The sequence below is a fragment of the Arthrobacter sp. 18067 genome (assembly GCF_902706295.1).
Classification (GTDB): domain Bacteria; phylum Actinomycetota; class Actinomycetes; order Actinomycetales; family Micrococcaceae; genus Arthrobacter.
Map to the genome: position 1 here is coordinate 57,672 of NZ_CACSJJ010000020.1, position 56,042 is coordinate 113,713.

Below are 56,042 nucleotides of genomic sequence, written 5' to 3' on the forward strand. Positions count from 1 at the left end.
CGAAGGTGCATGCGGTGGACGTCAACGAACGGTGCGTCACTCTGACCAACGAGAACGCAGCGTCCCTGAGCCTGACCAACGTGGCGGCAAGCCTCCCCCATGAGGTAGACCCCGGCGTCGAATTCGACACTATCTGGTCCAACCCGCCCATCCGTATCGGCAAAGATGAACTTCACACGCTCTTGCTAACGTGGCTTCCCCGCCTTGCCCCGGGAGGCAATGCGTGGCTGGTGGTCCAAAAGAACCTTGGCTCCGACTCCCTCCAGCGCTGGCTCGCCGGTGAACTGGACAAAACCTACACGGTTTCGCGCGAGAGTACGTCCAAGTCCTTCAGGATTATTCGGGTCAGGAAAGCGTCCCAGTAGCCACGATGACGGCAGGGCCGCTGAGCTCTACGTGCTCGCGGCCGCCCGCGCCGGGGAAGAACTTAACGTCAACGACGCCGCCGGGCACCTTGACGTGCCAATCGTTCGGCGCCGTGTTGCCGGCCCAGTGACGAATGGCGACGGCGGCGGCACAGGCACCGGTACCGCATGACTGCGTCTCCCCCACGCCACGCTCATGGACCCGCATGGTGATGGTGCCGACGCCGTCTTCAACCAACGGCTCTGCAGGAACGACGAATTCGACGTTGGTTCCGTTGGCAGGCTTGGGATCAACCACCGGCGCTTTGAACAGTTGCGTGGCCGAAAGCTCACTGATCTCCGCAAGGGCAACCACGGTGTGTGGATTCCCCATACTGACGGAGAGGCCCGGCCGTGCCACTTCCAGGCCCTCTGCGCTGACGAGGGCGTCCATGGCCTTGCTGGTGGCTTCCTGCGGGAAGATGAACTCCCACGGGCCCATATCCACGGCATAGCCGCTGGCGGTGCGGACCACTTTCTTGATGCCGCCGCGTGTTCCTATGGTCAAAGTTTCGCCCGGACCCAGGTCCACCAATTTCTCGGCAATGAGGAAGTGGACGAAGACGCGGACGCCGTTACCGCACATTTCCGAAAGGGAACCGTCGCCGTTGCGGTAATCCATGAACCATTCGGCGTCTGGGTCCTGCTCAAGCAGGTCCCGGCCTTCGGGGAGAAAACGTGACGGTACGGCGCGGATAAGGCCGTCTCCACCAATCCCCACGTGGCGGTCGCAGAGCTGTGCAACCTGTTCGGGAGTGATTTCGTGGGCGTCTCCGGGGTCGGCAATCAGGACGAAGTCGTTGCCCGTTCCGTGGCCCTTGGAAAACCCAAGACCGACAAGGCTGGAAGCGGTTACGGGAGCACCGGCAGTTGCGGACTGCGGGGCGGGAACTGCGACGGTTTCATCCATGGAACTAGGCTACCTTCCACGCATGTTCGGCCAGAAATTGCGCAGGCTACTGCCCGGCTGCTGCCACAGCCTTGGCCACCAAGGCAGGATCCTGCCAGTCGATCCATGTGATGCGGGGATCTGCCCGGAACCACGTCAACTGGCGTCTGGCGAACTGCCTGGTGGCCACGATGGTTTCCTCTGCCGCAGCCGTAACGTCACTTTCGCCGTCAAGAACCCTCAGGAACTGTGCGTACCCCAAAGCACGGGGGGCAGTCTTGCCCCTCCGCAGTCCGGCAGCATCGAGCCGCTCAACTTCGTCCAGGAGGCCGGCCTCCACCATCCGATGAACCCGGAGAGCCAACCGTTCCCTGAGCACCTCCCTGTCCACGGCCAGGCCGATCTGCAGGGCAGGCTGGAAGTACTCCCGCTGCGGCATGAACGAACTGAAGGGCCGCCCAGTGAGCTGGTGCACCTCCAGCGCACGGATCACTCGACGGGCGTCTCCAAGGCGGGCAGCAGACACAGGATCGACGTCCTCGAGGCGGGCGCGCAGCGGTGCGAGCCCACTCACTTCACACTCCTCCTCCAGCGACCTTCGAATCATCGGATCGGTGCCGGGAAACTCCAGGACGTCCAGGGCCGCACGGACGTACAGTCCAGAGCCTCCCACCAGGATGGCGCGTTTTCCACGTGAGTGGATGTCCTCGATGGCCGCGCGGCATTCCTCTTGGAAGTCGGCCACGCTGGCTTCCTGCGTGACGTCCATGGTGTCCAGCAGATGGTGAGGTACCCCCTTTCGCTCCGCCGCGGTGATCTTGGCCGTGCCAATATCCATGCCCCGGTAGAACTGCAAGGCATCCGCGTTGATGACTTCACCGTCCAGAGCCAACGCGAGGTTGACGCCCAGATCGGATTTACCGGAACCGGTGGGTCCTATGACCGCAATGACGGGCTGGGGTGTGTCCTGAGGGAAATTCGACATGGGATCCGGAGGTCCGCAGCTAGGCGCGGCGAACCGGCAACGACGGCATGCCCAACGACACCCCGGTCTTGCCGGAGGCTGATCCCGGCGCGGGGACCCCACAGGAATCAGCCTGGGAACGATCCCACGCATCACCAGCGCGGGAACGGCGCAAAAGATAGTCCTCTGCACTGGCCGGATCTGCGACGAGGTGGAAGGCAGCGGCCTCTGTGATGGTCACAGTGACGAAGTCGCCCGGGCGGGGAGTTTCTGCCCCGGCCGGCACGGAGAAGTGGACCAGTCGCTGGTCCTTGGACCGACCGGACAACCGATGGGTCTCCTCGGCTTTTCGACCCGATTGCGCGGTCACAAGGACTTCAACCGTACGTCCCAGCTGCTTGGCGTTCTCCTCTGCTGCGATACGGTCCTGAAGCGCAGTCAACCGTTCGAAACGCTCCTGTACTACGGCCTTGGGGAGCTGCTCAGGCAGGTCAGCGGCCGGCGTTCCGGGACGTTTGGAGTACTGGAAGGTGAAGGCGGAGGCGAAGCGGGACTTCTCCACAACATCAAGGGTCGCTTGGAAATCCTCCTCGGTTTCCCCGGGAAACCCCACAATGATGTCCGTGGTGATGGCTGCGTTCGGAATCCGCTCACGGACCTTGTCCAGGATCCCGAGGAACCGGCTGGAGCGGTAAGAACGCCGCATGTCTTTGAGGACCTTGTCCGAACCGGATTGCAACGGCATGTGCAGCTGCGGCATCACGTTGGATGTCTCGGCCATGGCATCGATAACGTCGTCGGTGAAAGCGGCCGGGTGCGGGCTGGTGAAGCGGACGCGCTCCAGACCTTCGATTTCACCGCAGGCACGAAGGAGCTTGGAGAATGCCAGTCGGTCTCCGAATTCCACTCCATAGGAGTTCACGTTCTGGCCCAGCAGGGTCACTTCCACCGCTCCGTCGTCCACGAGCGCCTGGATCTCGGCAAGGATCTCCCCTGGGCGACGGTCCTTTTCCTTGCCGCGGAGAGAGGGCACGATGCAGAACGTGCAGGTGTTGTTGCAGCCCACGGAGATGGAAACCCACCCCGAGTAAACGGAGTCGCGCTTGGTGGGAAGTGTTGAGGGGAAGACATCCAGCGATTCGAGGATCTCAAGTTGTGCCTCGTTGTTGTGGCGGGCACGCTTCAACAGGGCGGGCAGCGCGCCGACGTTGTGGGTGCCGAACACGGCGTCAACCCACGGCGCCTTTTTGACTATGGTTTCCCTGTCCTTTTGGGCCAGGCAACCACCGACAGCGATCTGCATGCCTGGGTTTGCCGCCTTGACCTGCCTGAGCTGGCCGAGGTTTCCGTAGAGTTTGTTATCCGCGTTTTCCCGAACAGCGCAGGTGTTGAAAACCACCACGTCGGCGAGCTCACCCTCGGCGGGCACGTAGCCCGCGTCCTCCAGGAGTCCGGCCATGCGCTCTGAATCATGGACATTCATTTGGCAGCCGAAAGTACGGACCTGATAGGTCCTGGGCTCAGCCGAAGGAGTGGTGGCAGCTGTTGGGGAGGGAATGGTCAAACTCACTACTCAAGGGTACCGGCTTCTGCCAGCACCTCACCGACGATCCTGAAGGCAACGGACGGGGCATAGCCCTTGCGGGCCAGCATGGATGCCAGCCGGCGCGTGTATTTGTCCCGCTCCGCGCGATCCGTCAAGTCGACCCCCGGCCGCAACTTACGTTCAACAAGCTCCCGTGCGGCCAGTTCCTCGTCCTGATCGCTGAGCTGCGACAGGGCTTCTTCGGCTGCATCCAGTTCGATGCCCTTGTCAGCCAACTCGCGACGAAGTGCGCCCTTGGCGAGCTTCTTGCTTTGCGAGCGGCTGCGGACCCACATCCTGGCGAACTCTGCATCATCGATCAGCTGGACCTCTTCGAACCGGTCCAGGACTGCTTCGGCCACATGTTCGGGAACATTCCGTTCCGCGAGCTTGCGGGAGAGCTGCAGCCGACTCCGCGGCGCCATCGTCAATTGCCTCAGGACGATGGCACGCGCCACGGATTCGGGATCAGGCTCGGGATCGGCGGATACGGACGAATCCGGATCCGGCCCTCTCCTAACCGTCAACGGCCTTCAGCTTTGGGGAGTCTTCCTCCGGCTTGACACCAACGCCAAGCTTTTCCTTGATCAGGCGCTCCAACTCCTGGGCCAGCTCAGGGTTGTCCCGCAGGAACCGCCGTGAGTTCTCCATGCCTTGGCCCAGCTGATCGCCGTCGTACGTGAACCACGAACCGGACTTCTTGATGATGCCGTGCTCAACACCCATGTCAATGATGCCGCCCTCACGGGAGATGCCCTGGCCATAGATGATGTCGAACTCGGCGATTTTGAACGGCGGAGCCATTTTGTTTTTGACGATCTTTGCCTTGGTGCGGTTACCGACGGAATCCGCACCTTCCTTCAGTGTCTGGATTCGGCGAACGTCGATGCGCACGGAGGCGTAGAACTTCAGCGCCTTACCACCGGTGGTGGTTTCCGGGGATCCGAAGAAGACACCGATCTTTTCACGCAACTGGTTGATAAAGATTGCGGTGGTCTTGGTCTGGCTCAGGCGTCCCGTGATCTTACGCAAGGCCTGGCTCATGAGGCGGGCCTGGAGACCAACGTGGGAGTCGCCCATTTCGCCTTCGATTTCGGCGCGGGGAACCAACGCTGCCACGGAGTCAATGACCACGATGTCCAGCGAGCCTGAGCCCACCAGCATGTCCATGATTTCCAGCGCCTGCTCACCGGTATCCGGCTGGGAGACCAGGAGTGCGTCCGTGTCCACGCCAAGCTTGGCAGCGTAGTCCGGGTCCAGGGCGTGCTCAGCGTCAATGAAGGCCGCGATGCCACCGGCGCGCTGGGCGCTGGCAACGGCGTGCAGCGCAACGGTCGTTTTACCCGAGGATTCCGGGCCGTAGATTTCCACCACGCGGCCACGGGGCAGGCCACCTATGCCGAGGGCGATATCCAGCGCAATGGAGCCGGTAGGGATAACCTCGATGGGAGCCCGGGTGTCATCACCCAGGCGCATGATGGAGCCTTTACCGAACTGCTTGTCGATCTGGGCAAGCGCTGCTTCGAGCGCCTTTTCACGATCCGGGGTTGCCGCCATGGTTCACACCTCTGATGCTTTCTCGCTGTGGAGTGGCCCGAGGGGCCGCTTTCCTGTCATGTCAGACGCTATTACGCTGCCCTGACATTTTTATGAGCCGAATCCGGCTATGTGGACAACCGGGCAATCCGGATGCTCGGAAATGCGGCCTTCGGGATCAATTTTCCTCTCACAGGAGCATATCCCCATCCGAACAGATATTCGAACAATGGCCCGGGCGTGTCCCCGCCGGGGCGGCAGTTCAGCCCTCAGCTGGAGGCCGGTTTAACGTCCCGACCCAGCCTGCGTTCAGCCGGAACATCCTGGACTTCGCACACGGCCAACCACACCTCGCGGGGGTGGTATCCGGAGGCCAGGGCCTCTACGGCAGTCCGCCCGCCTACGCCTGCGAGTACCAGGGAGCCGGCGAGGACCCGGGAATAGCCGGCCCCGAATTCATCGTCCATCAATCGCCAAAAGTCACTTGCCCTCACGGATAGAGTCTCTCACGGAGCCGGACTCTAGAATGGTTGCCATGAGCAATCCTCTCCCGAGCACGCCCGGTCAGGCCGTGCCAGGCGACGCCGTGGACGACGCCCTCCAGCAGGTGGAACACCAGCTGAGCCTGCTCTGGCGTCGCGCCCGATCGATCTCGCATCAATTGTCACGCCAGGTCCATCCCGACATGGAACCGGCCGCCTACGGGCTGCTTACCGTCATCCGACGGGAAGGTCCGATCCGGTTGACGGACCTCGCCACCTGCATCGGCGTGGGCAAGCCGTCCGTGAGCCGCCAGATCGCCTTTCTTGAAAGCATTGGCCTCGTGTACAAGGAAGCCGATCCGCAGGACGGCAGGGCGCAATCCATCCGCCTGACGGATAAGGGCGAGGAAAAGATGCACCAGGTCCAGGACGCCCGCCGGCAGGTGTTCCGCGAACGCCTGGGCGAATGGCCACTGGAGGACGTCCAGACGCTCGCCGATTACATGGGCCGGCTCAACGCCATCTATGGCGACGGCGTGCTCAACGTGAAGGAACCAGGAATCGACGCCGAGGACAAGCCCGCGGGAGTTTGAGCGGCATCCTGCAGCAACCGGGATCCCGCAAACTCAACGAGAAAGGTCCCCAGCCAATGGCTGGGGACCTTCGTCATGACTCTGGTGGAACGGCTACCGGGCGCCGGAGAGCATTCCCTGCGGGAAGTCGTCCGTAAGGTCCATATCGCGACCGTAACGCTGGGAGAATTCCTGGGGAACGGTATCCGGTACGGCCACGCCTTCGGCAACGGCCACGCGGTCGCTGACTTCGCGGAGCATGTGGGACAACGGAACATCCAGGGCTGTGCAGATAGAGGACAGGAGCTCGGAAGAAGCCTCCTTCTGGCCGCGTTCAACTTCACTCAAGTATCCAAGTGAGACGCGGGCGCTGTGCGAGACCTCGCGGAGGGTACGGCCCTGACGCTGGCGGACATCGCGCAGTACATCACCGATCTCGTGGCGTAGTACAACCATTTTGCGCTCCTTCTGTTCGCTCTGTGCCTGATCAGCCAAGCCCACATCCTTCCAGCGGACAACGCCGTTCACGGACACGGGCTGCTTTACCATCTGTATCGCCTTGCTCCCTCGTTCATCCGGTTCGCTGGCTGGCGGACCGGGTTGGTTTCTACATCCTAGGCGCCCCGGCTCTTCCGAAGCGACACAATGACACAACTATTGGCAATCAGTTTTTGTTCCCGGTTGCTTTACGCACGGTAACCAACGTCGGCCAGCACGGCAAGAAGACGCGCCAAAGCGGCCTCGCAGGCCTGCCCACGGATGGATTGCCGGTCCCCGGAAAAACTGTATTCGAAGGCTTCGGTTCCAGAGTCCGTAGCGATCCCAATAAAGACTGTTCCTACTGCTTTGCCATCGTGGGGTTCCGGACCTGCGACTCCGGTGGTGGAAATCCCGACGTTGGCAGCGCAGGCCCGCCTGGCACCCTCGGCCATGGCCTCCGCAACGCCGGGGTCAACAGAACCGACGGAAGCCAGCAACCCTTCCGGAACACCCAGGACGCCGGCCTTAACGGAATTTTGATAGGCAACAACGCCGCCCTGAAGCATCCCTGAAGCGCCCGGCGTGTTGGCCAGAGTCGCAGCTACCATTCCAGCGGTCAGCGACTCTGCCGTGGCCACCGTCAGGTTCTTCGCGATCGCAGCGGCAACCACCGCCGTCGAGGTCTCTGCTGCGGCGATGGCGGCGTCACCGGACGTCACGCGCGACGTCCCGCTGCGCGGAGCTTGAGTGCCTGGATGACGTATTCGACACCGGTCCACAGTGTGATGCCAAGTGCCAGCATCATGACCCAGAAGGCGACGTCACCAAGCCAGGGGGCGATCGCCTTCAGCGGAAGGATGTACAGGAAAATTGCCACGGTCTGGACCACGGTCTTCAGCTTCCCACCACGGGAGGCCGGCATGACGCCGTACCGGATGACAACGAACCGAAGGGCGGTAATCCCCCACTCGCGCACCAGGATGAGGATGGTCACCCACCAGGGCAACTCCCCCAGGATGGACAAAAGTACCAGCGCGGAGCCAATGAGCAGCTTGTCTGCTATGGGATCGGCGATTTTGCCGAAGTTTGTGATGAGGCCACGTGCCCTGGCGATGTCGCCGTCGAGCTTGTCCGTGTAGATGGCTACTGCGAAGGCCACCACGGCGGCCCAGCGCCAGAGCCCGTACTCGCCGTTGTCGGCCAGCAGGAACCAGACGAAAAAGGGAACCAGGACGATACGGAGCATCGTGAGGATGTTGGGCAGGTTCCAGACATCGGAGCTGCTGGAAGTCGCGTTATCACCCTCGGCTGTAGTCACTCCTCTAGGCTACCGTCTTTGGGGCGTCCGCCTTTGGAAGCTACCGTCCTGTGAGCGACCAGGCGTCTTCGCCGCCTTCATCGTCGTCATCGGGGCCGTCAGCGCCGTCGTAGTACTCAATTGCCTGCGTCCGGTTGTCCAGGTCCGCCTGCACCAAATCCTCGGCATAACCGCCGACGGCGATGTTCGAGTTCGCGTTGTCGCTCAAGGCCGCTGTGTGGGCGTCAGGGGCAGCGGGTGACTCCTGGCCCTTCATCGCCGCAAGAACGGCCGCGAGGTCGTCGGGCTTGACCAGCACGTCGCGGGCCTTGGATCCCTCGGAAGGGCCCACGACGCCGCGGGATTCGAGGAGGTCCATGAGGCGTCCCGCCTTCGCGAAGCCCACACGGAGCTTGCGCTGGAGCATCGACGTTGATCCGAACTGCGTGGTGACCACGAGCTCGGTCGCCTGCAGCAGGACCTCAAGGTCGTCTCCGATGTCGTCGTCGATCTGCTTCTTCGGTGCTTCGGCAGCGACGTCGTCCCGGTAAACAGCCTGAAGCTGTCCCTTGACGTGTTCCACCACTTTGTGGATCTCGGATTCCGTGACCCAGGCACCCTGGACACGCATGGCCTTCGAGGCACCCATCGGCAGGAACAACGCGTCACCCTGGCCGATGAGCTTCTCTGCGCCAGGCTGGTCCAACACAACACGGGAGTCCGTCACGGACGACGTTGCAAACGCCATGCGGGAGGGAACGTTGGCCTTGATCAGGCCCGTGACAACGTCCACGGACGGGCGCTGGGTTGCCAGGACGAGGTGGATACCGGCGGCACGGGCAAGCTGGGTAATGCGGACGATCGAGTCTTCCACGTCGCGAGGGGCCACCATCATGAGGTCGGCGAGCTCGTCCACGATCACCAGCAGATACGGGTAGGGCTTGATGATCCGCTTGGAGTCCACCGGCGGCACTACCTTGCCCGCACGGACTGCCTTGTTGAAATCGTCAATGTGCTTGTAACCGTAGTTGGCGAGGTCGTCGTAGCGGGCATCCATCTCGCGAACCACCCATTGCAACGCCTCCGCGGCCTTCTTGGGGTTGGTGATGATGGGCGTGATCAAGTGCGGGACGCCCTCGTAGGCCGTGAGTTCCACGCGCTTGGGGTCCACCATGACCATGCGGACCTCGTCCGGGGTGGCGCGCATCAGGATGGAGGTAATCATGGAGTTCACGAAGCTCGACTTACCAGCGCCCGTGGCGCCGGCCACGAGCAAGTGGGGCATCTTGGCAAGGTTGGCCACCACGTAGCCGCCCTCGACGTCCTTGCCGACACCCATGACCATCGGGTGGTCGGTCCGGCGGGCATTCTGGCTACGCAGCACATCGCCCAAGGAGACCGTTTCGCGGTCCGTGTTGGGAATCTCGATGCCGATGGCGGACTTGCCGGGAATGGGGCTCAGGATACGGACATCACTCGAAGCGACAGCGTAGGAAATGTTCTTGGACAGAGCAGTGACACGCTCCACCTTGGTTCCCGGAGAGAGCTCGATCTCATAGCGGGTCACAGTAGGACCACGGCTGAAGCCAGTCACCGCAGCATCCACATTGAACTGCGTGAGGGTGTCCGTCAGGGCAGCGACGACGGCGTCATTCGCCTCCGTGCGCTCCTTCGGAATGGAGCCGGGCGTCAGGTAGTCCGAGGCCGGGAGGGTGTAAGTGACATCTCCGGCGAGTGACAGTTGCTCCGTGCGCTGCGGAATCGGCGCCTGCGGGAGGGGTGCGCCGGCAGGCTTCGCGGGGACCTGGGCGATAGTAGGCGCAGGTGTCGTCATTTCCGGAGTGATGACCGGGATGGCTTCGGTGGGGTTGTCGATGCCGGGAGCAGCCCCAAGGCCTTGGGCTGCCTTGATCTTCCCGACGGCGATCTCCGCCTGGGTAGGGCGACGCACACCCGGCGGAACCCGTGGCGCCGACGTACCGGGATCTTCGTCGTCGTCGACTATTGCATGCTCGAAAGCTTCGTCGCCGACATAGCCTTCCAGGCCTGCTTCGGGTTCCTCGTCCTTGCCGAAGAGGCGCATGCGCTTCTTCTTCCTGGGCTTGGCAGTCCCGTCATTCTCGTAAAGGTAGCTGCGGTCGTGGGCGTCCTTGCCGGACTCGTCCATGAGGTCAACGCCCATGAGGTGCTCATAGGCGCCCCGGATCCGGGCGGGAATGGCGCCAAACGGGGTAGCAGTGACGATGAGGAAGGAGACAAATGCCAACAGGCTGTAGAGGACCACCGGAACAGCGACGTGGATTGCAGCCAAGGGCGCTGCGGCGAGGAAACCGAGCATGCCGCCGGCCCTGCGGAGGCCGTCGAATCCATCCGCCACTGTGGGCAAGCCACCAATGACATGGGCCAGGCCGGAACCGGCCAGGGTCATGATCATGAAGCCGATGCCTACGCGGTTGTTTCCCCTGCCGTCCTGGGGCTTCCGGAACAAGCGGAAGGCGCAGACAAAAAGCATGAAGGGCAGAATCAGGGACATCCAGCCAAACGTTCCGTTGACCACGCTGTAGACGACGTCAGGGAGCCAGCCCGTGAGGCCCCACCAGGCGAAGGTGGCGATGGCGATCCCAAGCACCAGATTGAACAGGGCTGCGCCGTCCCGCCGATCCGCCGGGTCGAGGTCACTGACGTCGTAGCCAATGCGCCGCACCCCGGCACCGACCACGTGGCCTATGCCCTGCCAGAAACCCGAAAGCATGCGCAATGGCAGCGGAGCCTGGGGTTCGACGGCGGCTGCTTGCTTGGTGCGGGCAGTGCTGCCCCGACCGTTTTTGGCTGCGGCTGCGCTGGTTCTGGATGCGGCTGCGCTGGTTTTGGATGCAGCTCCGCCCCGGCCTGTGCCGCCGGATTTACTGCTGGAGCTGCCTCGTGGCGTGGAGGTAGTACGGGTCGCCATACGTGCCACGGTACCGCAAGGGGGCCTGAAATCCGCGGATTTCAGGCCCCCTTGGGTATGCATGTTGCTTGCGGGCTACGCCTCCAGGACCACCGGGATGATCATGGGACGGCGGCGGAGCTTGCGGTTGACCCACGTGCCGATGATCCGGCGCACCACCTGCTGCAATTGATGGTTGGTGTGGTCAGCGTGATTCAGCACGGCCTCTTCCAGCGCGGCGTTGATCTTGGGAATGATCTCGTCGAAGACGGAGTCGTCCTCTGCCACACCACGGGCATGGATTTCCGGGCCGGACACGATCTTCCCGGTGGTGCGGTTGATGACCGTGATGATGGAAATGAAGCCCTCGTCGCCCAGGATGCGACGGTCCTTGAGGTCGGCGTCGGTGATTTCTCCCACGCTTGAACCGTCTACGTACACGAACCCAACCTCCACCTGCCCAACGATGTTGGCCTTGTGGTCCTTGAGGTCGATCACTGTGCCGTTGTCGCTGAGGATGATGCCGTCGGACGGAACACCTGATTCAAGGGCGATGTTGCCGTTGGCAATAAGGTGCCGCGTTTCGCCATGCACTGGCATCGCGTTGAGCGGCTCCAGGATGTTGTAGCAGTACAAGAGTTCCCCGGCGGCCGCGTGCCCGGAGACGTGGACCTTTGCCGTGCCCTTGTGGATCACGTCTGCGCCCAGCTTGAGGAGGCCGTTGATGATGCGGAACACGGCGTTCTCGTTGCCAGGGATCAGGCTGGAGGCCAGGATAACCGTGTCCCCGGGACCAACCACCACGCGGTGGTCCCCATTGGCCATACGCGAAAGTGCCGCCATCGGCTCGCCCTGGGAACCTGTGGACATGAGGACCACCCGGTCATCGGGCATGTTGTCGATGTTCTTGATGTCCACAAGGATGCCGTCCGGCACGTCGAGGTACCCAAGCTTGGCGGCGATCGCCATGTTGCGAACCATGGACCGACCCACAAAAGCCACCTTGCGGCCATGCTTGGCTGCGGCATCGAGGACCTGCTGGACGCGGTGCACGTGGGAGGAGAAGGAAGCCACAATGATGCGCTTCTTGGCCTGGCCGAACAACCGGTCCAAGGTGGGACCGATTTCCTTCTCGGCAGTGGTGAACCCAGGGACGTCCGCGTTGGTGGAATCGGCCATGAAAAGGTCCACGCCCTCTTCGCCCAACCGGGCAAAGTGGCGGAGGTCGGTGATGCGGCCGTCCAGCGGCAACTGGTCCATCTTGAAGTCGCCAGTGTGCAGGACCGTGCCACCCTCGGTCCGGATGAAGACTGCCAGCGCATCCGGGATGGAGTGGTTGACGGCTATGAATTCGCACTCGAACGGACCGAACTGCTCCACCTGGCCCTCAGTGACGGTGAGGGTGTACGGCTTGATCCGGTGTTCCTGAAGCTTTGCTTCCACCAAGGCCAGGGTGAGCTGGGACCCGATCAGGGGAATATCGGCTTTGAGACGCAACAGGTAGGGAACCGCGCCGATGTGGTCCTCGTGGCCGTGGGTCAGCACGACGCCTACGACGTCTTGGAGCCGGTCCTCGATGTACGAGAAATCGGGCAGGATCAGGTCGACGCCGGGCTGGGTCTCTTCAGGGAAGAGCACGCCACAGTCAACGACCAGCAATTTGCCGTCGATTTCGAAGACGGCCATGTTGCGGCCGATCTCTCCCAGGCCACCGAGCGGAACAATCCGCAGCGTGCCTTTCGGCAGTTTCGGCGGCGTAACCAGTCCGGGAAGGGCGGTTTGGGTCATATTGTGCTACTTTCCGGCGGTACCGGCCTAGACGTTGAAGTCCATTCCGGCTTCCGCCAAATCCCCGCGGATGATTTCGATCTCGGCCGCGTCCGGCTCCACGAGGGGCAAACGGACAACCGAGTTGGGCAGGACTCCCTGCCACTTGAGAATCTGCTTGGCGGCTACTGCGCCTTGGACCCGCGTCATGGTTGCTCGTATGACGGGTTCCAGTTCAAAGTTGATGGCCCTCGCCGTGGCGAGGTCGCTGGCGTTCACGGCGTCGATCAGGTCACGGAAGCGACGCGTTGCCACGTGGGTGGTGACGCCCACCAGGCCGACGGCGCCCAGTGCCATCCACTGAAGGGTCAATCCGTCATCACCGGAGTAGAAGACCAGGTCAGTCTCAGCCATGACACGGGTTGCGGCGGCGAAATCCGCCTTGGCGTCCTTAACTGCCACGATGTTCTGATGCTTGGCCAGGCCGATCATGGTTTCGGGAGCAATCGCAATGGAGGAACGGCCCGGGATGTCGTACAGCATGACGGGCAGGTCCGTTGAGGAGGCAATGGTCTCGAAGTGGGCGCGGACGCCGGCCTGGCTGGGCTTGTTGTAGTAAGGGGTGACGATCAGGAGGCCGTCGACACCCACCTCTGCTGCGCGCTGGGAGAGGTGCACGGAGTGGGCAGTGTCATTGGTACCGGTTCCGGCAATAATGGCAGCCTTGCCGCCGACGGCTTCTTTGACCGCCCGGAACATGCCAAGGTTCTCATCGTCCGTGAGGGTTGAGGTCTCTCCGGTGGTGCCCGTGACCACGAGCCCATCGCAACCGTCCTGGACGAGCTTCTCTGCCAGTGCGGCGGCTTGGTCATAGTCCACCTTGCCGTCCTCGGTGAACGGGGTGACCATGGCGGTCAGAAGGGTACCAAGGGCGGGAGCGTGGGCGCGCGAGTCAGACATAAGAAAAACGTTACCCTGTCACGGGCTCGTTACAAGAATGGGTTCCGCGTGATGGTCCTCATGCCTCGCCGCCGGACCTGTAGGCGTGGAGGCGGGACCGGTCCAATGCCACCACGGCTACCTCCGTTCCAGTGCCGGCCACCTGGGTCAGGACCACACCGTCCGGACCCCACGCTCCACTGAGCCCACAGGAGGCACCCAACGGGGTTTGCCCGCCGAGGTTGGCCAACAAGCCGAACATCCTGTGATCCATGGAACGGGCGCCCATATGGAGGCCAAGGCGAAGTTCATCACCGATCGAGTAGAGGGCGGACACTGCATACACGTCCGCCTTTGCCTCAGCCGCGGCCCCGGCATGGGTCGGATAAGCCGCGTCGGCGCAGACGGCGAGCGCCACCCGCCATCCGTCAATGTCGACGATTCCCGGGCCGCTTCCCCGAACAAACAGTTCACGCTCCGTCCCGTGCAAGTGCGTTTTGAAGACTGCCGTGACGGCACCGTCCGCGCCAATGATGAGCGAAGCCAGCCGGGGAGTGTGGTCGGCCGCCCGCCAGGCTGCTCCGATAATGGCGGTGGTTTGGGTGCGGACACAGGCGTCCTGGAGGGGCTGAAGCCGAGTGTCACCATCGCTCAGCCACGGAGAAGGCTGACCGTGCTGAGCAGGCTGACCGTCTGCACCGGAGCCTCCAAACACTGACAGGTCATAGCCTGTCAGCGATAGTTCGGGAAAGAGCACCAACCGCGCGCCGCGGGCATGGGCTTGCTCCACAAGCACCACATGGGCGGCGACGTTGGCCTCCACCGCCTCTCCCCCGGCACCGGGCAGCAGCGCCTCATACTGAACGATGGCGGCCCACAAAGTTGCCGCTACCGATGGCTTTTCGCCTGGACGGGGCTTTGCCTCAACGGGCGGGGCTTCAGGCGGCGCAACAGCCAGGGACTGAGCCGGCGGGTGCGTTGGGGCTTGCGGGGGCGTCAGGGTCACCCGGTTAGCTTATTCCGCTGCAGCCCGATTTCCATCGCGCCAGGGAACCCCGGGCGTACGTGCAGGCTGCTCCGAGCAATACTGCGCCACGGCCCGATCCTTAAGTTGCTCTGCCCAGGCCACCAAACGCTGCGAAGCGCGAACATACTCGAACAGCTCCAGTGGCGTCAGGGAATCCACGTCAGCCTCCGATAGCCTGCGGGCCAGCTCAGCTCCCGGCGGTTGCTCGGCCAGGACTGTTCCTTCACGGCGCCACTGGGTGTCTTCGGGAGGTTCTCCCGCCACGAGTTGCCTGAACAGGAAGTCGACCACGCCTGGGCTCATCGCTTTCATGGGTCCGGAAAGGCCTTCGGGCGACTTGGGAACATCGTTCATCCTGACATGCTATTCGAACATATATTCGAAGACAAGGCCTATGAGCGCCAAGTCCCCGATCGGGCCCGGCACCAGCAGTCAGCTGTGCGCGTTGGCGACCGCCGCCAACTGTGGACCCAACCTGGCTGCCATGAGGCGGTATCCGTCGTTGTTCGGGTGCAATGTGTCGGGCATCAGGTCGGCAGCCTCCGCCGGAGTGAACACTCCCCCGCCATCCACCAGATGGATGCGGATGTCTCCGCGTTCGCGGATTGCCCGCACTACGCCTGCAACCGCTCTCCTGTAGTCGGCGAGCGTCCACCCGGCAGCATTGGGCATATCTTCTCGTGGGAGGGACAACACAGGAGAGATAACAGCAATGGGAACGTCCGGGTGTGCCCGCCGGATGTTGCTGAGGAACCCCAGGACCTGGCTGGCAAATGTCCGTCCCGAAAAGGCAGCTACGTTGTAGGTGTTGATGCCCAGGCACAGGGAAATGAAGTCAGCGGGAAGTTGGCCGATGGTGCTCTCGGCTGCTGGATCCAGTTGGCATTCGCCGCCAAATCCCAGTGACTGCAATTGCCAGCCGTACTGCCTGGCAACCAACGCGGGCCATGCTTCGGAAGGCCCATCGGCCTGCCTGCATTGGGTGATGGAACTGCCATACGCGATCCACCGTTTGCCGGTTTCCGCGGCAACCTCCACGTCCTCGCCTTTCAGCGAAACCTCCAGCACCCTCAGGAAACCGTACTGTGGCAACCACAGTTGAACAGTTGACCGCGGGGGCAGGGCACCCAGATCGAGATCGTGACTGACCCGTCCCGCGCTGGGCACCCGGTGGCGAAGGACGCCGTTCACCAGGACGTCGAAAGGGGACCCATCTTCCGGGCCTTCGGCTTCGATCACCAGATGCCCGGACGTCGCCGTCCATGTTGCATGAATGCCGGCGCACATCCTGGCGCGCTCCTCCAGGCCATCCGTGGCCGGGGGCATGAAAAGGGCACCGTCAAGGCGCCGGAACTGGTGCCAGCCATCGGCGTCGTGGACGATCGTGAAAGCTCCAGCCCATTGGGCGTTGACGGATTCCATGCCATAGGACTCTACCGGCCATAGGACTCTACCGTCGGCCCGGCTCACAGTTGGCTATGAGACCATCGCAGCATGACTTCGCAAGAGACGGCGCCTCCGCGGAAAGCAGGCGGCGGCGGCACGATCTCCTCCCGGCTCACGGGGATCGACGCCGCCAGGGGTGCAGCGTTGCTTGGCATGATGTCCACGCACCTGATACCAACGTTCGGGCCCTCCCCGCTGTGGGAGCCAACGTTTGTGGGATTGGTGTTTTCGGGCCGGTCCGCAGCACTGTTTGCCGTCCTTGCCGGCATCGGGCTGGCCCTGAGTACTGGGAAGCAGGAGCCCAGGAAAGGCAGCGAACTGTGGGCCGCCAGAGGTGGCGTCGCCATGCGCGCCCTGGTGATTGCCGTCGTCGGCCTGACCTTGGGAGGCCTGGACGTCAACATCGCAGTCATCCTGGTGCACTACGCCGTTCTTTTCCTGTGTATTCTTCCGTTCCTTGGCCTGCGGCTAAGGGCACTCTGTTTCTGGGCGCTGGGCTGGATCCTCGTGTCCCCTGTGCTGGCGTACTTGGTCCGGCCCCTTCTGTTGGACGCCACCCCTCCGCTGCAGCTGGGCCACAACCCGAACACTGAGGACCTGGGGACGCCCGGGCGCCTCCTCGCCGACCTGTTCTTCACTGGCTACTACCCGGTGTTCCAGTGGATCTCGTATCTCCTGATCGGACTGGTGATCGGCCGTTTGGCGCTGACGACCACGAAGGTGCAGCTGCGGCTGTTGACCAGCGGAATCGTCGTGGCCATCGCTGCGAAGTTCGTCGGATTCCTTGCCATGGAGGCTTGGGGCGGCCGGGCCGCGCTGGAGGCGCTCCCGGGCACCCGGGGCTATCCTCTGGAGAGCATGCTCCAGGTCAACCTGACCGGGCTGGAGCAGACAGGTTCGTGGTGGTGGTTGGCTACTTCATCCCCGCATGCAGGGACCACCATGGACCTGCTGCACAGCGGTGGCACGGCTGCCGCTGTGGTGGGTTTCTTCCTGCTGCTGGGCACCGTGGCCGAACGCATCAAGCTCAACTTCCTGATGGTGCTCAGCGGGCCGGGTGCCATGACGCTGAGCCTCTATTCAGCGCACGTGTGGGTAGTTTCCGGTTTCACCAACCAGCCACTGCCTGCAGGGTGGACCGACGAGGGCATGTATTGGACCCAAGCGCTCTGCGCCGTTGCCATCGGCGTCTGCTTTGCCTTGCTCCGGCGCCGCGGGCCTCTGGAATGGGCGGCCCACACGGCGTCGAGGCTGGGCAGCTACCGGCCCGCTGCGGTGGGCTGAGAGCGGAAGAGCTTCACGGCGTCGCGCATGGACGCCCGGGCGCGCTTGCGGTCGCCTGAGGCGTCGTAGGCGCAACTCAGCCTGAACCAGGAGCGCCAATCGTCCGGCGCGGCTTCGGCTTCGGCCCGGTACTTTTCGAATTCGGCATCCGCGGCTGCGCGGACAATCCGCCCACCGGGCGTACGCGGCAAAGTGTCCTCGGGCAAGCCGCCTTCAGCTTCCAGGACCTTGGCCATCTGCTCCGTGCGGGCGCCGAACAGGAGCTCACGGATGAGGGCCCACGCACCAACTATCGGCAGGACCAGATAGGCCGCCCCGATGCCCTTGGCTACAAGGTTGGGGTCACCGAGCAGCAGGAACGAACGCTGCACGGAGACCACCAGGTACAGCACCAACAGCAAGGTGATGGCGCCGACCCAGATTTTGGTGCGGTTCTTCTTCAACGACGTCCAAAAATTGCCCATGGACCTAGAGCCCCAGGTCCAGGTAGCCGTCAAGGCCCACCGTGAGGCCGGGGTGCGCAGCGACCTTGCGCAATCCAAGCAGGACGCCTGGCATGAAGGAGGCACGGTCAAAGGAATCATGGCGCAACGTCAACTGCTCGCCGGGACCACCAAAAAGGACTTCCTGGTGGGCGACCAAACCACGAAGCCGGACGCTGTGGACCCGAACACCATCCACGTCACAGCCCCGGGCGCCATCCATCGACGTTTCAGTGGCATCCGGGCTGGCCGGAACCCCGGCCTCCTGCCGCGCCTTGGCGATCAGCTGTGCTGTGCGTACTGCGGTGCCGGAGGGCGCATCCACCTTGTTTGGGTGGTGCAGCTCGATGATTTCAACGGATTCGAAGTATTGGCTGGCCTTGGCTGCGAAAGCCGATGCCAACACGGACCCGAGGGCGAAGTTCGGGGCGATGAGGACACCCGTGTCCGGCTTCTGTTCCAACAGCGAACGGAGGGATTCCAGCCTGTCTGAGTTCCATCCAGTGGTTCCCACTACGGCGTGGATCCCATGCTCGACGGCGAACCGGACGTTGGTCTCGGTGGTGTCCGGGACGGTGAGGTCAACAACATACTGTGCGCCGGCGTCGAGCAGTGTTTCCAGGGAATCGCCGCGGCCCAGGGCGGCTACGAACTTCATGTCATCGGCTGCTTCCACAGCCTTCACGGCTTCGATTCCCATGCGCCCGTGGGCGCCCAGCACTGCAACAGCAAGTTGTTCGGTCATGCCGTTAACCCTACCGCCGGGCTGGAGCCCGACAGGAACCGTTACTCCTGCCTACTCCCCTGCGCCAACCCACTCGACAGTGCCGTCGGTGAAGAACTGTTCCTTCCAAATGGGAACCTGCGCTTTGACCCGGTCCACCAGCTCGGAGCAGACAGCGAACGCCTGCCCGCGGTGGGCTGCTGCTACGGCACAAACCAGCGCGGGGTCACCAATCTCCAGCATGCCGATCCGGTGGGCGGCCCAAATGCGGACGGGCTGGTCGGCTTCTCCTGAATGCTCTGCGACCAATTGCGCAACGACGTCGGACATGACCTGATGCGCCGTGGGGTGGGCGCTGTAGCTGAGCCGGTCGACGGCCTTGCCGGCGTCGTGGTTCCGCACCACGCCGCTGAAACTGACCACCGCACCGGCAGTGTCCGATTCAACCGCAGCGATGGCTTGGTCGACGGAAATGGGTTCGGCGCTGAGGACCGCGCTGACTACTTCGAAGTCTGTTTCAGTGCCCATGGCTACCTTCCATTTGTTCGCACAGGTGCCCAATGACCGGGTCCAGGACAGCCAATCCATCCATGACGCCTTTGGGAGACCCCGGCAGGTTGATGATGAACGTCTTACCTGCAGCTCCGGCGTGGCCACGGCTCAGCATGGCCAGGGGCGTTTTCGCAGCGCCCGCTCGCCGGATGCCTTCCATGATGCCGGGTATTTCCCGGTCCAGGAGCGGAAGCGTCATCTCCGGTGTCCGGTCATCCGGGCTTAGGCCGGTCCCGCCGCTGGTGATGACAACGGCGGGCTCCTGCGTCAGGAGCGCCCTGAGGGCAGCTCCCACAGGTTCGCCGTCCGGCACCACCATGGTGGGGAAGGTCTCGAAGCCGTGCTCGTTAAGCCAGTCGAGGATGATGGGGCCCGTCTCATCGGTATAGATACCGGCCGCCGCCCGGGTGGAGGCAATGACGACGCCGGCCTTCCGTGGTGCGTTCGGCTCGCAGGCGCTCATGCGTCTGCCTCCCTTACGGTTGACTCTCCAGAGACGTCCCAGTCGCCGCTTTTGCCGCCACTCTTGGCGAGCACGCGGATGTCGGTCAGCACGGCATGCTTGTCCACGGCCTTGATCATGTCGTACACGCTCAGCGCCGCAACCGACGCCGCAGTCAACGCTTCCATTTCGACGCCGGTCACGCCCCTGGTCTTGACGGTGGCCAGGATTTCCACCGAGTCAGCGCCCACGTCGAAATCCACTGTGACCTTGGAGATCGGCAATGGATGGCACAACGGAATCAGCTCCGGAGTCTTCTTTGCCGCCATGATGCCTGCCACGCGTGCCACGGCGAGCGCGTCGCCTTTGGGCAGCTCACCGGCGCCCAACAGGACCAGTACGTCAGGGGTGGTGCGGACAGTTGCCGTGGCCGTGGCCTCACGCGTGGTGACGGCCTTCGCGGAGACGTCCACCATGTGCGCGGTGCCGTCCTGCCTGAGGTGCGTCAGGCCACCGGCATGTTCTGGGGTCCCGGGAGTTTCATTCACAGCATCCATACTTCCACTTCGGATCCTGCGGCGAGTTCCGTGACGCCGATGGGGATCTGGACCAGGGCATTGGCGCGGGCCAAGGCGTGGACCAGGTGGGACCCCGCGCCGCCTTCCATACGGAGGACGCCGTCCCCTGCCACGGTGCCGCGACGGACCTGGTGCTTGCCGTCCGGCGAGGTCAGCGGTTCGGCCAGCCGTGCCGTGCGAACCAGTCGCGGCGCAGGGGCTCCCACGACCTGTGAAAGGGCGGGCCGGAGGAACATTTCGAAGGAGACAAGGCAGCTGACGGGATTTCCGGGAAAGCCAAGGAATGGAACGTCGTTGAACGTCCCCAGACCCTGCGGCCCACCTGGCTGCATGGCCACAGGCAGGAAGTCGACGGCGTGTCCGGACATGGCTTGGCGGACAACTTCGTAAGCGCCCTTGCTCACTCCCCCGGTGGTCACGATGAGGTCAACGGGGGTGTCCGTATTCCGGGTGTAGCGGTGAAGGACAGACAGCAGGCTTGCAGGATCGTCGTCGGAAATACCGGCGCGAACCACGTCCAGGCCAGCCTGCCGCATGGAGGCTTCCAGCAGTGTTCCGTTGGAATCATAGATTTTGCCTGCGGTAAGTTCTTCCCCCGGCTCCACCACCTCATCTCCGGTGGTGACCAGGAGGACGCGCAAAGGCTCACGGACTTCAACGGTTGCCAGGCCCAGCGCTGCCATCAAGCCAAGCTGCGCCGGTCCCAGCAAGGTTCCGGCGGCCAAGGCCAACGCACCCTTTTCGATGTCACTGCCAGTGTTTCGGACATAGGTACCGGGAGCGACGGCAGGCACGTCGACGACGGCATCTCTTCTTGTGGCATCCGGGAAAGAGTTGGGGGTCGCCTTCTCGATGGGTACGACGGCGTCAGCCCCGTCGGGGATCATGGCTCCAGTCATGATGGGGGCGGCGAAGCCGGCCTTCAGAGCTGCCGGCGCGGCACCTGCGGGGACGGGCGCCGCTACCCAAAGCTGCCCACCGTCGTCGGGAATGTCTTGGGAGCGAACGGCAAAGCCGTCCATCTGGGAGTTGGCAAAGGGTGGCAGGGAGAGCGGCGCGTAGACGTCGACGGCGAGCGGCTTTCCCAGCGCTTCGAGCAATGGCACACGGCGGTTGCCCCGGGGGGTCGCGCCTGCCAGCAGTTCCGCCACTGCTTGACGGTGGGCTGCAACTGATCTGGGCACGGTCATCCTCCTGTGTGGATACGCTGGCTTCCGGGAAATCTCCGGACGTACCCAGACTAGGGCCTCAGCCCACCTTCACGCTGATGGTGTGATAGCCCGTGGCGCCGTCAGGAGCCACCGCGGCCTTGTCTTCGGTCTGCGGTTCGCCGGTGGAGTCGGTAGCCCGCACTTGGACCTCGTAGTCGCCTGGCGTGAGCTCGATGCCGAGTTGCCACTGGTACCAAGTATCGGTGGAGATGGCGCTGGCGAGGGTGGCCCGCTGCCATGGTCCGCGGTTGACGCGGAGCTCTACGCCGTTGATGCCCCGGTGCTGCGCCCAGGCCACACCACCGAATTGGACTTTGCCGGCTTGGACTGTCCTGCCGCTGCGGGGTACATCGATGCGGGATTGCGTTTTGATGGGTCCGTGATCGCTCCAGCCGCGTGGCGTCCAATAGGCGGTGTCGTCCGCGAAGCGTGTGACTTTGAGTTCCGTGAGCCATTTGGTGGCCGAAACAAAGCCGTACAGTCCCGGCACGATCATGCGCACCGGGAAACCGTGTTCGAGCGGAAGCGGCTCGCCATTCATACCGACGGCCAACAGTGCGTCGCGGTCGTCGGTGAGTGCCTCCAAGGGGGTGCTGGCCGTCCAACCGTCGTTGCTGGTGGACAGCACCATATCCGCGCCGGGCTTTGGCCCGGCCATGGCCAGCAGTTCCCGGACCGGCCAGCCCAGCCAAAGGGCGTTTCCGATAAGGTCGCCACCGACGTTATTGGACACGCAGGCGATGGTGATGTGCCGCTCCGTCATGGGTTTGGCGAGGAGGGTGGCGAAATCCAGTTCGATTTCCCGCTCCACCATTCCAGTGACCTTCAACTTCCAGGCAGGCGGATCGATGGCAGGCACCGTCAGGGCTGTGTCGATCCTGTAGAAGTCGGCATTCGGGGTCACCAAGGGGCTGATGCCATCCACGGAGAGGGTTGCGCCTGCGGGGATGGCTTGTGGTGCTGTGGCGGGTTCGGGGAGTGTCATGGAGCCCCGGAAACCTGAAGCCACCGCCGTCGCCCGGGTGAGGACGGCGGTAACAGTTCCGGCCACGACCGCGGCGATGGATGTTCCGGCGAGCGCGTTCAGGAAGCTCCGCCTGGCCAAGGGCGCAGGATCGTTGCCCTGCCGGGCTGGCGTTCTGTTCGACGGAGCCCACGTCGTCAGGCGGCGTATGAGCGTGCGCAACAGCAGCATCGTGACAACCGCCGCGACGATCGGGGCCAGGGCCGCCTGCGGGCTTGCCTGTGCACGCGTCACGACGGCGGTCAGGCCAGCCGCTCCGGCCAGCCCGGCCAGTACCAGGCCCCAGCCAGCGCGGCGACGCTCCAGCACACCCGCGAGCGCCGCCAGCATCCCGGCGACGATCCCGATGGAAGCAATCAAGACGACCTTGTCCGCCGTACCGAACAACTGCACAGCCAGGTCCTTCACGCCCGGAGGCACCGCATCGATCACTGCTCCACCAAGGGCCGTGACCGGGGAAACCAAGGGGCTCAGCAAACCGGCGGTCAATTCACCTGCGGCGATCCCCGCACCTCCGGAAGCTATTCCGGCCGCGGCTGCCCACCGGCCGGGGTGGAGGTGGCCTTGTGGTGTTGGCGGCGTAGCGGGTTCCGCTGTGCCCACGCGCGGGTCCGGTTTGTCAACGCTGCTGGGCGTGCTCATGATGCGCCTCCTGGGCGTTTGTCACGTGAAGTCCCGGATGTGGCCGGGACGGAAGAAGATGGCGGGTAGGTCTCCGGCGATGGGGACACAGCCGGATGGGACACGGCCGGAAGGGACACGGCCGGAAGTGATCCTGCCGGTAGTGACAGGGCAAAGCGGCAGCCGCCGTCGACGTTGTCCACGGTGACGGATCCGCCGTGTGCCTTGACGATCCCCGCAACCATGCTCAGTCCGATGCCGGCGCCGTTGTAGCTGCCCTGCAGTCCCTCGGCTGTACCGCGGGCGGGGTCTTTCTGCCAGCCTGTTTCAAACAAATGCGGGAGGTCCTCATCCGGGATGCCGCCGCACTGGTCCTGCACGGCAATCACGGCGTTGCCGCCATTCCCTCCGATGCCGTTCAGTCCAGTGTCGTCCCGTCCGACACTGACGTGGACGTCGGTGTCGGGCCGACTGTAGATGACGGCGTTCAACAGGATGTTCCGCACGGCCCGCGCCAGGCTGGGTCCGTCGGCGACGGCCATGCACTCACGGTCCCCGCCGCCGTCGAGCCTGATGCCACGTTTGGCGGCCAGCGGCGCCAGATCAGACAAAGCATCACTGACGAGGTCGTAAAGATCCAGGGGCTCGGCGCGCAGGCGGAGGCTGCCGGCCTGGATCTTGGACAGTTCCAGGAGGTCATTGACCATGGCGGTCATCTGCTCGGTCTGCCCGATGATTTTCCGGTAATACCCCGGCACATCGGAGGCCATGCCGTCCTCAAGTGCTTCGGTCATGGCGCGCATGCTGGCCAAGGGTGTTCGAAGGTCATGCGAAATCCACGACACAAGCTCACGCCGGGCAGTCTCAATGGCGGCTTCCCGCTCACGGGACTCGGCAAGACTGCGGCTGCTGGCTTCAAGCTCCTGGGCCAGTTCGGCAAGTTCCGACGTCATGGCGGGGGCGGCACCCCGCCCCTCCCCCGTGGAGTGCTCCAGAGTTTCACCGCGTCCGAGGCGCCGAGCAGCGTCCACCAGCTGGGCCGCGTTGCGGGAGACGCCGGCACCGAGCATAAGGGACAGTGCAACAGCTACTGCAGAGGCCATTGCCAGGATGTACCACATGACCTCAAGGTCCCTCGCTGAGATAAACATCGCGTTGAAGGCGCTGACCATGCCCGCCACGAGCACCGCAACAGTTGCCACCACCACCAAGCAGATCTGGGCGAGCACCGAGGCCCGGCGAAGCAATCGCAGGAGCACCAAGGTGGTGGCGCCGATGAGCACCGCCCAGAACAGGACCCAGGCGAGGATGGTCCAGAGTTCACTGCCCTCCATGGCCACGCTCCCCGCCAGCGACGTGGCCGGCCTCGTCGCCGGCGGTGGAATCGAACCGGTAACCGACACCCCAGACCGTCTTGAGCATCTCTGGCTTGGTGGGGTTGGCTTCGATCTTTTCCCGCAGGCGACGAACGTGGACTGTAACAGTGGACAGATCTCCGAAGTCCCAGCCCCATACGGCCTTGATGAGTTCTTCCCGGCTGAAGACCTGGTTGGGCCGGCGCATCAGGAAAGCCAGGAGATCGAATTCACGGACCGTCAGCGCCAGGGGAACTCCGCGGTGCGTGACCGTCCGGGAAGCGGGATCGAGTGCAAGGCCCGCAGCTTCGACCGGTGGTTCCGGCGTGAACTCCTTGATGCTCCGCCGCAGCACCGACTTCACCCGGAGAACCAGTTCCCGGGGCGAGAAGGGCTTGGTGACATAGTCGTCGGCTCCCATCTCCAAACCGAGGATCCGGTCGTCTTCGGTTCCCAAAGCCGTCACCATGATCACCGGTACGCTCATGGTTTGGCGGAGCCGGCGACACACCTCAACGCCATCCAGTCCTGGCAACATGCGATCCAGGATCACCAGGTCTGGTTGTCGCGAAGCTGCGACCTTGAGCGCGGTGAAGCCGTCCCCTGCCATATCCACTTGGAAGCCTGCCTGAAGCAGGTAGTCGCGGACGACGGCAGCGATGGTCTCCTCGTCTTCGACCAGGAGGATCCGGCGGTTCCCTGGTTCCGCTGGTGGTGTCGTAGATGTGGTCACGCTTTCAGCATAGGTTTGCCGGCGGTGCCGGGCACCCGATCCGGGCGTCCAGGACGCAAGTGTATGGAATCCGTAAGAACTGTGTGACTGTAACCGGTGTCACTGATCCTGCCATGGTGGCGTAGCCTGAATTTATGAGTGTTCAGCTGGGCATGCCGGTGCCCCCTTCGGGCGTCGCCGCAGGAAACAAGGAAACTGGCGCCGCGGTCCCGCCACCGCGTCCCGCAGGCACGCCTGCGGGTTTGTGGGACCGCTATGGCAGGCGGGCTACGGATATGCGTCTTTCCCTGACGGACAAATGCAACCTGCGCTGTACCTATTGCATGCCGGCCGAGGGGCTGGAATGGCTCTCGAAACAAGCCGTGATGACCAAGGATGAAATCATCCGCATCGTCCGCATCGGCGTCGAAGCCCTGGGCGTGCGGGAACTCCGTCTCACCGGCGGCGAGCCCTTGGTCCGCGCTGACCTGGTGGACATTATTTCCGGTATTCGAAACGACCACCCGGAACTCCCCATCTCCATGACCACCAATGGTGTGGGCCTGGATAAGAAGGCCGCGGCGCTCAAGGCAGCGGGCCTCACCAGGATCAACGTCTCGCTCGACTCCCTGCACGAGGAGACCTTCACCAAACTCACCCGCCGTCCGTTCCTGGATCGTGTCCTGGCCGGCGTCGATGCCGCCTGGGCGGCCGGCCTGGGCCCGGTCAAACTGAATGCCGTGCTGATGCGCGGGATCAACGACGCCGAATCACCGGACCTGCTGTCATGGGCCTTGGGCCGCGGCTACGAGCTTCGCTTCATCGAACAGATGCCCTTGGACGCCGATCATGGTTGGACGCGGCGCAACATGATCACGGCCGCGGAGATCCGCGATCTGCTGTCCCGCGACTTCGTGCTGGGCCATGACCCCCGCGAACGGGACGGCGCCCCGGCAGAACGCTTCGAAGTACGACGCCGGGACACGGCTTCCGGTGAAGCCGCGGGCCCGGTCCTCGGTACAGTTGGCATCATCGCCTCGGTCACCGAGCCGTTCTGCTCCGACTGCCGCCGGACACGCATCACTGCCGAGGGCAAGATCATGAGCTGCCTCTTCTCCCGCGAAGAGTTCGACCTCCTGGGCCTGCTTCGTGAAGGTGCCACGGACGACGAACTTGCGCAGCGGTGGCAAGATGCCATGTGGGTCAAGCCCAAGGCCCACGGCATGGACCACACTGGTCTCGGCGCAGCGGACTTCGTCCAGCCGGACCGCAGCATGAGCGCAATCGGAGGCTGAACCCTTGCTTGTCCGTTACTTCGCTGCCGCACGCGCGGCCGCCGGGGTGGAAGAAGAACATCACGTCCTCCCGGAAGGATCCAGCCTGGAGGCCCTGCTGGAAGCCGCCCTCGCCGTCGAGCGTCCGCTACCTCCAGAAGGAACGCCACCGCTCCACCGCATCGTGGCCCGGAGCAGCTTCCTCCGCAATGAAGTGGCCGTGCGGGACCGTTCAGCTCCGCTTGGTGCGAAGGACATCATCGATGTCCTGCCGCCTTTTGCCGGCGGCTGAGGTTCAAGCTTTCCTGAACACGCTCTTCAGCAGTGGGCTGAATCCGGCTGTCCCCTCGAGCCGGAGGTCGGCTGTGTGCACCAGCACGCCATCTTCTACGCGGAAAGTGTGCTTGGCTACGCCGTCTGCCGTTCGGCGCTCCAAGGTCAACGTTCCAGCGTTCCACGTTCCCCGAACGGGGCTGGCAGGGGGCCGGCCCATGCTGTCCACGTAGTACCACAGGGTGTCTCCGTGGTCCCGGTCCACCGTGAACATGCCGTGCCCCTCGAAATGCGTACCGTCGGCTTCGCGGTGCCTGTAACTCTGGACCACGGCGTACCCTCCGGCGGCCCTGGTGAATACCACCTCGGCGTCGGCTGTCCGGGCACTCCCCCACGGCGAGGCCGCTATCTCCGTGATTCCCCGCCAGTGACCGATGAAGTCGTGCAGCATCTCCGCAGCTTGGCCGCTTGAGGGCAGATCCATCTCGTCTCCAAAGTAGTCAGGGCAGCATCATCACTGTGTGATCATGCTGCCCTGCTGACAGTGCGGGAGTCCAGAGACTTAGAGGCCGAACGTCTCGGTTTCCTCAAACGGACCGACGACGGTGATGGTGCGGGGTGCGGCTGCGAGCTCGCGGGCCAGGTCCTGCACTTCATCCACCGTGACGGCCTGTATCCGGGCCAGGGTTTCGTCAATGTCCTGGAATTCTCCGGACACGAGCTCCGCCCGGCCCAACCGTGACATCCGTGATCCCGTGTCCTCGAGCGCCAGGACAATTCCACCGCTGAGCTGTCCTACGGCCTTGCGGAGTTCTTCTTCGGTAATGCCATCCGTGGCCAACTTCTCCAGCTCGACGCCCAGGAGCTCCAGCACCTGGCGGACCTTCGAAGGGGTGCACCCGGCGTACATGCCGAAGTACCCGGCATCGGCGTAGGCCGCAGTGAAGGAGTACGTGGAGTACACCAGGCCACGCTTCTCGCGGATTTCCTGGAACAGCCTGGAGGACATGCCGCCGCCCAGCACGGCGTTGAGCACGCTCATGACGAAACGGCGGTCATCAGTTGCGACGATCGTGGGGCACCCCATGATGATGTTCGCTTGCTCAACGGGGCGCTTGACCACGTGAAGGCCTGACGTCCCCGTGATGACAGCCCGTTCAGTCCCGCGGCGCTTGACGGGGGCCGCATCAGCATCCAGCTGCCAGCCCGCAGCCGTCAGGGCATCGAGCACAAGGTCACAGACGACGTCGTGATCCAGGCCGCCCGCGGCGGTGATGACCAGTTCCTCAGGACGGTAGTAGCGCTGGTAGTGCGCCCAGACCGAGTCCCGTGCCACAGCTTTGATGGCGTCAGGCGTTCCACCGATGGGGCGGGCCAGCGGATGCCTGCCGAGCACAGCTTCCACGAACTTCTCATGCGCGACGTCGGTGGGATCATCGCTGTCCATCGCGATTTCCTCAAGGATGACGTCGCGTTCCTGCTCCAGCTCGGCAGGATCGAGGACCGCACCGGTGATCATGTCGGCAATCACGTCGATGGCCATGGGCAAGTCCGTGTCCAGCACCCTGGCGAAGTAGCAGGTGCTTTCCTTCGCAGTGGCAGCATTCGACTCGCCGCCAACCTCATCGAAGGCCGATGCGATCTCCAAGGCCGTGCGCCTCTTGGTGCCCTTGAACAACAAGTGCTCAAGGAAGTGCGTGGAACCGTGCTGGCCGTCCGCTTCGTCGCGCGAACCCACTGCCACCCAAAACCCGATGGTGGCCGAACGCTGACCGGGCATTGCCTCGGTCAAGACGCGCACGCCGCCGGGCAGGACTGAGCGCCGCACGACGGAACCGCCCTCGGCACCATGGATCAATTCGCCACCCGGAAGGGTCTGCTCCAGCGGCAAGGGTACGACAGTCATCAAGGCCTTTCAGGTTTTCGGGTTAAGGCCGGAAGGGCCGGTGGAGCTTTTTCAAGCCCACCGGCCCCGCCGGGTGTACTGCTTACAGACTACTCTGCGGACTCTTCAACAGCCTCGGCTGGTGCGTCCTCTGAAGCTGCGCCCTCTTCCTCGGCAACAACCGGTGAGAGGGAGAGCTTTCCGCGGTCGTCGATCTTGGTGATCTCTACCTGGACCTTCTGGCCCACGGAGACGACATCATCAACGTTGTCCACGCGCTTGCCATTGGCCAGCTTGCGGAGCTCGGAGATGTGCAGCAGGCCGTCCTTGCCCGGGGTAAGGGAAACGAAGGCGCCGAAGGTAGTGGTCTTGACGACCGTACCCAAGTAGCGCTCACCGATTTCCGGTACCTGCGGGTTGGCGATGGCGTTGATGGCGGAACGTGCTGCATCGGCAGACGGACCGTTGGTTGCGCCAATGTAGACCGTGCCGTCATCTTCGATGGAGATGTCCGCGCCAGTGTCTTCCTGGATCTGGTTGATCATCTTGCCCTTGGGCCCGATGACCTCGCCGATCTTGTCAACGGGGATCTTGACTGCGATGACTCGCGGTGCGAACTCGGAGAGCTCGTCCGGGGTGTCGATCGCTGCGTTGATGACCTCGAGGATGTGGAGGCGGGCTTCGCGTGCCTGCTTCAGTGCTGCGGCCAGCACGGAAGCGGGGATGCCGTCGAGCTTGGTGTCCAGCTGGATGGCCGTGACGAACTCGGACGTACCGGCAACCTTGAAGTCCATGTCGCCGAAAGCGTCTTCGGCGCCGAGGATGTCGGTCAGCGCTGCGTAGCGGGTCTGGCCGTCTACCTGGTCGGAAACCAGGCCCATGGCGATACCGGCAACTGCTGCCTTCAACGGCACACCGGCGTTGAGCATGGAAAGCGTCGAAGCACAGACCGAGCCCATGGACGTCGAGCCGTTGGAGCTGAGGGCCTCGGATACCTGGCGGATGGCGTACGGGAACTCTTCACGCGTCGGCAGCACCGGAACCAGGGCGCGCTCTGCGAGGGCACCGTGGCCGATTTCGCGGCGCTTCGGGGAACCGACGCGGCCGGTCTCACCGGTGGAGTACGGCGGGAAGTTGTAGTTGTGCATGTAGCGCTTGCGCGTTACCGGCGACAACGAGTCGATCTGCTGTTCCATCTTGAGCATGTTCAGCGTGGTGACACCCATGATCTGGGTTTCGCCGCGTTCGAAGATGGCCGAACCGTGAACGCGGGGCAGAACCTCTACCTCGGCGGTGAGCTGGCGGATGTCCGTCAGGCCACGGCCGTCGATGCGGATCTGGTCCTTGAGGATGCGCTGGCGCACAACCTGCTTGGTGACCGAGCGGAAAGCTGCGGACAGTTCCTTCTCGCGGCCTTCGAAGTTACCGGCAAGCGCGCCCAGGACTTCGTCCTTGAGCTCGTCAGAGGCGTTGTCGCGGTCCTGCTTGTCAGCGATCTGGAAGACAGCAGCCAGCTTGTCGGCAGCAGCGGCTTCAACAGCGGCGTAAACATCGTCCTGGTAGTCCAGGAACACGGGGAACTCGACGGTGGGCTTGGCAGCGCGTGCAGCCAGGTCCGCCTGTGCTTCACAGAGTGCCTTGATGAACGGCTTGGCAGCCTCGAGGCCCTCGGAGACAACCTCTTCGGTGGGAGCCGTGGCGCCCTGTTCCTTGATGAGGTTCCAGGAGTTGTCCGTGGCTTCGGCTTCAACCATCATGATGGCGACGTCGTCACCTGTGATGCGGCCGGCTACAACCATGTTGAAGACGGCGTTCTCAAGCTGGGAGTGCTTGGGGAAAGCAACCCACTGCGAACCCTGCTCATCGGCGATGAGGGCGACGCGGACGCCACCGATCGGGCCGGAGAACGGGAGGCCGGACAGCTGCGTGGACATCGAGGACGCGTTGATGGCGACGACGTCGTAGAGCTCATCGGGGTTGATGGCCAAGACGGTGACCACGATCTGGACCTCGTTGCGCAGGCCCTTGACGAACGCGGGGCGCAGCGGACGGTCCATGAGGCGGCAAGCCAGGATGGCTTCGGTGGACGGGCGGCCTTCACGGCGGAAGAATGAGCCCGGGATGCGGCCGGCTGCGTACATACGCTCTTCAACGTCGACCGTCAGCGGGAAGAAGTCGAAACCTTCGCGCGGCTGCTTGCCTGCGGTGGTTGCGGAGAGCAGGGCGGTGTCTTCGTCGATGTAGACCATCGAGGCACCGGCTGCCTGCTTGGCAAGGCGGCCGGTTTCGAAGCGAATGACGCGCTTGCCAAAACGGCCGTTGTCGATGATGGCTTCGGAGAACTGGATTTCGGGACCCTCCATAGAGAGTCACCTCCGTTTCTGTTAGCGGAAGTCCACCGCATCAACCCAGGCCTCTTCTTTTTTCCTGGCCTGTACGACACCCGGTCATCGATCGAGATCCACGGGCGTCATCACCACAGATGAGCTTCCCGGGAATCACTACCGAGGACCGCGAATGCGCGATGCGGTTGATTCCTGTTTTTAGTTGTTGGTGAAGAAGGCGGCCCGTCCCCGACAGGAGCGGGCCGCCCCTAAAGGAAGACTAGCGGCGCAGGCCGAGACGCTCGATGAGCGCACGGTAGCGGGCGATGTCAGTGTTCTTCAGGTAGGAAAGCATGCGCTTGCGACGACCAACCATGGCCAGCAGACCGCGCTGGGTGTGGAAGTCGTGCTTGTGCTCCTTCATGTGCTCAGTCAGATCCTTGATCCGCTGGGTCAGGACTGCAACCTGGACCTCGGGCGAACCAGTGTCGCCTTCAGAGGTTGCGTATTCCTTGATGATGGACTGCTTTACAGCGGCGTCAAGTGCCACGTGAACTCCTAGAGTTGTGCCGTGCCTCCCGGTGCAGCGCCTCGCTGACGGGTTGCCTTTGATACGTTGCCGCACACAAAAACAGGTCCAGCCGCCACGGACTGCAGCCGGATCCACTCATCAGTTTACCGGCAGGTCAGCAGTGTTGTCGAAAATGCCCCTAGCGCGTGGCCAACAGCTCGTGCGCCTGGGCTACGTCCAGGCACATTTGCTCGACCAACGCTTCGGGTCCCCGGTATGCAACCATGCCGCGGAGTCGCTGTGTGAACTCGACGGCCACGGTCTGGCCGTAGAGATCGAAGTCCTCCACGTTCTCCTCCGGGCGGTCAATCACATGTGCTTCCACCTGACGGCTCACGCCATCGAAAGTGGGGTTGGACCCAACGGAGATGGCTGCAGGCCAGCGTGTGCCGGATTGGTCGATCAACCATCCTGCGTAGATGCCGTCCGCGGGAACATAGCCGGTGGAATCATGGGCAAGGTTTGCTGTGGGGAAACCAAGATCGCGGCCGCGGGCAGCGCCGTGGACCACTTCACCACGCATGCGATGCGGGCGGCCCAGTACAGCTGCCGCCGTCACGACGTCGCCTTCGGACAAGGCTTCCCGCACCCAGGTGGAAGAACAGCGGCGGTCCGTGTCGCCGTCGTCGTGGACCGGGAAACCTCCCGCCCCGAATTCGTTGACTACCTGCACACCAAAGCCGAGGTCTTCGCCCAACTCCTGCATGGTGACAACATCGCCCACGTTGCCGGCACCAAAGCGGAGGTCGTGGCCTACAACGACGTGTGCCGCGTGGAGTCCGTCAAGGAGGACGTCCCGGACGAACCCGATGGGCGTCATGGCTGCCAGGTCCAGGGTGTACTTCATGACCAGCACGGCATCAACGCCGGTGTCGCCAAGGGCATCAAGTTTGTCCTGCAGTCCCATGATCAGTTCCGGGGCTGAATCCGGCCTGTGGACCTGGGCGGGGTGGGGGTCGAACGTCACGGCAACCGACGGGATGTTGTGGCGTTTGGCGGTATCGGTCAGTTGCGACAGGACATGCTGGTGGCCTCGATGGACGCCGTCAAAGTTCCCGAGGGTAACGACAGTAGGTCCGAAGTCCTTGGGGACTTCGGTGGGATCGTTCCAGATGTGGACCATCAACCTCGCCTTTTACTGCAGATATTCGTTCCGCCCGGCAACCTCCCGGCGCCGGAACATTCTAAGGTTACCCGGAAGGGCAGCTGGCTCAGGACGGCCTGCGCTTGTTGAGCCACAGAAGGCCCAGGACCGGAAGCACCAGCGGCACGAAGCCATAGCCCCGGCCGAACAGCGACCACACAGTGTCGTGCGGGAACGCGACGGGGTCGAAAAGGCTGATCGCTCCGACCACCAGCACGCCTATGAGCTCCGTGAGCACGGCGGCGACCGAAACCTTGAACCAGGTGCGGCCCGGCTTGGCCAGCGAAACGGTGGCCACGATATAGACGACGGCGGCGAACGCCGACAGGATGTGCGCCAGCGGAGCTTCAGCGAACTTGGTAGCGATCTGGTAGCCAGCGCGTGCCGTCGCCGACAGCGCAAACACGGCGTACACCGCGATCAACAGGCGGCCAGGACCAGTGTTCCTGGTGTCCTTTTGCTGTGGCCGCCGGCTCGCTGGGTTTGTCTCGGTTCCAGTCACGTTGTGTTCTTCCTTCAAGGTCAGTACCAGATCTGGTTCATGCGGGCGCCCATCACGATCACCGTGACGCCCACTGCCGCCAGGACGAAGTTGCTCCAGCGGGTTCGTTCGAGGATGGCCCAATAGACAGCCCCCAACGGAATCATCAGCGCCGTGATCAAGTAGCCCCAAAACTCCCATATTTCGCCGGCGATTTGTTCGCCCGTGGCAACCCGGACGATCGAACCCACCAGGTACACCAGCAGGACCAGTTCAACTGCAAGCACGGAAAAGATGGTGGGGTCGTTGGGTGCTTTCTTCATGAGCCCCGCCACGACACACATAATGGTGGACACCAATCCAACGATCAGGATGGCGTAAAAGTATCCGTCCATGCCTAGTTCGCCTGCCCGGTTCCTGCACCGGTACTGGAACCCGGTCCTGTTCCCGGCGCAAAGACCAGCACCGGCTTCGCAAAGCTCCCGGTGTCAGCCAGCAGAGCCACCAACTCCCCCGACGGCGCGAACGCCGCTGCCGGATTCCCGGCCGTGGCCGCGTCAGGAGTCCCTGCCCCCGGGCCGGCAGCGATGCGGCGGCCGAAGGAGATCTCAGTGGTTTCTTCCTCACTCAGTTCCCGGTTGGGCATGAGGGCACGTGCGGCGAGGGACATTTCCAGGACCTCGAGTTCCTCAGCCAACTCCTCAAGTGTGCGGGCCTGCTCCAGGGAGTAGGGGCCCACCTGGGTCCTGCGGAGTGCCGTGAGGTGACCGCCGACGGCCAAGTCGTTGCCGAGGTCCCGGGCCAGGGCCCTGATGTACGTCCCGGACGAACACTCCACGGTGACGTCGACGTCGACTACCCTGCCGCCGTCGACCCTGGTGATGGAGTGGACATCGAAGCGGTGAATGGTGACCGGGCGGGCGGCGAGCTTGACCTCTTCCCCCGAACGGACACGGGCGTAGGAGCGCTCACCGTTGACCTTGATGGCGCTGACGCTGCTGGGCACCTGTTGGATGGGGCCTGTGAGCGCGGCAACCCCGGCCGCGATGGCGTCGTCGGTGACATTCGCGGCGCTGCGGGCCTCCGTAACGTCGCCTTCGGCGTCGTCGGTGATAGTGGTTTCACCGAGCCTGATGGTGGCGGTGTACGTCTTGGACGTACCCACGATGTAGGTCAGCAGGCGTGTGGCCTTATTGATGCCGAGCACCAGGACACCTGTAGCCATGGGATCCAGGGTCCCCGCGTGCCCCACTTTCCGGGTACCAGCCAGCCGCCGCATCCGGCCAACCACATCATGGCTGGTCCATCCCTGCGGTTTGTCAACGATTACCAGTCCAGAAAGCACGCTTACCAGTATATGGGTGGCTAGGATGGCTCCCATGCCTGAGCTTGCCCCGCATGTGCGCGACGTCCCCGTGAACCAGATCCGTGAGATCACCGAGGCCGCTTGGGCGACGCCCGGCGCGATCGTCCTCAGCATCGGGGAACCGGGGTTTGCCCTCCCCCGCCACGTCCTGGACGCCGGCATTGCCTGCCTGGACAGGGATGAGACCAACTACACACCGAATGCCGGGATTCCCGCACTTCGTGAAGCCTTCGCAGCCCGTTTCCGCGAACAGCAACGTGTACAGATCGGCGCGGAGCGTGTCTATGTGGTGGACGGAGCCCAGCAGGGCTTGCACTTCGCCATGAGCCTCCTGCTCTCACCCGGAGATGAGATCCTCATCCCCAATCCCGGCTACCCCACCTTCGCCATGACGAGCAGGCTTCTGCATGCCGTCCCGGTGCAGTATCCGCTGTACCCTCAAAACGACTTCCAGCCGCATATCGAGGACATCGAGGCACTCATTACGCCCCGGACCAAGGTATTGATGCTGAATTCGCCCTCCAACCCGTTGGGGGCAGTCATCAGCGAAAATGCCACCCGCCAACTCGTGGAGCTGGCTGTGCGCCATGATCTCTGGATCATTTCGGACGAGTGCTACGAAGCCTTCACGTTCGATGTCCCCCATGTCAGTCCGGCCCGCTTCGACAGCACTGTTCCCGGCGAAGCCCGAGTGTTCACCTCCCTGACCCTGTCCAAAACGTATGGGCTCACGGGCCTGCGGATCGGGGCTTTGGTTTGCCCTCCGGGCTTGGAACAGAAAATGAACAACGTCATGGAGGCGATCGTCTCCTGCGTCGCCTCTCCGTCGCAGTACGCTGCCCTGGCGGCGTTGACCGGCCCCCAGGATTATGTTTCCCGCGCACGCGAGCACTACCGCAGCAACCGGGACGCGGCTTCGGCCGTGCTGTCGGAGAAGGGTATTCGCTATCTGGGTGCTCAAGGAGCGTTTTATTTGTGGGCCGAAGTGTCCCATGTAAGTGACGGGGATGTCCGCACCTGGGTGCGCAAATTCCTGGCGGATTCCGGGGTGTCGTTCGCGCCGGGAACTGCGTTCGGGTCCATCGGTGAGGGTTGGATCAGGATCGCCCTTTGCGGCGGGCAGCAAGACCTGCTCGACGGCGTCAGGCGCCTCCCAGCGAAGGCTTAGCTCCGCGGCAGGACTAGTATGCGGTCCGGCGGGAGTGGTTCAGCCAGGCGTCGAACGGGTCACCGGACGCGGCCAGTTCAGCATGCTCTACCGGAAGCAGCTCAGGTCTGGTTCCAGCGAAGTATTCGTAGAACACGGCGTCATCAAAGCCCGCCCGGGCCGCACCATGCCTGTCCGCCGCGAAGTAGACGTGACCGATCCTGGCCCACAGGGTGGCCGACAAACACAGCGGGCAGGGCTCACAGCTGGCATAGAGCACGGCACCGCTGAGGTCGAACTTCTGCATTGCCGCTGCTGCCCGACGAATGGCCACCACTTCGGCATGGGCGGTGGGATCGTGGTCACGTGTCACCCGGTTCACTCCCTCATGGACAGTTCCGTCCGGGGTGACCACGACGGCGCCGAAGGGACCGCCGCCGTCGGATACATTCTGCACCGCCAGGCGAATAGCCCGGTTCAGATATTCATCACGCTGCTGAGCACTGTGCGCCGACATGCTCTGATCCTAACGAGTTTGAGTACAGCCAGTGCCCCTAAAACGCAGTCTTAGGGGCACTGGCCGTACAAAAACTCTGAGGTTCTAGCGGTTGGCGTCTTCGTCGAGTTCGTTGTCGTCGGAGAGGTCGGTGTCCTCTTCGTCGAAGTCGTCCTCGTCGATGTCGTCGGGGTCGTCGCCCTTGTAGGGATCTACCTCGCCTGCATGCTTGGCGCCGGCGGCCAGCGCGGCAACTTCGGCGTCGCGACGCTTGGCTTCGCGCAGCAACTCCTCAAGGTTCGATGCATTGACCGGAATCTGGTCGGCAACAAACTCGAGGGTCGGGGTGAGCCGGACCGTGATGTTGCGGCCAACTTCCTGCCGCAGCACACCCTTGGCCTTTTCCAAGGCTCGGGCGGCATCAGCGTGGGCTACCTCGTCACCGAAGACGGTGTAGTAGATGGTGGCGTGCTGAAGGTCGTTGGTGACGCGGGCGTCGGTAACCGTGATGGACTCGACACGAGGATCCTTCACGCGACGTCCGAGGGCTTCTGCGACGACGACCTTAATCCGCTGTGCCAGCTTGGCAGCGCGAGCGGGATCAGCCATGACTTCCTCCTGGAAAGTAGAAACGGGGAAGGAACGGGTCCGCCGGGGTAACCCGACGGACCCGTTCCAAACGGAACCTAGACGCGCGGCTTTTCGCGCATCTCGAAGGTCTCGATGATGTCGCCTTCGTTGATGTCGTTGAAGGAGCCAAGACCGATACCACACTCGAAGTCGGTACGGACTTCGGTTGCGTCATCCTTGAAGCGCTTGAGCGTCTCAACGGTGAGGTTGTCACCGATGACCTTGCCATCGCGGCTGACACGTGCCTTGGTGTTACGGCGGATGATGCCCGTGCGGACGATCGAGCCTGCAATGTTGCCGAACTTGGAGGAACGGAAGACTTCGCGGACCTCGGCAGTACCAAGCTGGACTTCTTCGTATTCCGGCTTGAGCATGCCCTTGAGAGCCATCTCAATGTCATCGATTGCTGCGTAGATGACCGAGTAGAAGCGCATGTCCACGCCTTCACGGTCAGCCAGTTCGGCAACGCGCTCTGCCGGCTTGACGTTGAAGCCGATGATGATGGCGTTGTCCACCGTTGCGAGGTTGACGTCGTTCTGCGTGATGGCACCCACACCGCGGTGGATGACACGGAGCTGAACGTCGTCGTCTCCGACGTCGATCTTGAGCAAGGCGTCTTCGAGGGCTTCCACAGCACCGGACACGTCACCCTTGAGGATGAGGTTGAGGGTGTCGATCTTGCCTTCGGCAACGGCCTGGTCGAAGTCTTCCAGGCTGATGCGCTTGCGACGCTTGGCCAGTGCGGCGTTGCGGTCGGCAGCTTCACGCTTCTCAGCGATCTGGCGGGCCGTACGCTCGTCAGGGGTCACCAGGAAGGTGTCACCTGCACGCGGCACGTTGGACAGGCCGAGGACCTGGACCGGACGGGACGGCAGTGCGACATCGAGTGCCTCGCCGTTCTCGTCGAACATGGCGCGGACGCGGCCGTGAGCCGTACCGGCCACGATCGTGTCACCCACGGCCAAGGTTCCGGACTGGACCAGGACGGTAGCAACAGCACCGCGACCCTTGTCCAGGTTCGCTTCGATGGCAATGCCTCGAGCGTCCTTGTCCGGGTTGGCGCGCAGATCCAGGGCGGCATCGGCCGTCAGCAGGACGGCGTCGATCAGTGCATCGATGTTGAGGTTCTGGCGTGCAGAGACCTCAACGAACATGGTGTCGCCACCGTATTCTTCCGGAACCAAGCCGTACTCGGTCAGCTGGCCCTTGACCTTGTCAGGGTTGGCGCCTTCCTTGTCGATCTTGTTCACTGCGACGACGATCGGCACGTTGGCTGCCTGGGCGTGGTTGAGTGCTTCCACCGTCTGCGGCATAACGCCGTCGTCGGCTGCTACAACCAGGATCGCGATGTCAGTGACCTTGGCACCACGTGCACGCATGGCCGTGAAGGCCTCGTGACCGGGGGTGTCAATGAAGGTGATGTCGCGGGGCGTGCCCTCGTGGACGTGGCTGATCTGGTAGGCACCGATGTGCTGGGTGATGCCACCGTGCTCGCCGGCCACAACGTTCGAGTTGCGGATTGCGTCCAACAGGCGGGTCTTACCGTGGTCAACGTGACCCATGACGGTGACAACCGGTGCGCGGGCCTCAAGAACGTCGTCACCTTCGGCGTCGAGTTCATCCTGGATGTTGATGTCGAACTGGTCCAGCAGCTCGCGCTCTTCATCCTCAGGGGAAACAACCTGGAGCTTGTAGCCGAGTTCGGCGCCAAGCAGGCCAAAGGTGTCTTCGTCGAGGGACTGCGTTGCCGTTGCCATTTCACCGAGGTGGAACAGCACGGTGACCAGTGACGCGGGGTTCGCATCAATCTTCTCGGCAAAGTCCGTGATGGACGAGCCACGACGCAGGCGGATGATGGTCTCGCCATCACCGCGGGGTACTGATACGCCGCCCAGCGACGGAGCACTCATCTGCTCCAGTTCCTGGCGCTTGGCACGCTTCGACTTGCGCTGCTTGCCACGACCGGCGCCGCCCTTGCCGAAGGCACCCTGGGTGCCACCGCGACCGCGGCCACCCTTACCGAAGCCACCGCCGGCGGGAGCGCCGCCACCGGTACCTGCACCGGGTGCGCCACCCGGACGACCGGGGCCGCCACCGGGACGGCCTGCGCCACCCGGACGGCCTGCGCCACCGGGAGCCGGACGCTCAGTGCGATTGGGCATCATGCCCGGAGTAGGACGGTTTCCGGCACCGGGACCGCCAGCGGGACGCGGAGCGCCCGGACGGGGTGCACCGGGACGCGGAGCGCCCGGACGGGGACCACCTGTGCCTGCGGCAGGACGGGGACCGCCTGCGCCGGCAGCGGGACGGGGACCACCGGGGCGTTCGCCGTCGTTGCGGCGCTCACCACGGGGCATACCCTGCGACGGAGCGAATGGGTTGTTGCCCGGACGCGGCGGACGATCGCCATCGCCACCACGGCCGCGGGGCATGCCCTGGGACGTAGCAAACGGGTTGTTGCCCGGACGGGGACCGCCCGGACGCGGGGCCTGGCCACCTTGACGTGCCGGAGCCGGAGTCTCTGCCTTGGGGGCAGGACGGGCACCGGGCTTGGCCGAAACCGGGGTGGATGCAGCGGGAGCCGCGGGTGCTGCCGGAGCCGGGGCTGCGGGAGCAGGAGCGGCCGGAGCAGCGGCTGCAGGCGCCGGGGCCGGAGCCTTCGGTGCTGCAGGTCCGGGAGCCGGAGCGGCCGGACGGGATGCTGCGGGACGGGTTGCCGCCGGAGCAGCTGCGGGAGCGGCGGCCTTAGCGGCACCGGCACCCGGGTAGGCGTCGCGAAGCTTCTTCACGACGGGGGCCTCAATGGTGGAAGAGGCGGAGCGAACGAATTCGCCCAATTCCTGCAGTTTTGTTACTGCATCTTTGGAAGTAATACCGAGCTCTTTGGCGAGCTCATGTACGCGGACCTTGGCCACATTTCTCCTGTCTCGGTCCGCACCGAGCCAGGCACGAACCGTCTACTTCTTACTGCGGGCCCCTGCCGCAAGCGCGACTGAAAGGCCCATTGCAGAGCGCAACAAAGTTGTCATCGTTACGCACTCATCGCTGGGAACTCATCGGGTTTCCATCAGTTTTCTGACCCGCTTTCAGGTTTGGACGGTTTTCCCGTGGCGGCCTGGGCCTCCACAAGTGGCGTGCCCGGCATCAGGTATCTTTCAACGGCACCCGTTTCGGCAGCGCCCGCGAGGGCCCTTCCGAAAGCGCGCCGCTTGATCGCCAATGCCAAGCACTTTTCGCTGGGGTGCAGCCACGCACCCCTGCCGGCCATCCGGCGTCGTTCATCCACCAGGACAGCGGAGGAACCGCCGCCTTGGGCGACCAGCCGGACAAGCTCGGACCGGGAGCCATGCTTCCGGCATCCGATGCACGTGCGAACAGGCCCCTGGCCATGTTCCAGCAGTTCAGCCACGACGTGTCCAACCTGCCTTACGCTTCTGGCGCCCGACGGGCCCCTGTCCTGCAACGCAGCTGAGGCACGCCAAAGCGCGCGGATACCGGACGTAAGCCCGGTTCCATCTAGTCTAGCCCCCCGGCCCCGCACTCCCGAAACCAGGTACGCCGCAAGCGCGGCGCGGAACCGGCGGCCTGAGCCGCCGGTTGGAGCGTTAGTCGACCTTCGCCGGAGCGGCGTCGGAGACGATATCGATCCGCCAACCCGTCAGCTTTGCTGCGAGCCGGGCGTTCTGCCCCTCCTTGCCGATCGCCAGCGAAAGCTGGTAATCGGGCACCACTACGCGGGCCGAGCGGGTTGCCTCGTCGGTAATAGTGACGGAATTCACTCGCGACGGCGACAGTGAGTTGGCGATGAAAGTTGCCGGGTCATCACTGAAGTCGACGATGTCGATCTTTTCATCGTTCAGTTCAGTCATGACCGCACGGACGCGCGAACCCATTTCACCGATGCAGGCACCCTTGGCGTTGACGCCCGGGGTGTTCGCCTTGACGGCAATCTTGGTGCGGTGGCCGGCTTCGCGGGCAAGTGCCACGATTTCCACGGAATGATCCGCGATCTCCGGAACTTCCATTTCGAACAACTTGCGGACCAGTCCGGGGTGCGAACGCGAGAGCGTGATGGACGGCCCCTTGGCGCCACGGTGGACATCCACCACGAAAGCACGCAGGCGGCTTCCGTGGAGGTACTTCTCACCGGGAACCTGCTCGGGCGGCGGCAGCAGTGCCTCAACAGCACCAAGGTTGACCTGGATCATGTGCGGGTTGTTGCCCTGCTGGATCATGCCGGCCACAAGTTCGCCTTCACGGCCCTTGAACTCGCCCAGCACGTTGTCATCCTCAACGTCGCGAAGGCGCTGCAGGATGATCTGGCGTGCCGTGCTGGCAGCGATACGACCGAAACCGGCCGGGGTGTCCTCGAACTCGCCGATCGGCTCGCCGTCGTCGTCGATCTCAGTGGCCCAGATGGTCACGTGACCGCTCTTGCGGTCCAGTTCTGCGCGAGCCTTCTCGAAGGCGCCGGGCGTCTTGTGGTAGGCCACCAACAACGCTTGCTCGATGGTGGGAATCAGGAGATCCAGCGGGATTTCACGCTCACGCTCCAGGAGTCTCAGTGCGCTCATGTCAATATCCATTAGGCCTCCTCAGAAGGTCCGTTGTGCTCGTTTTCCAGCGCAGCCTCGTGGAGGTGGCTGAATTCAATCTCGACTTTTCCTTGACGGATCCTGTCGAAAGGAATCGTGATGGGGTCGCCTTGCTTGGGCTTCATGCCCTTTTTGACCTCGTGTTCGGGAATCAGCGTCACTGCGTCATCCTCCACCGAAGCGATGCGTCCCAGGAGGTAGTCACCCTGAATAACGTTGACCCGGACCATGCGACCACGGGCGCGATGCCAGTGGCGCGGCTCGGTCAGGGGGCGGCTGACGCCGGGGGAAGAAACCTCCAGGTCATACGGACGGCCGTCATCGTGGGGATCGTTGTCCAGAATATCGGACAGCCCGCGTGAAACTTCCGCGATGGCGTCAAGGCTAACGCCCCCGGTCTCCTCCTGCGGAAGATCCACTACGACGTGGACAGTGCGGTGTGAACCGGCAACGTGGATGGAAACATCCTCGAGGTAGAGCCTGCTGGCAAGGACGGCCGGTTCGAGCAGCGTCTTAAGCCTGCTCTCTTCCGGGTTGTGGATGGTGGCCGTTGAGTTCGATTCAGAACGGTCTGTTGAAGTCGTGGCTTCCGAGTCACTCACGTTGCCCGCCGCCTCCCGATAGATGTTGTTGTGACTACTAGCCTAACGATTTTCCCGGGAACATGGTGCACGGAGTTTGCCGCCCACGTGACACCATGGTCTGTTGTGAACGGGCAGACAAGCGAAAAACGACAAACACCACCGTGGGGCCGGGTTGTGCTGGTTGCCGTGGTGGCGCTGCTCGTGGCTGGTACAGGAATAGTGCTTATTCCGCGTGATTCCGGGACTCCCCCGCCGGTCACCTTCACCGAAAACGCGCGCGTTGGGGCGTTCGAGGACACATTGCGGCTGCGGGAATCGGCCACCGCACTGGCAGAGGCGGCCGGCCCGGATACGGGAAAGCCAGTCCTTGGAGACGCTGTGACTTTGCTGACAACCCAGGCGCAGGCCCTCCTGGATCCTGCCGGCACACCGTCGTCTGCCGCCAGTACGCCATCCACCGAGACCACCCGCGCCTCATTTGTTGCAGATTTGGCCGTCAGCGGGCGGAAGCGCTTGACGGACGCCGGCGAGGCCGACGGCGGTATCGCGCGTCTGCTTGCCGCCGTCGGATCCGCCCAACTTCTTCAGGCCGAAAAGCTGGCGGCAGGCTGGCAAATGCCTGTCCCTAAGGAACCTGCGCCGTCAGCGACCACGGTGCCCGCCTCAACGCCGTCAGCCGCACCTTGCCCGTCAGTGAGTCCAACCGCCGACACCACGTCCGCCACCACTGATGCAGCGCTGGCAGCAGCGGTCCGCTCGCAGCAGGAGGCCATCTATGCCTATCAGGTGGCACTCAAACGGCTGGACAGCAAAGCGGCTGAGGCCGCTGCCCGGGACTTGCAAGCGCACGAATTGTCGCTCCAGCAAGTAGAGGCGCTGACCCGCGCCAACTGCGGGGACGTACCTGCCAGCGAAGCCGGTTACCGTCTTCCTGGACAATTCGCCAAAGATCCTGCTTCTTCCTTGGCCGCTTTGGAATTCTCTTCCCTGCCGGTGTTCGCGGACCTGGTTGCCCTGTCCACGGGTGAGACCCGCACTTGGGCGGTGGACGGCCTCTTGGCCGCTGCCCGCAGGAGCATTGCGTGGGGCGCGGACGCACCCGCACTGCCCGGACTGAAGCTCGATCCCGGAGACTTGCCTCCCCTGCCCATTCCCGGTTCCACTGGCAGCGCCACGTCCGACGCCGGATAGGCCAGCCTAGCCATGCTGGTCAACGCCGCCAGCCGGTGCTTGGCTTGGACCATGGCCTCCACAGAAACTGCCACGATGCATGAGAACGAACCCCACCGGGATGATTTGGCCCATCGCTTGAACTGGTTGCGGGCCGGCGTCCTGGGGGCCAATGACGGCATTGTGTCCGTTGCTGCGATCGTGGTGGGCGTTGCAGGCGCCACGACCAGCACCGGCAGTGTTCTCGCGGCCGGCACAGCTGGGCTGGTGGGCGGCGCCATCTCCATGGCTTTGGGCGAGTACGTCTCCGTCAGCAGCCAAAGCGACACTCAAAAAGCGCTGATTGAAAAGGAACGCCGCGAACTGGCCGAACAACCCGAGGACGAACTCAACGAACTGGTCGCCATCTACGAGTCCAAAGGCCTCAGCGCCAAGACGGCCCGGACTGTTGCGGAGGAACTGACGGAGCACGATGCCCTGGCCGCCCATCTCTCGGCGGAACTGAATATCCAGGAGGACGACATCGTAAGCCCCTGGAACGCAGCTTTGGCGTCCGCCGTGGCGTTCACCCTGGGAGCCGCACTTCCCATGCTGGCCATCCTCTTGCCTCCCCCGGAACTGCGCGTACCGCTGACCTTCGTTGCGGTCCTCCTGGCCTTGGCGATCACCGGCGCAATCGGCGCATGGATCGGCGGCGCGTCCCGTTTCCGTGCAGCTGCCCGGGTGGTGTTGGGCGGGGCGTTGGCCTTGGCCGCCACGTTCTCCATCGGAACGCTCTTGGGCGCCAGCGGCGTTTTCTAAGAGCCGCGCGTTGCAGCAGAGTTAGGCTGATCGCGTGACCCTTCACGCGATGATTCCCATTCCGGGCGACCTGCACGCCCGGTACAACCGCGACTCGGCAGGTCGTGACTGGTTGGCCAGCCTTCCGGGACTTATCTCCGATGCGATTGATCGCTGGCAGCTCTCAGTTGACCTGGCTCCCGGCGCCGAACCGTGGAACGGCCATGGAGCCCTGGTGGTTCCGGTCCTCCAGGACGGCACACAGGCTGCCTTGAAGATCGCTTTCCCGCACGACGAAGCCCTTGTGGAGCGCCACGCCCTGGCACTCTGGGACGGCCACGGAGCGGCCCGGCTCCTCGCAGCGGACGAACCCAGTTGCTCAATGCTCCTGGAACGGCTTGATGCCACCCGCTGGCTCCAGGACGTCGCGCTGGACGAAGCCCGGGACGCTTGGGGCGCCATTATGCGCCAGATCTCCATCACGCCCGATGATCGGCTTGAATGGCGGGCTTTCGACCATGTTGCCGCAACTGCCGAGCGGTGGAGTGACGAACTCCCTGCGGAATGGGAACGCTTGGACCGGCCTTTCCCCAGATGGCTGCTTGAAGCGGCCCTGGAAGTGTGCCAGACACGTGGAGCCGTGGGACGCCGCTCCGGCACTGATGTCCTGGTACACACGGACCTGCACTTCATGAACATCCTGGCTGTCATCAGCGACCACCGGTCGCACCGGGGCGATTACCTGGCCATCGACCCGCAACCGCAGGTTGGTGAGGCCGAGTTCGCCGTCGCACCGATTCTGTGGAACCGCATCCATGACCTCTCCCGGACAGACCCGGAAGCTGCACTCCGGGAACGCTGCCACGACTTCAGCCTCGCTGCCGGACTTGATCCGGAGGCAGCCCGGCAATGGAGCGTTGCCCGCGAGGTGGAAAACGCCCTCGGGTACGCCGGGACTCCCCATCACGGCGGAGACTTCGCACGCTCGCTGTGGGTTGCCAGCACCCTCGCCGGCCGGACACTTGATGACCTTCCGCGGGCACATGAGCTCCCCGATCCCGGCGCGATGGTGCACTAGGCCATGGCCCTCACCGTCGCCCTGATCGGATCCGGGGCCATCGGCTCGCGGATCGCAGAACTGCTCAAGGCCGGGACCGCCCCGGGCGTCCGGCTCGCCGGAGTGGTACCGCACGGCGACGCCGGCACAGGATTCAGCTTCGACGATGCCCTGGAAGCCGCTGATGTTGTGGTGGAGTGCGCCGGTGTGGCCGCTGTCGCCGAGTTCGGCCCCCGCACCGTCTCAGCCGGCAAGGACCTGCTGGTCACCTCGATCGGTGCCTTGTGTGACAGGGCCCTGCGGACAACGTTGCTCGACGACGGTCCTGGCCGGACGTTCCTGACAACCGGGGCGTTGGGAGGACTGGATGCGATCACCGCCGCCCGGGCGGGCGGAACCATTCACCGCATCACACTGGAGTCGCGAAAGCTGCCCGCCGCCCTGGTGCAGCCGTGGATGGACGGGGAAACCAAAGAAGGCCTCCTCGCAGCTACCCGGCCAGTGGAGCTTCTGCGGGGTGGGCCGGCTGAGCTGATCAAAGCCTTCCCCAAATCCACCAACGTGGTGTCTGCGCTTGCTCTGGCAGCCGGCAACTGGGACGTGGTGGAGGCCGTGCTCATTGCGGATCCGGGAGCCCACCAGACCGCCCACCATGTGGTAGCTGAGACAAGCCTGGGCACTTTCGATGTCCGGGTGACCAACGAGGCATCCCCCAACAATCCGGCGTCGAGCGCTTTGGTGCCGCACGCCGTCGTCCGCGGTTTGCAGACGCTGGCCAACGCCAGCGGCAGTTTTATCTGACGCCCGCTGCAGTGCTAGGCCGCGAAGTTCTCATTCCAGACGTCCACGCCGAGCTTAATGATCAACGCGGCCACCACGATCAGGAACACAATCCGCACAAAGCCGCTCCCCTTGGCCACGGCGGTGCGGGCGCCCAAGTAGCCGCCGGCCATGTTGGCCAGGCCCAGGATGAGTCCCACGCCCCACAGCAGTGAGCCGTGCGGGAGGAAGAAAATCAACGCGCCGGCATTCGTCGCCATGTTGACGATCTTCGCCTTGGCGCTGGCTTCGAGGAAGGCATAGCCCATGGCCGAAACGAGGGCGATCACCAGGAACGAGCCCGTACCGGGGCCGATCAATCCGTCGTAAAAGCCGATCACCGCGCCGATGAGGCAGGCCACGACGTAGTGCTTGTGGCCATCGTGGCGAAGCGCTGTCAGCTCACCCGCGCGGGGGCGCAAGGCCGTGAAGATGGCGACGGCGATCAACGCCACAACGATGATGGGCTTGAACACGCTGGCAGGCAGGGAGGCCGCAAGGATTGCACCGCCGAAGCTCCCCGCCAAGGCGATGACCGCCATGGGAATCGCAGTCTTGAGGTCCGGCCCCACGCGCCGGTAATACGTGACGGCGCTGGTGGTTGTCCCGAAAATGGACCCCATTTTGTTGGTCGCCAGCGCTTGGACAGGCGTGATGCCCGGGACCAGCAGGAGCGCGGGGAGCTGGAGCAGTCCCCCGCCCCCAACAACGGCGTCAACCCAGCCGGCGGCGAATCCAGCCACCACAATCAGGATGATTGTGGTGAGCTGGATTGATTCGAAGCCGGAAATCACCGGTTTCGTACGGCGTTGACCACGTAATCCACGGCCTGGTCCACCGAAATGTTCTCGGCTTCGCCGCTGCGGCGGTCCTTGATTTCCACGACGCCATCCACCAATCCCCGGCCGACGGCCAGGATGGTGGGCACGCCCACGAGCTCGGCATCGCCGAACTTCACGCCGGGTGAAACCTTGGGACGGTCATCGAAAATGACGTCCAGGCCAGCGGCTTCGAGCTCGGCGGACAGCTTTTCAGCCGCTTCGAAAATTTCATCGCCACGGCCAACTGCCACAACATGGACATCGGCCGGAGCAACCGAGCGGGGCCATACAATGCCACGGTCATCGTGGTTGGCCTCGGCCAGGGCAGCCACGGCACGCGTCACGCCTACGCCATAGGAACCCATGGTGACAACTACCTGCTTGCCGTTCTGGTCCAGGACCTTCAAGTCCAGTGCCGCAGCGTATTTGCGGCCCAGCTGGAAGATGTGCCCCATTTCGATGCCACGGGCGGTTTCCAAGGGACCGGAGCCGTCCGGGGCGGGATCGCCGGCACGGACTTCGGTGCTCTCGATAACGCCGTCCCACGCGAAATCGCGGCCGGCAACCAGGCCGAAGACGTGCTTGCCCTCCGCGTTGGCGCCGGTGACCCAGCTGGTGCCGGACACGACACGGGGGTCCACCAGGAAGAGCACCTTGGACGAGCCTTCAAGGCCCAGCACTGGCTGGTCCAGGGAGAGGCCGGGGCCGATGTAGCCCTTGACCAGCCACGGCAACTTCTTGAGGTCTTCTTCGTTGGCAGCTTCGAGGCCGATTTCGCCGGCAATCGGCAGGTGGGAACCGATGTTGGCCTCCACGCGCTTGAGATCCACGGCGCGGTCGCCCGGAACGCCGATGACGACGATCTGGCGCTCACCGGTGGGCAGTGTGACGGCGAGGACCACGTTCTTGAGCGTGTCAGCGGCGACCCAAGCGCCGCCGTCGGACTCACTGCGCGGAGCCAGCTGGTTGGCTGCGTCCACGAGGGTATCGATGGTGGGCGTGTTCGGCGTGTCCAGGACCTGGGCCGCCGGGGCGTTGCTGAAGTCGATCTCGTCGGGAACAACAGTGGTTACAGCCTCGACGTTGGCGTAGTAGCCGCCAGCCGAGCGCACGAAAGTGTCCTCGCCGATCTCGGTGGGGAACAGGAATTCCTCGCTCTTGGAACCACCCATGGCACCGGCCGTGGCCGCCACCGGGATGACGTCCAGGCCCAGGCGCGCAAAGATCTTCAGGTACGCAGCACGGTGCGCGGCGTAGCTGGCATCCAAGCCGGCGTCGTCAACGTCGAAGGAGTAGGAGTCCTTCATGATGAACTCGCGACCGCGGAGAAGGCCTGCCCGGGGACGTGCTTCATCGCGGTACTTGTTCTGGATCTGGTACAGGCTCAGGGGAAGGTCCTTGTACGAGGAGTAAAGGTCCTTCACCAGGAGCGTGAACATTTCCTCGTGCGTGGGAGCAAGGAGGTAGTCCGCGCCCTTGCGGTCCTGGAGGCGGAACAGCCCTTCGCCGTACTCGGTCCACCGGTTGGTGGCCTCGTAAGGTTCGCGCGGAAGCAGTGCCGGGAAGTGGACTTCCTGGGCGCCGATGGCAGACATTTCCTGGCGGATGATCTCCTCCACCTTGCGCAGGACACTTAGGCCCAGCGGAAGCCAGGTGTAAATGCCCGGGGCTGCGCGGCGGATGTACCCGGCGCGTACCAGGAGCTTGTGGCTGGCGACCTCGGCGTCGACGGGATCTTCACGCAAGGTGCGCAGGAACAACTGGGAAAGGCGAAGGACCACGGGTACGTATCCGTTTCTATGGCAGATGTGGCAAAAACAACTGCCTACTAATCTACCGGTTCAGTGCCTTGCCGCTTGAACGGCCGCTTGGCCGTGCGCCGGACACAGAAGAGCCACGCCGTCGCGTGTGGAAGCCCCTGGCCGCAATGGGCTGGTCATCCTGCGATGGCGTGGCTCAGCGGCCGGCCGGCCGCAGACTCTGTCCGGGGACTAGATCGCCGTTCCCTCCAGCGGAACGGGATCGCCTGCGACTGGGAAGCATTGGTCACTGCCGAGCTTTCGGATGGCGGAAGCGCTTATGGCGCCCTTCAAGGTCTTGGTCATGTTTTCCCCCTGTTGCCACCCGCACCCCAACGACACGGCTTGGGTAGAACCTATGTGATCGCAGACACATTTTCAAGGATTGGGGCTACCCGGCGCTGCCGCAACTCTTGACCCCTGCGACGTGTGGATCTACTTTTATTTCATCAGTTGGTGAATTAATGGAGCCATCGGAGGCCCGTATGTCACCCCTTCCAGCGGCTATCGAAGCGGACGGCCTACATGTCTCCCGCTCCCGGACCAAGATCCTCCGCGGACTTGATTTCACTGTGGATTCGGGCCGTATTACCGGACTGCTCGGCCCTTCCGGCAGCGGCAAGACAACGCTGATGCGCGCCATTGTCGGAGTCCAGCGGATCACCCGGGGAACCTTGACTGTCCTGGGCCGCCCGGCCGGCAGCGCACCGCTCAGGCACGACGTCGGATACGTCACCCAGGGTGCCAGCGTCTATCCGGACCTTAGCGTCGAAGCGAACGTCCGGTACTTCGGCGCCATGCACGGGGCGACGACGGCCGACACTGCAGGGGCGATTGCCGCCGTCGGGCTCTCAACACTCGCCAGGCAGAAAGCCGCGGACCTGTCCGGCGGGCAGTTCAGCAGGGTGTCCCTGGCATGCGCACTGGTTTCCCACCCAAAGCTCTTGGTCCTGGACGAGCCCACCGTGGGGCTCGACCCGGTGCTTCGGGCAGAACTGTGGGAACGCTTCGCCGCCATGGCGGCCGCTGGCACAACGCTGCTGGTTTCCAGCCACGTCATGGAGGAGGCATCGCATTGCTCTTCGCTGCTCTTGTTGCGCGACGGACTGCTGTTGGCGCAGCTCACGCCCACCGAGCTTGCTGAACGCGGCCACAGCAGCGACCTGGAGCGGGCATTCCTGAGCCTCATCAAGGCCGCCGACCGCGGCCAGGAAAGCCAGGTGGCATCGTGAACCTCCGTATGACCCTCGCCACGACGGCCCGTGTTCTGGGCCAGCTGCGGCACGATCACCGCAGTGTAGGGCTGATCCTGGTGGTTCCGGCATTTCTGCTGGCAGCCGTCTACTTCCTCTTCGAAAACGAGACCCTGCCTCCAGGATTCCCTCGCACCTTCGACCGTGTGGGGCTGATGATGCTGGCCATCTTCCCGTTCGTTGTGATGTTCCTGGTCACGTCCATCACCATGCTCCGAGAGCGCACATCCGGGACGTTGGAGCGCCTCCTGACCACGCCCATCCATAAGGCCGATCTTCTTTTCGGCTACGCCCTGGCATTTTCGATCATGGCCGCCCTCCAGTCGCTGGTGGCGACGGCCGTTGCTTATTGGGTGTTCGACCTGGACATCAAGGGAAGTCCGGGATTCGTAGTGATGATCGCCGTCATCAACGCCGTCCTCGGCGTCGCCCTTGGGCTGCTGTGCTCCGCGTTCGCGCGCACCGAATTCCAGGCCGTGCAGTTCATGCCTGTCGTGGTGGTGCCGCAGATCCTGTTGTGCGGGCTGTTCGTGGCCCGGGAAGATATGAATGAAGTCCTGGAGGCCATCTCAGGAGTCCTGCCGCTGACGTTCTCCGTGGATGCGTTGAAGGAGATCGCCGGCAATGCCGAAACGACGGCCTCGATGTGGCAGGACACGATAGTGATGGGCGTGATCGTCGTTGGGGTCCTGGTCCTGGCCTCGCTGACCCTTCGGCGGCAGACACGATGAGCCTGCCGCAGGTCCGGCGGGGCCGCCGCAGCGCCGGCGACCACTCCCGCAAAGCCATCCTTGCTGCCGCACGGAAGTTGTTTGCCGAGCACGGGTTCGAAGGAACCAGCCTCCGACAGGTTGCCCGCGAGGCCGCCGTGGACCCTGCCATGGTGCACCACTTTTTCCGGGGGAAGGACGAGCTCTTTGCCGCCTGCGTGGAGCTGCCGGCAGATCCGTCAGAGGTGCTCGCCGGCGTCGAAAGCACGGACCCATCCCTGCGGGCCGAAGCGATTGTCCGGGCGGTCCTCAGGCTGTGGGAGAGCCCGGCACAGCACAGCCTGGTGGCGTTCGTTCGGGGAACCATCGGGTCCAGAGCCAAGACTGCCCTGCTGCGGGAAATGGTGAACCGGACCATACTGTCCAGGGTCATGTCCGGGGTTCCTGGCCTTGCCGGGGAGGTGCGACTACGGGGCAATCTTGTTGCGGCGCAGGTGATGGGATTGATGTTGACCCGCTACGTGATCCGCCTTGAGCCTTTGGCATCCGCTACCCAGGATGACGTGATCCGCTTGGTGGCACCGACCATCCAGCGCTACCTCACGGGGGACCTGGACTCCCCCGGCAGCTCGCCTTTGGGCTGGAACTCGCCGTTCGTCTAGAACAGGACCGTCGCGAACGTGCCTGCCTGCTCGAAACCAACCCTGTCATAGGTGGCACGGGCTTTGGCGTTGTAGTCGTTGACGTACAGGCTCGTCACGGGGGCAAAGGTCTTGGAAAGATTCACGACGGCGGCCATGTAGCCGGCGCTCTGGCCGCGCCCCCGCAGTTCCGGATTCATCCACACGCCCTGGACCTGGGTTACGTCGGCTGTGACAGCACCAAGTTCGGCTTTGAAGACCACCGTGCCTCCGGCATCGATGTGGACCAGCGAATGGCCTTGCCGAATGAGGCCGGCAACCCGCCTGCTGTAGAACTCCTGGCCGCCAAGGAAAGGTGAGTAGCCCACTTCTTCCTCGAACATCGCCGCGCAGGCGGGAAGGATGCGGTCGAAGTCCGTCATGGTGCCAAAAGTCAGGGCCGGGTTTGCGCCGATGGCCGGGCCGCCCGAAAGAGTGAGGAGGGGCTGGTGGGAACGGACCTCGTGGGCCGCATGGCCTAGTTGCTCGAACCGGGAGTAGAGAGCCAGGACCGTATCGGCAGGACCAAAAATCGAAGCATAGCGGCGTCCTGTTTGGTGGGCTGCTGTGGCTATGTATCCTGCCAATCCCGGATCGAGTTGGACGGGAACCAGATTGGCTCCGGCCCAACAGGCACCCAGGAGCCTGTCGTCGTCGAACACGCCGAAAACACTGGCGCCCCCGCTGGTGGGCGCCGCCGTGCCGGTACTGTCCAAGTGGGCCAGTATGAAGACGTTGGCAACGACGTCTTCGCTTGCAAGCGCGCGAAGAGCCAGGGTGTCGGCGTTGCCGAGCACCCTGACTCCCAAGCCGTTCTCGTTACGAGACGCTAACCACGGGGCTACCCTTGACAGCATCTTCGCCATCGGCCTCCCCCATCTCTTCGGCGATGCGCATGGCCTCTTCGATCAGTGTCTCAACAATTTCGCTTTCAGGCACAGTCTTGATGACTTCGCCCTTCACGAAAATCTGGCCCTTGCCGTTTCCGGAGGCCACACCCAGGTCCGCTTCGCGGGCCTCGCCGGGTCCGTTAACCACGCAGCCCATGACGGCGACGCGCAGCGGGATCTCCATGCCTTCCAAACCGGCCGTTACTTGCTCTGCCAGCGTGTACACGTCCACTTGGGCGCGGCCACAGGACGGGCAGGAGACAATTTCGAGCTTGCGGGGGCGCAGGTTCAGGGACTGCAGGATCTGGTTTCCCACCTTGATTTCCTCCACCGGCGGCGCCGAGAGGGAAACGCGGATGGTGTCGCCGATGCCGCGGGACAGCAGCGCACCGAACGCTGTGGCCGACTTGATGGTGCCTTGGAACGCCGGCCCGGCTTCTGTCACACCGAGGTGCAGGGGCCAGTCGCCCTTTTCGGCCAGCATCTCGTAAGCGGCAACCATGATGACGGGATCATTGTGCTTGACGGAGATTTTGAAGTCGTGGAACCCGTGCTCTTCGAACAGTGAGGCTTCCCAGACGGCGGATTCAACCAGCGCTTCCGGGGTGGCCTTGCCGTACTTCTTCATGATGCCCGGCTCAAGGGATCCGGCGTTGACGCCGATCCGGATGGACGTGCCGTGGTCCCTGGCCGCTGCTGCGATCTCTTTGACCTGGTCATCGAACTTACGGATGTTGCCCGGGTTCACTCGTACTGCCGCGCATCCGGCCTCAATAGCGGCGAAGACGTACTTCGGCTGGAAGTGGATATCGGCAATCACGGGAATCTGGGACTTGCGGGCAATGATGGGCAAAGCTTCTGCATCATCCGCGGAGGGGCAGGCAACACGCACGATGTCGCAGCCGGACGCCGTCAGTTCAGCGATCTGCTGAAGCGTGGCATTGATGTCCGTGGTGGGCGTGGTGGTCATGGACTGAACGCTGATTGGCGAATCAGAACCAACACCAACGGAGCCAACCTTGATCTGCCGCGTCTTACGGCGCGGGGCAAGGACGGGGGGTGGGGCTGCTGGCATTCCCAGGCTGACCGAGGTCACGTGGACTCCTTGGATTGGGGTGGATCGTTGTGGTGGAGAGCGCCGGGTTAGGACGCGTGGGCAGCCAGGACGCCGATGATGGGGGCCCATTCCGTGGTGCGGATGCCGGCGATAACTCCGGCTTCAGCAAACGGATCCTGCTTGAGGAGGTCATTGAGCCCGGCTTCGTCTGCGGACTTGAAGATGAGCAGCGCGCCGGCGCCGTCTCCATAGGGGCCGCTGGCAAGCAACTTGCCTTCCTCGGCCAGTTCGCCGAGCCAGGCACGGTGTGCTGGGCGGGCTTCGTCGCGGAGGGCGCCGGAATCGGCGACGTATACGTACTCAACAGCGAAAACAGTCATGGAGCTAGCCTATCCCGCCAGCTCCGCAGGAAATGTTCACAGCTGGGCAGGAAATGGTCACAGCTCCGCCGAAAATTATTCACGGGTCAGCCGAAGATGTTCACGGGCTTGACGATGTCCGCGTAGATCAAGAGGGCGCCCATGGCCATCAGGAGTGCGGCTACCACGTAGGTGACCGGCAACAGTTTGGCGATGTCGAACGATCCCGGGTCCGGCTTGCCCCGCAATCTGGCCACTTGGCGTCGCGCTCCTTCATACAGCGCGCCGGCCACATGACCGCCGTCGAGCGGAAGCAGCGGAATGAGGTTGAAGATGGCCAACGCGAAGTTGAGGCCTGCGAGCAAACCCACCAGCGTTCCGATACGTGCCTGCAACGGCACCTGCTCCATGGCCGCGACTTCGCCGGCAACCCTGCCTACACCCACCACGCTGATGGGACCGTTCGGGTCGCGGGGCTCCTCGCTGAAGGCAGCTTTCGCCACCCCCACCACCCTGGCGGGCAGGTTGAAGATCACACCGGAAATCTGCTTAATGTTCTCCCCCGCCATGGGCAGGACGGCCGACGCCGGTTGGGGAACCAGCGCGCTTTGGGCACCGATCCCGAGGAAGCCGACTTCCTGATACTGCAAAACTCCATTGGCATCTTGTGCCTGTCGGCCATCGGAGCCAACGACGGGCCGGGACGAGAGAACGGGCGTGACAGTCGTCTCTACAGGTGAACCGTTGCGCATCACCGTGATGGGGACATCCTTGCCTGCAGAGGCACGGATCCACCCGGTCAACTCGTCCCAACTGGTGACGGGCTTTCCGTCGAATGAGGTGATGGTGTCATTAGGTTGGAGCCCTGCCGCTGCGGCTGGTGTCGGCTTGCACTCCGCAGAGTCCGGGTCCACTGTCTCGCCAGCGGCAACCTGGCATTTGGATACGTCTGCGATGGTGGTGGTTGCCTGGGCCGTACCGAAGCCCATGAGCAGGACAGCCAGCAGGATGAGCCCGATGACCATGTTCATGGCGGGGCCGCCGAGCATGACGATGACCTTTTTCCACACAGGGAGCTTGTAGAACACCCGGTTCTCATCCCCGGGCCCCACTTCCTCGTGCGCCATGGAACGCGCTTCAGTGGCGAGTGTCTGGAACATTCCAGTACTGGACGGGCGGACAGCGCCGTCCTCCTTGTTCGGCGGGTACATGCCGATCATGGATACGTAGCCGCCCAGCGGCAGTGCCTTGAAGCCGTACTCAGTTTCGCCCTTCTTCTTGGACCACAGCGTGGGTCCGAAGCCAATCATGTACTTGGTGACGCGCACTTTGAAGAGCTTCGCCGGCACCAGGTGGCCGACCTCGTGCAGAGCGATGGAAACGGCAACGCCGATCGCGACGAAGACGACTCCGAGAATGAAGAGAAGGACGGGACTCATGCCGGTGGGACTGCTTCCATAAGGGTTTGTGAGCTAGAGGGCGCTGCTGGCTAAACGATCAAGGGTACGCGCACGTGCCCACTTCTCAGCATCCAGCACGGACTCCACTGTTAGCTCGGAGGAGCCTGAGTGTTCGCTGAGGACGGACTCAACGGTATCCACGATGTCCGTGAACCGGATACGGCCCGCGTGGAAGGCTTGAACAGCTTCCTCGTTGGCAGCATTGAACACGGCAGGAAAAGTGCTGCCCTGTTTGGCGGCGTCCTTGGCGAGGTCCACGGCTGGGAACGCGACAGTGTCCAGTGGCTCGAAGGTCCAACTGGTGGCCTTGGTCCAGTCGCAAGCCTTGGCGGCGCGCGGGACCCGGTCCGGCCAGCCCAGACCCAGGGCGATCGGCAGCCGCATGTCAGGAGGCGATGCCTGGGCGATGATGGATCCATCCACGAACTGAACCATGGAATGCACCACCGACTGGGGATGGACCACCACGTCGATCCTGTCCAGGGGGACATCGAACAACAAGTGCGCCTCGATGACTTCCAGACCTTTGTTGACCAGGCTGGCTGAGTTGGTGGTGACCATCAGGCCCATGTCCCAGGTGGGGTGAGCCAGCGCCTCTTGCGGCGTGACGTCGTGCAACTGTTCACGAGTGCGACCCCGGAACGGACCACCTGAGGCCGTCAGGATCAGCTTTTCGACTTCCTGCTCCGTGCCGGAACGGAGACACTGCGCAATGGCCGAATGTTCCGAGTCAACGGGAACGATTTGCCCCGGGCCGGCGGCGGCTTTCACCAGGGCACCACCGACGATCAGGGATTCCTTGTTGGCCAGTGCCAGTGTTGCGCCGGTGCCGAGCGCGGCCAAGGTTGGTGCCAGGCCAATGGAACCGGTGATGCCGTTGAGGACCACGTCGCACTCAATGGCGGCGATCTGTGTGGATGCGTCCGGTCCGACGAAAATCTGAGGGGCGAAATCCCGCACGCCTGCGGCTGAGGCTGCGGCGTCAATCAGTTGCCGCAGGGTGGCTGGATCTCCCTGCGCAATTCCGACAGCCTGCGCCCGCGTGTGGACCGCTTGCTGGGCGATGAGTTCGAGATTGCCCCCGCCGGCGCTGAGCGCCACCACCTCGAAACGGT

General features: G+C 63.6%; 58 protein-coding genes (2 of these 58 cut by a window edge). 13 read left to right on the forward strand and 45 right to left on the reverse strand.

Annotation, left to right across the window (positions count from 1 at the left end; translation table 11 throughout):
• Positions 1-365, forward strand: the 3' portion of a protein-coding gene (locus GVL04_RS18690; RefSeq protein WP_159707299.1) for a class I SAM-dependent methyltransferase. The gene continues 250 nt to the left of window position 1, outside the view; only the last 365 of its 615 coding nucleotides appear in the window; its start codon lies off the left edge, out of view; it ends in the stop codon at positions 363-365.
• On the opposite strand, the gene dapF is transcribed toward GVL04_RS18690, so the two are convergent.
• From dapF to GVL04_RS18720, 6 genes are all read right to left on the reverse strand, one after another.
• Positions 346-1,314 carry a diaminopimelate epimerase gene (dapF, locus tag GVL04_RS18695; RefSeq protein WP_159707301.1) on the reverse strand — a complete coding sequence of 323 codons (969 nt, stop codon included), beginning with the start codon at positions 1,312-1,314 and terminating at the stop codon, positions 346-348. The genes GVL04_RS18690 and dapF overlap by 20 nt on opposite strands.
• Before the next feature lie 46 nt (positions 1,315-1,360).
• On the reverse strand, positions 1,361-2,278 hold the full coding sequence (gene miaA / locus GVL04_RS18700; protein ID WP_159707303.1) for a tRNA (adenosine(37)-N6)-dimethylallyltransferase MiaA: 918 nt from the start codon (positions 2,276-2,278) through the stop codon (positions 1,361-1,363).
• Between the two features lie 19 nt (positions 2,279-2,297).
• Complete coding sequence (gene miaB, locus GVL04_RS18705; protein ID WP_159707305.1) at positions 2,298-3,827, reverse strand: tRNA (N6-isopentenyl adenosine(37)-C2)-methylthiotransferase MiaB; 1,530 nt, start codon at positions 3,825-3,827, stop codon at positions 2,298-2,300.
• Positions 3,827-4,369: a regulatory protein RecX gene (locus GVL04_RS18710; protein ID WP_159707307.1), complete on the reverse strand. Its 543-nt coding sequence runs from the start codon at positions 4,367-4,369 to the stop codon at positions 3,827-3,829. The genes miaB and GVL04_RS18710 overlap by 1 nt, the downstream gene beginning before the upstream one ends.
• Positions 4,359-5,399, reverse strand: a complete 1,041-nt coding sequence (gene recA, locus GVL04_RS18715) for a recombinase RecA (protein ID WP_089594401.1) — start codon at positions 5,397-5,399, stop codon at positions 4,359-4,361. Before recA ends, GVL04_RS18710 begins: the two co-directional genes overlap by 11 nt.
• 248 nt (positions 5,400-5,647) lie before the next feature.
• Complete coding sequence (locus GVL04_RS18720) at positions 5,648-5,845, reverse strand: DUF3046 domain-containing protein (RefSeq protein WP_235036351.1); 198 nt, start codon at positions 5,843-5,845, stop codon at positions 5,648-5,650.
• 68 nt (positions 5,846-5,913) lie between these two features.
• Between GVL04_RS18720 and GVL04_RS18725 the strand changes: the two genes are divergently transcribed.
• A complete protein-coding gene (locus tag GVL04_RS18725) occupies positions 5,914-6,453 on the forward strand; it encodes a MarR family winged helix-turn-helix transcriptional regulator (protein WP_159707311.1) in 540 nt (179 codons plus the stop codon).
• 93 nt (positions 6,454-6,546) lie between these two features.
• On the opposite strand, the gene GVL04_RS18730 is transcribed toward GVL04_RS18725, so the two are convergent.
• From GVL04_RS18730 to GVL04_RS18770, 9 genes are all read right to left on the reverse strand, one after another.
• Positions 6,547-6,981, reverse strand: a complete 435-nt coding sequence (locus tag GVL04_RS18730) for a helix-turn-helix domain-containing protein (RefSeq protein ID WP_159707313.1) — start codon at positions 6,979-6,981, stop codon at positions 6,547-6,549.
• A 137-nt stretch (positions 6,982-7,118) separates the two neighbouring features.
• A complete protein-coding gene (locus GVL04_RS18735; RefSeq protein ID WP_159707315.1) occupies positions 7,119-7,631 on the reverse strand; it encodes a CinA family protein in 513 nt (170 codons plus the stop codon).
• A complete protein-coding gene (gene pgsA, locus GVL04_RS18740) occupies positions 7,628-8,230 on the reverse strand; it encodes a CDP-diacylglycerol--glycerol-3-phosphate 3-phosphatidyltransferase (RefSeq protein ID WP_159707317.1) in 603 nt (200 codons plus the stop codon). The genes GVL04_RS18735 and pgsA overlap by 4 nt, the downstream gene beginning before the upstream one ends.
• A 40-nt stretch (positions 8,231-8,270) precedes the next feature.
• Positions 8,271-11,159 (reverse strand): DNA translocase FtsK, encoded by a 2,889-nt coding sequence (locus GVL04_RS18745; protein ID WP_159707319.1) that lies wholly within the window; start codon positions 11,157-11,159, stop codon positions 8,271-8,273.
• A 75-nt stretch (positions 11,160-11,234) separates the two neighbouring features.
• Positions 11,235-12,926, reverse strand: coding sequence for a ribonuclease J (locus tag GVL04_RS18750; RefSeq protein WP_159707321.1), 1,692 nt, complete (start codon positions 12,924-12,926; stop codon positions 11,235-11,237).
• Positions 12,927-12,953: 27 nt separating this feature from the next.
• On the reverse strand, positions 12,954-13,865 hold the full coding sequence (dapA, locus tag GVL04_RS18755; protein WP_159707323.1) for a 4-hydroxy-tetrahydrodipicolinate synthase: 912 nt from the start codon (positions 13,863-13,865) through the stop codon (positions 12,954-12,956).
• A 58-nt stretch (positions 13,866-13,923) separates the two neighbouring features.
• Positions 13,924-14,850, reverse strand: a complete 927-nt coding sequence (locus tag GVL04_RS18760) for a carbon-nitrogen hydrolase family protein (RefSeq protein WP_235036352.1) — start codon at positions 14,848-14,850, stop codon at positions 13,924-13,926.
• Positions 14,851-14,859: 9 nt separating this feature from the next.
• Complete coding sequence (locus GVL04_RS18765) at positions 14,860-15,225, reverse strand: hypothetical protein (RefSeq protein WP_159707324.1); 366 nt, start codon at positions 15,223-15,225, stop codon at positions 14,860-14,862.
• Between the two features lie 78 nt (positions 15,226-15,303).
• Entirely contained in the window at positions 15,304-16,293 is a 990-nt protein-coding gene (locus GVL04_RS18770) for a GDSL-type esterase/lipase family protein (protein WP_159707326.1), read from the reverse strand.
• 72 nt (positions 16,294-16,365) lie between these two features.
• On the opposite strand from GVL04_RS18770, the gene GVL04_RS18775 reads away from it, so the two are divergent.
• On the forward strand, positions 16,366-17,601 hold the full coding sequence (locus GVL04_RS18775) for a heparan-alpha-glucosaminide N-acetyltransferase domain-containing protein (protein ID WP_159707328.1): 1,236 nt from the start codon (positions 16,366-16,368) through the stop codon (positions 17,599-17,601).
• On the opposite strand, the gene GVL04_RS18780 is transcribed toward GVL04_RS18775, so the two are convergent.
• Genes GVL04_RS18780 through GVL04_RS18820 form a run of 9 tightly spaced genes read right to left on the reverse strand, consistent with a single transcriptional unit; the run spans position 17,577 to position 25,323 of the window.
• Positions 17,577-18,065 (reverse strand): hypothetical protein, encoded by a 489-nt coding sequence (locus tag GVL04_RS18780; RefSeq protein ID WP_159707330.1) that lies wholly within the window; start codon positions 18,063-18,065, stop codon positions 17,577-17,579. The two genes, GVL04_RS18775 and GVL04_RS18780, sit on opposite strands and share 25 nt — an antisense overlap.
• A 4-nt stretch (positions 18,066-18,069) precedes the next feature.
• The gene (gene dapB / locus GVL04_RS18785) at positions 18,070-18,828 is read right to left on the reverse strand and encodes a 4-hydroxy-tetrahydrodipicolinate reductase (RefSeq protein WP_159707332.1); all 759 of its coding nucleotides are present in this window, start codon (positions 18,826-18,828) and stop codon (positions 18,070-18,072) included.
• Positions 18,829-18,879: 51 nt separating this feature from the next.
• Complete coding sequence (locus GVL04_RS18790; RefSeq protein ID WP_159707334.1) at positions 18,880-19,335, reverse strand: molybdenum cofactor biosynthesis protein MoaE; 456 nt, start codon at positions 19,333-19,335, stop codon at positions 18,880-18,882.
• Positions 19,325-19,822 (reverse strand): molybdenum cofactor biosynthesis protein B, encoded by a 498-nt coding sequence (locus tag GVL04_RS18795; RefSeq protein WP_159707336.1) that lies wholly within the window; start codon positions 19,820-19,822, stop codon positions 19,325-19,327. The genes GVL04_RS18790 and GVL04_RS18795 overlap by 11 nt, the downstream gene beginning before the upstream one ends.
• Positions 19,819-20,358, reverse strand: a complete 540-nt coding sequence (gene moaC, locus GVL04_RS18800; RefSeq protein ID WP_159707338.1) for a cyclic pyranopterin monophosphate synthase MoaC — start codon at positions 20,356-20,358, stop codon at positions 19,819-19,821. Before moaC ends, GVL04_RS18795 begins: the two co-directional genes overlap by 4 nt.
• A complete protein-coding gene (gene glp, locus GVL04_RS18805; RefSeq protein ID WP_159707340.1) occupies positions 20,346-21,569 on the reverse strand; it encodes a gephyrin-like molybdotransferase Glp in 1,224 nt (407 codons plus the stop codon). The genes moaC and glp overlap by 13 nt, the downstream gene beginning before the upstream one ends.
• 58 nt (positions 21,570-21,627) lie before the next feature.
• Positions 21,628-23,256 carry a molybdopterin-dependent oxidoreductase gene (locus GVL04_RS18810; RefSeq protein ID WP_235036353.1) on the reverse strand — a complete coding sequence of 543 codons (1,629 nt, stop codon included), beginning with the start codon at positions 23,254-23,256 and terminating at the stop codon, positions 21,628-21,630.
• On the reverse strand, positions 23,253-24,569 hold the full coding sequence (locus GVL04_RS18815; RefSeq protein ID WP_159707342.1) for a cell wall metabolism sensor histidine kinase WalK: 1,317 nt from the start codon (positions 24,567-24,569) through the stop codon (positions 23,253-23,255). The genes GVL04_RS18810 and GVL04_RS18815 overlap by 4 nt, the downstream gene beginning before the upstream one ends.
• On the reverse strand, positions 24,556-25,323 hold the full coding sequence (locus GVL04_RS18820) for a response regulator transcription factor (RefSeq protein ID WP_159707344.1): 768 nt from the start codon (positions 25,321-25,323) through the stop codon (positions 24,556-24,558). Before GVL04_RS18820 ends, GVL04_RS18815 begins: the two co-directional genes overlap by 14 nt.
• A 134-nt stretch (positions 25,324-25,457) precedes the next feature.
• On the opposite strand from GVL04_RS18820, the gene moaA reads away from it, so the two are divergent.
• The gene (gene moaA / locus GVL04_RS18825; protein WP_159707346.1) at positions 25,458-26,597 is read left to right on the forward strand and encodes a GTP 3',8-cyclase MoaA; all 1,140 of its coding nucleotides are present in this window, start codon (positions 25,458-25,460) and stop codon (positions 26,595-26,597) included.
• 4 nt (positions 26,598-26,601) lie between these two features.
• Positions 26,602-26,868, forward strand: a complete 267-nt coding sequence (locus GVL04_RS18830; RefSeq protein ID WP_159707348.1) for a MoaD/ThiS family protein — start codon at positions 26,602-26,604, stop codon at positions 26,866-26,868.
• A gap of 3 nt (positions 26,869-26,871) precedes the next feature.
• On the opposite strand, the gene GVL04_RS18835 is transcribed toward GVL04_RS18830, so the two are convergent.
• The 8 genes from GVL04_RS18835 to truB form a co-directional block, all read right to left on the reverse strand.
• Complete coding sequence (locus GVL04_RS18835; protein WP_159707350.1) at positions 26,872-27,333, reverse strand: DUF1579 family protein; 462 nt, start codon at positions 27,331-27,333, stop codon at positions 26,872-26,874.
• Positions 27,334-27,411: 78 nt separating this feature from the next.
• The gene (locus GVL04_RS18840; protein ID WP_159707352.1) at positions 27,412-28,755 is read right to left on the reverse strand and encodes a pitrilysin family protein; all 1,344 of its coding nucleotides are present in this window, start codon (positions 28,753-28,755) and stop codon (positions 27,412-27,414) included.
• Positions 28,756-28,844: 89 nt separating this feature from the next.
• Complete coding sequence (locus GVL04_RS18845) at positions 28,845-31,097, reverse strand: polyribonucleotide nucleotidyltransferase (protein WP_159707354.1); 2,253 nt, start codon at positions 31,095-31,097, stop codon at positions 28,845-28,847.
• Between the two features lie 241 nt (positions 31,098-31,338).
• Positions 31,339-31,608: a 30S ribosomal protein S15 gene (gene rpsO / locus GVL04_RS18850; RefSeq protein WP_017198030.1), complete on the reverse strand. Its 270-nt coding sequence runs from the start codon at positions 31,606-31,608 to the stop codon at positions 31,339-31,341.
• A gap of 160 nt (positions 31,609-31,768) precedes the next feature.
• Positions 31,769-32,752: a bifunctional riboflavin kinase/FAD synthetase gene (locus tag GVL04_RS18855; protein WP_159707356.1), complete on the reverse strand. Its 984-nt coding sequence runs from the start codon at positions 32,750-32,752 to the stop codon at positions 31,769-31,771.
• 88 nt (positions 32,753-32,840) lie between these two features.
• Positions 32,841-33,275, reverse strand: a complete 435-nt coding sequence (locus GVL04_RS18860; RefSeq protein WP_235036354.1) for a hypothetical protein — start codon at positions 33,273-33,275, stop codon at positions 32,841-32,843.
• A gap of 20 nt (positions 33,276-33,295) precedes the next feature.
• A complete protein-coding gene (locus tag GVL04_RS18865; RefSeq protein ID WP_159707360.1) occupies positions 33,296-33,649 on the reverse strand; it encodes a hypothetical protein in 354 nt (117 codons plus the stop codon).
• 2 nt (positions 33,650-33,651) lie between these two features.
• Positions 33,652-34,599: a tRNA pseudouridine(55) synthase TruB gene (gene truB, locus GVL04_RS18870; RefSeq protein ID WP_200846899.1), complete on the reverse strand. Its 948-nt coding sequence runs from the start codon at positions 34,597-34,599 to the stop codon at positions 33,652-33,654.
• A gap of 34 nt (positions 34,600-34,633) precedes the next feature.
• Here truB and GVL04_RS18875 point away from each other — a divergent pair, with 34 nt between their 5' ends.
• Positions 34,634-35,788: a pyridoxal phosphate-dependent aminotransferase gene (locus GVL04_RS18875; RefSeq protein ID WP_200846900.1), complete on the forward strand. Its 1,155-nt coding sequence runs from the start codon at positions 34,634-34,636 to the stop codon at positions 35,786-35,788.
• Positions 35,789-35,801: 13 nt separating this feature from the next.
• On the opposite strand, the gene GVL04_RS18880 is transcribed toward GVL04_RS18875, so the two are convergent.
• The 6 genes from GVL04_RS18880 to rimP form a co-directional block, all read right to left on the reverse strand.
• Positions 35,802-36,284: a nucleoside deaminase gene (locus GVL04_RS18880; protein WP_159707366.1), complete on the reverse strand. Its 483-nt coding sequence runs from the start codon at positions 36,282-36,284 to the stop codon at positions 35,802-35,804.
• 84 nt (positions 36,285-36,368) lie between these two features.
• Entirely contained in the window at positions 36,369-36,872 is a 504-nt protein-coding gene (gene rbfA, locus GVL04_RS18885; RefSeq protein WP_159707368.1) for a 30S ribosome-binding factor RbfA, read from the reverse strand.
• A 77-nt stretch (positions 36,873-36,949) separates the two neighbouring features.
• Entirely contained in the window at positions 36,950-39,808 is a 2,859-nt protein-coding gene (infB, locus tag GVL04_RS18890; protein ID WP_159707370.1) for a translation initiation factor IF-2, read from the reverse strand.
• A 152-nt stretch (positions 39,809-39,960) separates the two neighbouring features.
• Positions 39,961-40,302: a YlxR family protein gene (locus GVL04_RS18895; protein ID WP_200846901.1), complete on the reverse strand. Its 342-nt coding sequence runs from the start codon at positions 40,300-40,302 to the stop codon at positions 39,961-39,963.
• Between the two features lie 196 nt (positions 40,303-40,498).
• On the reverse strand, positions 40,499-41,479 hold the full coding sequence (gene nusA, locus GVL04_RS18900; RefSeq protein WP_159707372.1) for a transcription termination factor NusA: 981 nt from the start codon (positions 41,477-41,479) through the stop codon (positions 40,499-40,501).
• A complete protein-coding gene (gene rimP, locus GVL04_RS18905) occupies positions 41,479-42,090 on the reverse strand; it encodes a ribosome maturation factor RimP (RefSeq protein WP_159707374.1) in 612 nt (203 codons plus the stop codon). The genes nusA and rimP overlap by 1 nt, the downstream gene beginning before the upstream one ends.
• Before the next feature lie 30 nt (positions 42,091-42,120).
• On the opposite strand from rimP, the gene GVL04_RS18910 reads away from it, so the two are divergent.
• From GVL04_RS18910 to GVL04_RS18925, 4 genes are read left to right on the forward strand one after another with little or no spacing between them, the layout of a single operon-like run.
• Complete coding sequence (locus tag GVL04_RS18910; protein WP_159707376.1) at positions 42,121-43,263, forward strand: ferritin-like domain-containing protein; 1,143 nt, start codon at positions 42,121-42,123, stop codon at positions 43,261-43,263.
• 51 nt (positions 43,264-43,314) lie between these two features.
• Positions 43,315-44,043, forward strand: a complete 729-nt coding sequence (locus tag GVL04_RS18915) for a VIT family protein (RefSeq protein WP_159707378.1) — start codon at positions 43,315-43,317, stop codon at positions 44,041-44,043.
• Positions 44,044-44,077: 34 nt separating this feature from the next.
• Positions 44,078-45,100 carry an aminoglycoside phosphotransferase family protein gene (locus tag GVL04_RS18920; RefSeq protein WP_235036355.1) on the forward strand — a complete coding sequence of 341 codons (1,023 nt, stop codon included), beginning with the start codon at positions 44,078-44,080 and terminating at the stop codon, positions 45,098-45,100.
• A gap of 3 nt (positions 45,101-45,103) precedes the next feature.
• Positions 45,104-45,880 (forward strand): aspartate dehydrogenase domain-containing protein, encoded by a 777-nt coding sequence (locus GVL04_RS18925; RefSeq protein WP_159707380.1) that lies wholly within the window; start codon positions 45,104-45,106, stop codon positions 45,878-45,880.
• 14 nt (positions 45,881-45,894) lie between these two features.
• Here the strand turns inward: GVL04_RS18925 and GVL04_RS18930 are convergent, their stop codons facing one another.
• Together GVL04_RS18930 and GVL04_RS18935 are read right to left on the reverse strand one after the other, a co-directional pair.
• Positions 45,895-46,692, reverse strand: a complete 798-nt coding sequence (locus GVL04_RS18930) for a TSUP family transporter (protein WP_159707382.1) — start codon at positions 46,690-46,692, stop codon at positions 45,895-45,897.
• On the reverse strand, positions 46,689-48,500 hold the full coding sequence (locus GVL04_RS18935) for a proline--tRNA ligase (RefSeq protein WP_159707384.1): 1,812 nt from the start codon (positions 48,498-48,500) through the stop codon (positions 46,689-46,691). The genes GVL04_RS18930 and GVL04_RS18935 overlap by 4 nt, the downstream gene beginning before the upstream one ends.
• Positions 48,501-49,003: 503 nt before the next feature.
• Between GVL04_RS18935 and GVL04_RS18940 the strand changes: the two genes are divergently transcribed.
• Genes GVL04_RS18940 through GVL04_RS18950 form a run of 3 tightly spaced genes read left to right on the forward strand, consistent with a single transcriptional unit; the run spans position 49,004 to position 51,143 of the window.
• Positions 49,004-49,750 carry an ABC transporter ATP-binding protein gene (locus GVL04_RS18940; RefSeq protein WP_159707386.1) on the forward strand — a complete coding sequence of 249 codons (747 nt, stop codon included), beginning with the start codon at positions 49,004-49,006 and terminating at the stop codon, positions 49,748-49,750.
• Between the two features lie 8 nt (positions 49,751-49,758).
• Positions 49,759-50,502: an ABC transporter permease gene (locus GVL04_RS18945; RefSeq protein WP_159707424.1), complete on the forward strand. Its 744-nt coding sequence runs from the start codon at positions 49,759-49,761 to the stop codon at positions 50,500-50,502.
• The gene (locus GVL04_RS18950) at positions 50,499-51,143 is read left to right on the forward strand and encodes a TetR/AcrR family transcriptional regulator (RefSeq protein ID WP_159707388.1); all 645 of its coding nucleotides are present in this window, start codon (positions 50,499-50,501) and stop codon (positions 51,141-51,143) included. The genes GVL04_RS18945 and GVL04_RS18950 overlap by 4 nt, the downstream gene beginning before the upstream one ends.
• Here GVL04_RS18950 and GVL04_RS18955 read toward each other — a convergent pair.
• The 5 genes from GVL04_RS18955 to dxr all read right to left on the reverse strand — a co-directional run.
• Positions 51,140-52,018: a GNAT family N-acetyltransferase gene (locus GVL04_RS18955; RefSeq protein WP_159707426.1), complete on the reverse strand. Its 879-nt coding sequence runs from the start codon at positions 52,016-52,018 to the stop codon at positions 51,140-51,142. The genes GVL04_RS18950 and GVL04_RS18955 overlap by 4 nt on opposite strands.
• Positions 51,981-53,147 carry a flavodoxin-dependent (E)-4-hydroxy-3-methylbut-2-enyl-diphosphate synthase gene (ispG, locus tag GVL04_RS18960; protein WP_011774258.1) on the reverse strand — a complete coding sequence of 389 codons (1,167 nt, stop codon included), beginning with the start codon at positions 53,145-53,147 and terminating at the stop codon, positions 51,981-51,983. Before ispG ends, GVL04_RS18955 begins: the two co-directional genes overlap by 38 nt.
• Before the next feature lie 47 nt (positions 53,148-53,194).
• Entirely contained in the window at positions 53,195-53,488 is a 294-nt protein-coding gene (locus GVL04_RS18965) for a YciI family protein (RefSeq protein WP_159707390.1), read from the reverse strand.
• Between the two features lie 86 nt (positions 53,489-53,574).
• Positions 53,575-54,906, reverse strand: coding sequence for an RIP metalloprotease (locus GVL04_RS18970; protein WP_159707392.1), 1,332 nt, complete (start codon positions 54,904-54,906; stop codon positions 53,575-53,577).
• A 33-nt stretch (positions 54,907-54,939) separates the two neighbouring features.
• Positions 54,940-56,042, reverse strand: the 3' portion of a protein-coding gene (gene dxr / locus GVL04_RS18975; RefSeq protein WP_159707394.1) for a 1-deoxy-D-xylulose-5-phosphate reductoisomerase. 82 nt of this gene lie beyond the right edge of the window; the window shows 1,103 of its 1,185 coding nt (coding positions 83-1,185); the start codon falls outside the window, past its right edge; its stop codon occupies positions 54,940-54,942.

Excerpts from the sequence above, each read along its gene's own strand:
- GVL04_RS18725 (WP_159707311.1), top strand. The coding sequence starts at position 5,914 with ATGAGCAATCCTCTCCCGAGCACGCCCGGTCAGGCCGTGCCAGGCGAC.
- GVL04_RS18945 (WP_159707424.1), top strand. The coding sequence starts at position 49,759 with ATGACCCTCGCCACGACGGCCCGTGTTCTGGGCCAGCTGCGGCACGAT.
- moaA (WP_159707346.1), top strand. The coding sequence starts at position 25,458 with ATGAGTGTTCAGCTGGGCATGCCGGTGCCCCCTTCGGGCGTCGCCGCA.
- GVL04_RS18835 (WP_159707350.1), bottom strand. The coding sequence starts at position 27,333 with ATGGATCTGCCCTCAAGCGGCCAAGCTGCGGAGATGCTGCACGACTTC.
- GVL04_RS18720 (WP_235036351.1), bottom strand. The coding sequence starts at position 5,845 with ATGGACGATGAATTCGGGGCCGGCTATTCCCGGGTCCTCGCCGGCTCC.
- GVL04_RS18925 (WP_159707380.1), top strand. The coding sequence starts at position 45,104 with ATGGCCCTCACCGTCGCCCTGATCGGATCCGGGGCCATCGGCTCGCGG.
- nusA (WP_159707372.1), bottom strand. The coding sequence starts at position 41,479 with ATGGATATTGACATGAGCGCACTGAGACTCCTGGAGCGTGAGCGTGAA.
- GVL04_RS18970 (WP_159707392.1), bottom strand. The coding sequence starts at position 54,906 with ATGAGTCCCGTCCTTCTCTTCATTCTCGGAGTCGTCTTCGTCGCGATC.
- GVL04_RS18790 (WP_159707334.1), bottom strand. The coding sequence starts at position 19,335 with ATGGGCACTGAAACAGACTTCGAAGTAGTCAGCGCGGTCCTCAGCGCC.
- GVL04_RS18965 (WP_159707390.1), bottom strand. The coding sequence starts at position 53,488 with ATGACTGTTTTCGCTGTTGAGTACGTATACGTCGCCGATTCCGGCGCC.
- GVL04_RS18780 (WP_159707330.1), bottom strand. The coding sequence starts at position 18,065 with ATGGGCAATTTTTGGACGTCGTTGAAGAAGAACCGCACCAAAATCTGG.
- GVL04_RS18845 (WP_159707354.1), bottom strand. The coding sequence starts at position 31,097 with ATGGAGGGTCCCGAAATCCAGTTCTCCGAAGCCATCATCGACAACGGC.
- GVL04_RS18915 (WP_159707378.1), top strand. The coding sequence starts at position 43,315 with ATGGCCTCCACAGAAACTGCCACGATGCATGAGAACGAACCCCACCGG.
- moaC (WP_159707338.1), bottom strand. The coding sequence starts at position 20,358 with ATGGATGCTGTGAATGAAACTCCCGGGACCCCAGAACATGCCGGTGGC.
- GVL04_RS18730 (WP_159707313.1), bottom strand. The coding sequence starts at position 6,981 with ATGGTAAAGCAGCCCGTGTCCGTGAACGGCGTTGTCCGCTGGAAGGAT.
- GVL04_RS18950 (WP_159707388.1), top strand. The coding sequence starts at position 50,499 with ATGAGCCTGCCGCAGGTCCGGCGGGGCCGCCGCAGCGCCGGCGACCAC.
- recA (WP_089594401.1), bottom strand. The coding sequence starts at position 5,399 with ATGGCGGCAACCCCGGATCGTGAAAAGGCGCTCGAAGCAGCGCTTGCC.
- GVL04_RS18875 (WP_200846900.1), top strand. The coding sequence starts at position 34,634 with ATGCCTGAGCTTGCCCCGCATGTGCGCGACGTCCCCGTGAACCAGATC.
- glp (WP_159707340.1), bottom strand. The coding sequence starts at position 21,569 with ATGACCGTGCCCAGATCAGTTGCAGCCCACCGTCAAGCAGTGGCGGAA.
- dapB (WP_159707332.1), bottom strand. The coding sequence starts at position 18,828 with ATGACCGAACAACTTGCTGTTGCAGTGCTGGGCGCCCACGGGCGCATG.
- GVL04_RS18750 (WP_159707321.1), bottom strand. The coding sequence starts at position 12,926 with ATGACCCAAACCGCCCTTCCCGGACTGGTTACGCCGCCGAAACTGCCG.
- dapA (WP_159707323.1), bottom strand. The coding sequence starts at position 13,865 with ATGTCTGACTCGCGCGCCCACGCTCCCGCCCTTGGTACCCTTCTGACC.
- GVL04_RS18745 (WP_159707319.1), bottom strand. The coding sequence starts at position 11,159 with ATGGCGACCCGTACTACCTCCACGCCACGAGGCAGCTCCAGCAGTAAA.
- GVL04_RS18840 (WP_159707352.1), bottom strand. The coding sequence starts at position 28,755 with ATGACTGTCGTACCCTTGCCGCTGGAGCAGACCCTTCCGGGTGGCGAA.
- GVL04_RS18765 (WP_159707324.1), bottom strand. The coding sequence starts at position 15,225 with ATGAACGATGTTCCCAAGTCGCCCGAAGGCCTTTCCGGACCCATGAAA.
- GVL04_RS18940 (WP_159707386.1), top strand. The coding sequence starts at position 49,004 with ATGTCACCCCTTCCAGCGGCTATCGAAGCGGACGGCCTACATGTCTCC.
- GVL04_RS18955 (WP_159707426.1), bottom strand. The coding sequence starts at position 52,018 with ATGCTGTCAAGGGTAGCCCCGTGGTTAGCGTCTCGTAACGAGAACGGC.
- GVL04_RS18880 (WP_159707366.1), bottom strand. The coding sequence starts at position 36,284 with ATGTCGGCGCACAGTGCTCAGCAGCGTGATGAATATCTGAACCGGGCT.
- GVL04_RS18815 (WP_159707342.1), bottom strand. The coding sequence starts at position 24,569 with ATGGAGGGCAGTGAACTCTGGACCATCCTCGCCTGGGTCCTGTTCTGG.
- GVL04_RS18855 (WP_159707356.1), bottom strand. The coding sequence starts at position 32,752 with ATGGTCCACATCTGGAACGATCCCACCGAAGTCCCCAAGGACTTCGGA.
- GVL04_RS18770 (WP_159707326.1), bottom strand. The coding sequence starts at position 16,293 with ATGGAATCCGTCAACGCCCAATGGGCTGGAGCTTTCACGATCGTCCAC.
- GVL04_RS18775 (WP_159707328.1), top strand. The coding sequence starts at position 16,366 with ATGACTTCGCAAGAGACGGCGCCTCCGCGGAAAGCAGGCGGCGGCGGC.
- GVL04_RS18810 (WP_235036353.1), bottom strand. The coding sequence starts at position 23,256 with ATGAGCACGCCCAGCAGCGTTGACAAACCGGACCCGCGCGTGGGCACA.
- dapF (WP_159707301.1), bottom strand. The coding sequence starts at position 1,314 with ATGGATGAAACCGTCGCAGTTCCCGCCCCGCAGTCCGCAACTGCCGGT.
- rbfA (WP_159707368.1), bottom strand. The coding sequence starts at position 36,872 with ATGGCTGATCCCGCTCGCGCTGCCAAGCTGGCACAGCGGATTAAGGTC.
- GVL04_RS18795 (WP_159707336.1), bottom strand. The coding sequence starts at position 19,822 with ATGAGCGCCTGCGAGCCGAACGCACCACGGAAGGCCGGCGTCGTCATT.
- miaA (WP_159707303.1), bottom strand. The coding sequence starts at position 2,278 with ATGTCGAATTTCCCTCAGGACACACCCCAGCCCGTCATTGCGGTCATA.
- GVL04_RS18865 (WP_159707360.1), bottom strand. The coding sequence starts at position 33,649 with ATGGACGGATACTTTTACGCCATCCTGATCGTTGGATTGGTGTCCACC.